At 71.5% G+C, this 56,834-nt stretch carries 49 protein-coding genes (1 of these 49 running past the window's edge); 27 read left to right on the forward strand and 22 right to left on the reverse strand.

The annotated features are described in order from the left end of the window. A partial coding sequence (locus ACFY2Z_RS20135) for a transposase (RefSeq protein WP_390745469.1) occupies window positions 1-514 on the forward strand: 514 nt, incomplete at its 5' end. A gap of 60 nt (window positions 515-574) precedes the next feature. Here ACFY2Z_RS20135 and ACFY2Z_RS20140 read toward each other — a convergent pair. From ACFY2Z_RS20140 to ACFY2Z_RS20150, 3 genes are read right to left on the reverse strand one after another with little or no spacing between them, the layout of a single operon-like run. Next, on the reverse strand, window positions 575-1,708 hold the full coding sequence (locus tag ACFY2Z_RS20140) for an Mrp/NBP35 family ATP-binding protein (protein WP_390745470.1): 1,134 nt from the start codon (window positions 1,706-1,708) through the stop codon (window positions 575-577). 43 nt (window positions 1,709-1,751) lie between these two features. Then, entirely contained in the window at window positions 1,752-2,327 is a 576-nt protein-coding gene (locus ACFY2Z_RS20145) for a DUF1003 domain-containing protein (protein WP_390745471.1), read from the reverse strand. After that, a complete protein-coding gene (locus ACFY2Z_RS20150) occupies window positions 2,317-3,597 on the reverse strand; it encodes a magnesium transporter MgtE N-terminal domain-containing protein (RefSeq protein WP_390745472.1) in 1,281 nt (426 codons plus the stop codon). Before ACFY2Z_RS20150 ends, ACFY2Z_RS20145 begins: the two co-directional genes overlap by 11 nt. Before the next feature lie 175 nt (window positions 3,598-3,772). Between ACFY2Z_RS20150 and ACFY2Z_RS20155 the strand changes: the two genes are divergently transcribed. Continuing rightward, window positions 3,773-4,528, forward strand: coding sequence for a hypothetical protein (locus ACFY2Z_RS20155; RefSeq protein ID WP_390745473.1), 756 nt, complete (start codon window positions 3,773-3,775; stop codon window positions 4,526-4,528). Window positions 4,529-4,640: 112 nt separating this feature from the next. Here ACFY2Z_RS20155 and ACFY2Z_RS20160 read toward each other — a convergent pair whose 3' ends face one another. Then, the gene (locus tag ACFY2Z_RS20160) at window positions 4,641-5,171 is read right to left on the reverse strand and encodes a hypothetical protein (RefSeq protein ID WP_390745474.1); all 531 of its coding nucleotides are present in this window, start codon (window positions 5,169-5,171) and stop codon (window positions 4,641-4,643) included. Between the two features lie 48 nt (window positions 5,172-5,219). Beyond that, window positions 5,220-6,335: a magnesium and cobalt transport protein CorA gene (locus ACFY2Z_RS20165; RefSeq protein WP_390745475.1), complete on the reverse strand. Its 1,116-nt coding sequence runs from the start codon at window positions 6,333-6,335 to the stop codon at window positions 5,220-5,222. Between the two features lie 535 nt (window positions 6,336-6,870). Here ACFY2Z_RS20165 and ACFY2Z_RS20170 point away from each other — a divergent pair. Next, window positions 6,871-7,467, forward strand: a complete 597-nt coding sequence (locus tag ACFY2Z_RS20170; RefSeq protein ID WP_390745476.1) for a suppressor of fused domain protein — start codon at window positions 6,871-6,873, stop codon at window positions 7,465-7,467. Between the two features lie 78 nt (window positions 7,468-7,545). Here the strand turns inward: ACFY2Z_RS20170 and ACFY2Z_RS20175 are convergent, their stop codons facing one another. After that, window positions 7,546-8,811 (reverse strand): MFS transporter, encoded by a 1,266-nt coding sequence (locus tag ACFY2Z_RS20175; protein ID WP_390745477.1) that lies wholly within the window; start codon window positions 8,809-8,811, stop codon window positions 7,546-7,548. Window positions 8,812-9,028: 217 nt separating this feature from the next. Here ACFY2Z_RS20175 and ACFY2Z_RS20180 point away from each other — a divergent pair, with 217 nt between their 5' ends. The 3 genes from ACFY2Z_RS20180 to ACFY2Z_RS20190 all read left to right on the forward strand — a co-directional run bounded on the left by ACFY2Z_RS20180 (window position 9,029) and on the right by ACFY2Z_RS20190 (window position 11,430). Continuing rightward, on the forward strand, window positions 9,029-9,670 hold the full coding sequence (locus ACFY2Z_RS20180) for a DUF6758 family protein (RefSeq protein ID WP_390745478.1): 642 nt from the start codon (window positions 9,029-9,031) through the stop codon (window positions 9,668-9,670). Between the two features lie 115 nt (window positions 9,671-9,785). Continuing rightward, window positions 9,786-10,673, forward strand: a complete 888-nt coding sequence (locus ACFY2Z_RS20185) for a PHP domain-containing protein (RefSeq protein ID WP_390745479.1) — start codon at window positions 9,786-9,788, stop codon at window positions 10,671-10,673. A 151-nt stretch (window positions 10,674-10,824) separates the two neighbouring features. Then, window positions 10,825-11,430 (forward strand): MarC family protein, encoded by a 606-nt coding sequence (locus ACFY2Z_RS20190; RefSeq protein WP_390745480.1) that lies wholly within the window; start codon window positions 10,825-10,827, stop codon window positions 11,428-11,430. Between the two features lie 97 nt (window positions 11,431-11,527). On the opposite strand, the gene ACFY2Z_RS20195 is transcribed toward ACFY2Z_RS20190, so the two are convergent. Further along, a complete protein-coding gene (locus tag ACFY2Z_RS20195; protein ID WP_390745481.1) occupies window positions 11,528-11,680 on the reverse strand; it encodes a hypothetical protein in 153 nt (50 codons plus the stop codon). A 259-nt stretch (window positions 11,681-11,939) separates the two neighbouring features. On the opposite strand from ACFY2Z_RS20195, the gene ACFY2Z_RS20200 reads away from it, so the two are divergent. Beyond that, entirely contained in the window at window positions 11,940-12,836 is an 897-nt protein-coding gene (locus ACFY2Z_RS20200) for an NYN domain-containing protein (RefSeq protein ID WP_390745482.1), read from the forward strand. A gap of 74 nt (window positions 12,837-12,910) precedes the next feature. Here ACFY2Z_RS20200 and ACFY2Z_RS20205 read toward each other — a convergent pair whose 3' ends face one another. Then, window positions 12,911-13,780, reverse strand: coding sequence for an alpha/beta fold hydrolase (locus ACFY2Z_RS20205; RefSeq protein ID WP_390745483.1), 870 nt, complete (start codon window positions 13,778-13,780; stop codon window positions 12,911-12,913). A 136-nt stretch (window positions 13,781-13,916) separates the two neighbouring features. Beyond that, a complete protein-coding gene (locus tag ACFY2Z_RS20210; protein WP_390745484.1) occupies window positions 13,917-15,998 on the reverse strand; it encodes a DEAD/DEAH box helicase in 2,082 nt (693 codons plus the stop codon). Between the two features lie 474 nt (window positions 15,999-16,472). Between ACFY2Z_RS20210 and ACFY2Z_RS20215 the strand changes: the two genes are divergently transcribed. Further along, window positions 16,473-17,210, forward strand: coding sequence for a ferritin-like fold-containing protein (locus ACFY2Z_RS20215; RefSeq protein WP_311693020.1), 738 nt, complete (start codon window positions 16,473-16,475; stop codon window positions 17,208-17,210). 187 nt (window positions 17,211-17,397) lie between these two features. Here ACFY2Z_RS20215 and ACFY2Z_RS20220 read toward each other — a convergent pair whose 3' ends face one another. From ACFY2Z_RS20220 to ACFY2Z_RS20235, 4 genes are all read right to left on the reverse strand, one after another. Further along, the gene (locus ACFY2Z_RS20220; protein ID WP_311693018.1) at window positions 17,398-17,667 is read right to left on the reverse strand and encodes a hypothetical protein; all 270 of its coding nucleotides are present in this window, start codon (window positions 17,665-17,667) and stop codon (window positions 17,398-17,400) included. Between the two features lie 214 nt (window positions 17,668-17,881). After that, entirely contained in the window at window positions 17,882-18,109 is a 228-nt protein-coding gene (locus ACFY2Z_RS20225; RefSeq protein WP_234514282.1) for a DUF3107 domain-containing protein, read from the reverse strand. Window positions 18,110-18,294: 185 nt separating this feature from the next. Continuing rightward, complete coding sequence (locus tag ACFY2Z_RS20230) at window positions 18,295-18,939, reverse strand: TetR/AcrR family transcriptional regulator (protein ID WP_390745485.1); 645 nt, start codon at window positions 18,937-18,939, stop codon at window positions 18,295-18,297. Window positions 18,940-19,180: 241 nt separating this feature from the next. Beyond that, a complete protein-coding gene (locus ACFY2Z_RS20235; RefSeq protein ID WP_311693011.1) occupies window positions 19,181-19,402 on the reverse strand; it encodes a hypothetical protein in 222 nt (73 codons plus the stop codon). A gap of 216 nt (window positions 19,403-19,618) precedes the next feature. Here ACFY2Z_RS20235 and ACFY2Z_RS20240 point away from each other — a divergent pair, with 216 nt between their 5' ends. From ACFY2Z_RS20240 to moeZ, 12 genes are all read left to right on the forward strand, one after another. Then, window positions 19,619-20,653 (forward strand): alpha/beta fold hydrolase, encoded by a 1,035-nt coding sequence (locus ACFY2Z_RS20240; RefSeq protein ID WP_390745486.1) that lies wholly within the window; start codon window positions 19,619-19,621, stop codon window positions 20,651-20,653. A gap of 8 nt (window positions 20,654-20,661) precedes the next feature. Next, complete coding sequence (locus ACFY2Z_RS20245) at window positions 20,662-22,269, forward strand: DUF3152 domain-containing protein (protein ID WP_390745487.1); 1,608 nt, start codon at window positions 20,662-20,664, stop codon at window positions 22,267-22,269. 56 nt (window positions 22,270-22,325) lie between these two features. After that, a complete protein-coding gene (locus ACFY2Z_RS20250; protein ID WP_390745488.1) occupies window positions 22,326-22,418 on the forward strand; it encodes an Ms4533A family Cys-rich leader peptide in 93 nt (30 codons plus the stop codon). A gap of 192 nt (window positions 22,419-22,610) precedes the next feature. Continuing rightward, complete coding sequence (locus ACFY2Z_RS20255) at window positions 22,611-24,329, forward strand: ABC transporter substrate-binding protein (RefSeq protein WP_390745489.1); 1,719 nt, start codon at window positions 22,611-22,613, stop codon at window positions 24,327-24,329. A gap of 4 nt (window positions 24,330-24,333) precedes the next feature. Then, window positions 24,334-25,359, forward strand: a complete 1,026-nt coding sequence (locus ACFY2Z_RS20260) for an ABC transporter permease (RefSeq protein ID WP_390745490.1) — start codon at window positions 24,334-24,336, stop codon at window positions 25,357-25,359. Then, window positions 25,356-26,354 (forward strand): ABC transporter permease, encoded by a 999-nt coding sequence (locus ACFY2Z_RS20265; RefSeq protein WP_311693001.1) that lies wholly within the window; start codon window positions 25,356-25,358, stop codon window positions 26,352-26,354. Before ACFY2Z_RS20260 ends, ACFY2Z_RS20265 begins: the two co-directional genes overlap by 4 nt. Further along, complete coding sequence (locus tag ACFY2Z_RS20270) at window positions 26,351-27,946, forward strand: dipeptide ABC transporter ATP-binding protein (RefSeq protein ID WP_390745491.1); 1,596 nt, start codon at window positions 26,351-26,353, stop codon at window positions 27,944-27,946. Before ACFY2Z_RS20265 ends, ACFY2Z_RS20270 begins: the two co-directional genes overlap by 4 nt. 234 nt (window positions 27,947-28,180) lie before the next feature. After that, complete coding sequence (locus ACFY2Z_RS20275) at window positions 28,181-29,911, forward strand: DUF3492 domain-containing protein (RefSeq protein WP_390745492.1); 1,731 nt, start codon at window positions 28,181-28,183, stop codon at window positions 29,909-29,911. After that, a complete protein-coding gene (locus ACFY2Z_RS20280) occupies window positions 29,908-31,191 on the forward strand; it encodes a hypothetical protein (RefSeq protein WP_390745493.1) in 1,284 nt (427 codons plus the stop codon). The genes ACFY2Z_RS20275 and ACFY2Z_RS20280 overlap by 4 nt, the downstream gene beginning before the upstream one ends. 184 nt (window positions 31,192-31,375) lie before the next feature. Beyond that, a complete protein-coding gene (locus ACFY2Z_RS20285; RefSeq protein WP_390745494.1) occupies window positions 31,376-32,335 on the forward strand; it encodes an NAD-dependent epimerase/dehydratase family protein in 960 nt (319 codons plus the stop codon). Continuing rightward, window positions 32,323-33,072 carry a spherulation-specific family 4 protein gene (locus ACFY2Z_RS20290; RefSeq protein WP_390745495.1) on the forward strand — a complete coding sequence of 250 codons (750 nt, stop codon included), beginning with the start codon at window positions 32,323-32,325 and terminating at the stop codon, window positions 33,070-33,072. The genes ACFY2Z_RS20285 and ACFY2Z_RS20290 overlap by 13 nt, the downstream gene beginning before the upstream one ends. 63 nt (window positions 33,073-33,135) lie before the next feature. Beyond that, window positions 33,136-34,314: an adenylyltransferase/sulfurtransferase MoeZ gene (gene moeZ, locus ACFY2Z_RS20295; RefSeq protein WP_390745496.1), complete on the forward strand. Its 1,179-nt coding sequence runs from the start codon at window positions 33,136-33,138 to the stop codon at window positions 34,312-34,314. 131 nt (window positions 34,315-34,445) lie between these two features. Here the strand turns inward: moeZ and ACFY2Z_RS20300 are convergent, their stop codons facing one another. After that, the gene (locus ACFY2Z_RS20300) at window positions 34,446-34,637 is read right to left on the reverse strand and encodes a hypothetical protein (RefSeq protein ID WP_390745497.1); all 192 of its coding nucleotides are present in this window, start codon (window positions 34,635-34,637) and stop codon (window positions 34,446-34,448) included. A 335-nt stretch (window positions 34,638-34,972) separates the two neighbouring features. Here ACFY2Z_RS20300 and ACFY2Z_RS20305 point away from each other — a divergent pair, with 335 nt between their 5' ends. Next, window positions 34,973-35,410: a hypothetical protein gene (locus ACFY2Z_RS20305; RefSeq protein WP_390745498.1), complete on the forward strand. Its 438-nt coding sequence runs from the start codon at window positions 34,973-34,975 to the stop codon at window positions 35,408-35,410. Between the two features lie 245 nt (window positions 35,411-35,655). Here ACFY2Z_RS20305 and ACFY2Z_RS20310 read toward each other — a convergent pair whose 3' ends face one another. Next, on the reverse strand, window positions 35,656-36,222 hold the full coding sequence (locus ACFY2Z_RS20310) for a YceI family protein (RefSeq protein ID WP_390745499.1): 567 nt from the start codon (window positions 36,220-36,222) through the stop codon (window positions 35,656-35,658). Window positions 36,223-36,346: 124 nt separating this feature from the next. Continuing rightward, window positions 36,347-37,624 (reverse strand): MFS transporter, encoded by a 1,278-nt coding sequence (locus tag ACFY2Z_RS20315; protein WP_390745500.1) that lies wholly within the window; start codon window positions 37,622-37,624, stop codon window positions 36,347-36,349. Between the two features lie 174 nt (window positions 37,625-37,798). Between ACFY2Z_RS20315 and ACFY2Z_RS20320 the strand changes: the two genes are divergently transcribed. Then, window positions 37,799-38,515: a TetR/AcrR family transcriptional regulator gene (locus tag ACFY2Z_RS20320; RefSeq protein ID WP_390745501.1), complete on the forward strand. Its 717-nt coding sequence runs from the start codon at window positions 37,799-37,801 to the stop codon at window positions 38,513-38,515. A 367-nt stretch (window positions 38,516-38,882) separates the two neighbouring features. Here ACFY2Z_RS20320 and ACFY2Z_RS20325 read toward each other — a convergent pair whose 3' ends face one another. From ACFY2Z_RS20325 to ACFY2Z_RS20340, 4 genes are all read right to left on the reverse strand, one after another. Next, a complete protein-coding gene (locus tag ACFY2Z_RS20325) occupies window positions 38,883-39,221 on the reverse strand; it encodes a hypothetical protein (RefSeq protein WP_390745502.1) in 339 nt (112 codons plus the stop codon). A 267-nt stretch (window positions 39,222-39,488) separates the two neighbouring features. Then, on the reverse strand, window positions 39,489-41,045 hold the full coding sequence (locus tag ACFY2Z_RS20330; RefSeq protein ID WP_390745503.1) for an alpha/beta hydrolase: 1,557 nt from the start codon (window positions 41,043-41,045) through the stop codon (window positions 39,489-39,491). Window positions 41,046-41,248: 203 nt separating this feature from the next. Then, on the reverse strand, window positions 41,249-42,793 hold the full coding sequence (locus ACFY2Z_RS20335; protein WP_390745504.1) for an alpha/beta hydrolase: 1,545 nt from the start codon (window positions 42,791-42,793) through the stop codon (window positions 41,249-41,251). A gap of 130 nt (window positions 42,794-42,923) precedes the next feature. After that, on the reverse strand, window positions 42,924-45,773 hold the full coding sequence (locus ACFY2Z_RS20340; protein ID WP_390745505.1) for a YbhN family protein: 2,850 nt from the start codon (window positions 45,771-45,773) through the stop codon (window positions 42,924-42,926). A 186-nt stretch (window positions 45,774-45,959) separates the two neighbouring features. On the opposite strand from ACFY2Z_RS20340, the gene ACFY2Z_RS20345 reads away from it, so the two are divergent. The 5 genes from ACFY2Z_RS20345 to nudC all read left to right on the forward strand — a co-directional run bounded on the left by ACFY2Z_RS20345 (window position 45,960) and on the right by nudC (window position 56,259). After that, window positions 45,960-46,325 (forward strand): MGMT family protein, encoded by a 366-nt coding sequence (locus tag ACFY2Z_RS20345; RefSeq protein WP_311692982.1) that lies wholly within the window; start codon window positions 45,960-45,962, stop codon window positions 46,323-46,325. 314 nt (window positions 46,326-46,639) lie between these two features. After that, window positions 46,640-49,987, forward strand: a complete 3,348-nt coding sequence (locus ACFY2Z_RS20350; RefSeq protein ID WP_390745506.1) for an ATP-dependent helicase — start codon at window positions 46,640-46,642, stop codon at window positions 49,985-49,987. A 166-nt stretch (window positions 49,988-50,153) separates the two neighbouring features. Continuing rightward, window positions 50,154-53,738 carry a UvrD-helicase domain-containing protein gene (locus ACFY2Z_RS20355; protein ID WP_390745507.1) on the forward strand — a complete coding sequence of 1,195 codons (3,585 nt, stop codon included), beginning with the start codon at window positions 50,154-50,156 and terminating at the stop codon, window positions 53,736-53,738. A 10-nt stretch (window positions 53,739-53,748) separates the two neighbouring features. Continuing rightward, on the forward strand, window positions 53,749-55,152 hold the full coding sequence (locus ACFY2Z_RS20360) for a dipeptidase (protein ID WP_390745508.1): 1,404 nt from the start codon (window positions 53,749-53,751) through the stop codon (window positions 55,150-55,152). Window positions 55,153-55,317: 165 nt separating this feature from the next. After that, window positions 55,318-56,259, forward strand: coding sequence for an NAD(+) diphosphatase (gene nudC / locus ACFY2Z_RS20365; RefSeq protein WP_311692974.1), 942 nt, complete (start codon window positions 55,318-55,320; stop codon window positions 56,257-56,259). A 57-nt stretch (window positions 56,260-56,316) separates the two neighbouring features. On the opposite strand, the gene ACFY2Z_RS20370 is transcribed toward nudC, so the two are convergent. After that, window positions 56,317-56,511: a hypothetical protein gene (locus ACFY2Z_RS20370; protein WP_390745509.1), complete on the reverse strand. Its 195-nt coding sequence runs from the start codon at window positions 56,509-56,511 to the stop codon at window positions 56,317-56,319. Between the two features lie 106 nt (window positions 56,512-56,617). After that, window positions 56,618-56,834: the 3' portion of a mycoredoxin gene (locus ACFY2Z_RS20375; protein ID WP_390745510.1), read on the reverse strand. It continues 41 nt past the right edge of the window; the window shows 217 of its 258 coding nt (coding positions 42-258); its start codon lies beyond the right edge, outside the window; the stop codon is at window positions 56,618-56,620.

The raw sequence follows: 56,834 nt of genomic DNA on the forward strand, positions 1-56,834 counted from the left end.
GGGGCACCGGACGTTCTTCAAACCCGCCCCGCTACGGCCCGCCGTCCCCGGCGGCTTCACCCTGGACGACTTCGCCATCGACACCACCGCCGCCACAGTCACCTGCCCTGCTGGACACACGGTTGCCCTGTCGGACCCCGGCGGACAGCACAACCAGCGCAAGGCGGCCTTCGGGAACCTGTGCACCGGATGCCCCCTGCGTGAGCGGTGCACCAAGGCCAAGGCCGGCCGCATCCTGACCATCCGCCCCCACCACGACCTGCAAGTGGCTGCCCGCCGCCAGGCCGCCACCGACCCGGACTGGCAAGCCGACTACCGGCGCTGGAGACCACCGGTCGAACGAGCCGTCGCCTGGCTCGTCCAGCACGGCAACCGCCGCCTGCGCTACCGCGGAACCATCGCCAACAATGCCTGGCTCCACACCCGAGCCGCCGCCCTCAACCTTCGCCGACTGATCAACCTCGGACTCACCCACACTGGCGGCCGCTGGCAACTCGCCCCGGCCACCGCATAGCGAACAGGGGCTGCCCGGCCTACGGCCGGACAGCCCCTCACCAAGATCTTCATCAGCCCTCTAGAACTTGTTCTTCGGGGTGATCCCCAGCGACAGGCCCGACAGGCCGCGCTGCCGGCCCCCGAGCTTGCCCGCGATCGAGCGCAGGGCCGAACCCGCCGGGGACTCCGGGTCCGTGAGGACCACCGGATTGCCGTCGTCGCCGCCCTCGCGCAGACGGACGTCGATCGGGATGGAGCCGAGCACCGGAACCGTGGCGCCCGTGGTACGGGTGAGGCCGTCGGCGACGAGCTGGCCGCCGCCCGTGCCGAAGACGTCCACCATCTCGCCGCAGTGCGGGCAGGGCAGCCCGGACATGTTCTCGACCACGCCCACGATCTTCTGGTGGGTCTGCACGGCGATGGAGCCCGCCCGCTCCGCCACCTCGGCGGCCGCCTGCTGCGGGGTGGTGACCACCAGGATCTCCGCGTTCGGCACCAGCTGCGCCACCGAGATCGCGATGTCGCCGGTGCCCGGCGGGAGGTCCAGCAGCAGCACGTCGAGGTCGCCCCAGAACACGTCCGCGAGGAACTGCTGGAGCGCGCGGTGCAGCATCGGGCCTCGCCAGACCACCGGCGCGTTGCCCGGGGTGAACATGCCGATCGAGATGACCTTCACGCCGTTCGCCTGGGGCGGCATGATCATGTTCTCGACCTGGGTCGGACGGCCGTCCACACCCAGCATGCGCGGCACGCTGTGGCCGTAGATGTCGGCGTCCACGACACCGACCTTCAGTCCGTCGGCCGCCATCGCCGCCGCCAGGTTGACCGTCACGGAGGACTTGCCGACGCCGCCCTTGCCGGAGGCCACCGCGTACACCCGGGTGAGCGAGCCCGGCTTGGCGAAGGGGACCTCGCGCTCGGCCTGGCCGCCGCGCAGCGCGGTCGCCAGCTCACGGCGCTGCTCGTCGCTCATCACGTCCAGCGTGACGTCGACCCGGGTGACACCGTCCACACGGGAGACCGCGTCGGTGACACGCTGGGTGATCGTGTCGCGCATGGGGCAGCCGGAGACCGTGAGGTACACGGTGACCGCGACCGCTCCGTCCACGCCGATCTCCACCGATTTGACCATCCCCAGTTCGGTGATGGGTCGCTGGATCTCGGGGTCGTTCACCGTCGCCAGTGCCTCGCGCACCGCGTCTTCCGTAGCCATAAGCAGATGGTACGGCGCCCGGGCGGGGCGCCGGAAAGCCCCGTCAGCGGTCGTCTACGTCACGTCCGCCCGCGCGTTCCGCCGGGAATACGCCATGTCCGTCGGGTCGCCTGTACTCCTCCAGGTCCCTCATCAGGTCCTGCAGTTCGGAGCGGATCCAGTCGCGGGTGGCGACCTCGCCGAGACCGGTGCGCAGCGCGGCCACCTCCCGGGTCAGATACTCCGTGTCGGCGATCGACCGCTCGTTCTGCTTGCGGTCCTGTTCGAGGTTGACCCGGTCGCGGTCGGCCTGGCGGTTCTGCGCGAGCAGGATCAGCGGAGCGGCGTAGGAGGCCTGCAGGGACAGCATCAGGGTCAGGAAGATGAACGGGTACGGGTCGAAGCGCAGAAAGTGCGGGGCGCTGATGTTCCAGACCAGCCAGATGGCGATCACGACCGTCATCCAGACGATGAACCGCCCGGTCCCGAGGAAGCGGGCGATCCGCTCCGACATGCGTCCGAAGGCCTCGGGGTCCCACTCCGGCAGCACCCGGGTGCGCCGCGGCTGCGGCTGGTCGAGCCGGAGGCGGGCGCGGGCGGCCGTCGCTCCGGCGGGCGTCTTGTCGCGGTCAGGAGCCATGCGTGGCCCCCTCGTCGCTCAGATCGAACTCCGCCTCGCGCCAGTCCTCGGGCAGCATGTGGTCCAGTACGTCGTCCACGGTCACCACGCCGAGCAGCGCGCCGGACTCGTCGACCACGGGCGCCGCGACCATGTCGTAGGTGGCGAAGAACCCGGCCACGACCGGCAGCGCGGCGTCCGGCGACAGGGACTGCGGATCATCGTCGACGAGGGCGCTGACGAGGGTGTACGGCGGGTCGCGCAGCAGCCGCTGGAAGTGCACGGTGCCCAGGTACTTGCCGGTCGGCGTCTCGTCCGGCGGGCGGCAGACGTACACCTGGGCGGCCAGGGCGGGCGACAGGTCGGGATTGCGCACCCGGGCGAGCGCGTCGGCCACGGTCGCGTCGGGCCGCAGCACGATCGGCTCGGTGGTCATCAGACCGCCCGCGGTCTTCTCCTCGTACGCCATCAGACGGCGCATGTCGGCCGCGTCGTCGGGCTGCATCAGGCTCAGCAGCCGCTCCTTCTCGTCCTCCGGCAGCTCGGCGAGCAGATCGGCGGCGTCGTCCGGGTCCATCGCCTCCAGGACGTCCGCGGCGCGCTCCTTCTGGAGCTTGCCGAGGATCTCGATCTGATCGTCCTCGGGCAGTTGTTCGAGGACATCGGCGAGACGGTCGTCGTCGAGGGCCGCGGCGACCTCGGCGCGGCGCTTGGCGGACAGATGGTGCAGCACATTGGCGAGGTCGGCGGGCCGCAGCTGTTCGAAGGTGGCCAGCAGGCTCTCGGCGCCCTGCCCGTGCTCCTCCAGGGAGAACCCGGTGACGGCGGACCACTCGACCGTGAGCGTCTCGCCCCTGCTGCGCCGGAACGCCCCGCCCTTCCCCCTGCGCACGAAGACCCGGTCGACCTCCCACTCACGGCGGGCCGGCAACTGCTGCACGGAGAGGTCGAGCACGGTGACCTCGTCGTCGGTCTCCACCAGCTTGACGCGCCGGTCGAGCAGATCCCCGAAGACCAGCCGTTCGGTCGGCCGCTGCTCGAAACGGCGCACGTTCATCACGCCGGTGGTGATGACCTGGCCGGACTCGATGCCGGTCACCCGGGTCATGGGCAGGAAGATACGGCGGCGGGTGGTCAGTTCGACGACCAGCCCGAGCAGCCGCGGGGGGCGCCGGCCCACGCGCAGCATGCAGACGAGGTCACGCACGCGGCCCACCTGATCGCCGTTGGGGTCGAAGACGGCGACGTCGGCCAGGTGCGAGACGAAGATGCGAGAGGCGCCAGCCGCCATGCCCGCCGCCTCCTGTTCCTGCCGTTCTGTCCGTTCGGCTGGGCTTCAGGCTAGTCCGTCCCGTTGTCGCACGCCCTGGCGAGAGGTGCGGACGGACTGACTCCGGAAGGCCTCTCGGGCACCGGTACCCTGCGGTAGGCCGATGAGGACTTCCGCATGAGAGGCAGCCCCACCTGTGACCGCAATCCCCCAGGGCCGTACCCGCAGGGCCGCACTGGTGAGCGCGATGTGCGCGCTGGTCGTGACGGGAGCGGGGCTCACGGGATGCAGTGGCGGCGACCCGGACGCGGGGACCAACGGGGTGGGGAAGCTGCCGGCCGACAAGATCCAGAGCCGGACGCGTACGGCGGCCAGGTCCGCGTCGGCGGTGCGGCTGTCGGGGACCGTGGTCAGCAACGGCGCCACGTTCACCCTGGACATGCAGCTCAAGGGCGACGGGGGCACCGGATCGGTCACCTCGAAGAACGGCACGTTCCGACTGCTGCGGGTGGGCAAGCACCTGTTCCTCAAGGCCGACGCCACGTTCTGGAACCACGAGAGCGGCGAGGGGGGCGGCGCGGGCTCGTCGGCCGCCGCGAACAAGCTCGACGGGAAGTACGTCAAGGTGCCGTCCGGTGATCCCGCCTACCAGCGCTTCAGCGGGTTCACCGACAAGGACGTACTGCTCGACGGGCTGCTGACGCTGCACGGCACGCTCGCGACGGACGGCCGCCATGAGCAGAACGGCGTCCGCACGGTCCGTATCACCGGCGACAAGGGCTCCGGCGGCACGCTGGACGTCTCCCTGGAGGGCACCCCCTATCCGCTGCTCCTGGTGCGGGCCGGCAACGCGGGGACGCTGCGCCTGTCGGACTGGGGGAAGGACTTCGCGCTCCAGGAGCCGTCGAAGCAGGAGACGGTGGACTACGGGAAGCAGTTGCCGTCCACCTAGGCCCTGTCGTTTGGATCAGGTCGCAGGAGAGCGGCGGGTCCGGTCGGCGCCGGTGAGCGCCCCCGCCGTCGCGGCGCGATCCAAACGACAGGCCCTGGGGCCCGCCGGCCGGTCAGCGGCGCTTGCGGCGCAGCAGGCGAGGCAGGGCCGCCGGGATCGGACGGCGGGTCACCGCCGGGCTCGGCGGCGGGGGAGCGGCCTGGGAGTCGGACGGCAGCGGAAGCGTCTCACCCCGCGGTTCCAGGCGCAGCACCCGGCACTCACGGCGCCAGCGCTCGGGCATCTGCTCGCCGTCGGGGGAGTTCAGCCGCTTGCCCTTCAGCTCGGCGACCGCGGCCTCCCACTCGGGCGATCCCGGGGCCAGCTCCACCACGCGCGCGGGCCAGGTGACGATCCGGCCGCCCTTGTCCTTGCTGCGGACCGTGACGACCGCCTCGCCCCCGTCGGTCAGGCCGGGCAGCGGCTGCTCGCCGGGGCCGTCGCCCACCACACACGCCGCGCCCTCGTGCCACACGTGCCACAGCGCACGCGCGGGCGTGACCTGGGTGTGCGCGCCGGCGTGCGGCACGGCCTCGACCCAGATCAGCCCGGACTTCTTGGTGGCCTCCTCGACGAGGGCCCTCTCGAGCAGCTCGCTTGTCATGCGCTCAGCCTAGTCGGGCCCTTGGCGGGCGCCGCGCCCTTCAAGGCCTCACAGCCAGCCGTTCCGCTTCAGCGTGCGGTGGATGCCGAGACAGATGGCCACCGTGATGCCCATGATCACGGGGTAGCCGTACTTCCAGTGCAGCTCGGGCATGTGCTTGAAGTTCATGCCGTACACGCCGCACACCATCGTCGGTACGGCGATGATCGCGGCCCAAGCCGTGATCTTGCGCATGTCCTCGTTCTGCGCGACGGACGCCTGCGCCAGGTTGGCCTGGAGGATCGAGTTCAGCAGCTCGTCGAAGCCGAGGACCTGCTCCTGCACCCGGGCGAGGTGATCGGCGACATCACGGAAGTACTTCTGGATGTCGGGGTCGATCAGCCGCATCGGCCGCTCGCTGAGCAGCTGCATGGGCCGCAGCAGCGGAGCCACGGCCCGCTTGAACTCCAGCACCTCACGCTTGAGCTGGTAGATCCGGCTCGCGTCGGTGCCCCGGGGGGCTCCCTTCCGGCCGGCCGAGAACACCTCCGTCTCCACGTCGTCGATGTCCACCTGCACCGCGTCCGCCACCGCGATGTATCCGTCGACGACATGGTCGGCGATCGCGTGCAGCACGGCCGACGGGCCCTTGGCGAGCAGTTCGGGATCGTCCTGCAGCCGGCGCCGCAGCTGCCGCAGCGAGCCCTGTCCGCCGTGCCGGACGGTGATGAAGAACTCCCGCCCGGTGAAGCACATGACCTCGCCGGTCTCGACGACCTCGCTGGTGGCGGTCAGCCGGTCGTGCTCGACGTAGTGGATGGTCTTGAAGACGGTGAAGAGGGAGTCGTCGTAGCGCTCCAGCTTGGGACGCTGGTGCGCCTGCACCGCGTCCTCCACGGCCAGCGGGTGCAGCCCGAACTCGCTTGCGATTCCGGCGAATTCCGCTTCGGTCGGCTCGTGCAGCCCGATCCACACGAAGCCGCCGTCGCGCCGGACCAGTCGCATCGCCTCGTGCGGGGTCAGTGGCGTCGCCGTGTCGATCCGGACCCCGTCGCGGTAGACGGCGCAGTCGACGACGGCGGAGGGCGTCGCGGGGTCCCGCGTGGTGTCGTACGCGCCGGTCTCCTTGCGCGGTGCGGGTCGGGCCGGGCGGACCGCGGCGCGCAGGTCACGGATCATGGACATGGCAGGCTCCTTCGCAACGAGTGACGAAGGCCCAGGCGACGGGTGGAACTGCCCGGAATGGGGACGTCCTGACGATTCGTCTCCGCCGTTTCGGCAGGAGAGGTTTGGCACGTCCGCAAAGCGGGGAGCACCGCACCGTCGCGGTCGTGGGCTTCGCTACAGGCTCAGATCAGACAGATCAGGTGAAACGAAACGAAGTGCTCTTCCGCGGTGCGCGACGGGATTCCGAGCGGGTCCCCCGGGGATCCGCGCGAAAACACGACGCGCAAGTGAGAGGTGGCAGCCGGCCAGAGCAGCTACATCAGCGGTCGGAAGAGCGGGTGGTACTGCACGGTCGACTTCGATCCATGCCAGCCCCACCTCCTCCGGCCGGTCCCCGGTGAGGGACGGTCCATCTCCCCCTGGGGGAGTCTCACGGTGTCGGGACTCGATCGCACCGCTTCTGCAGGCTGCCCGACCACCGGCCAAGAGTATCAGCCGACCGAAGTGTCAAGGTGCCGCTTTGCCTGGTACTGACGAGTTCTATGCTCGCCGCATGGTTGATGTTCTTCCTCTGGTCGAGGCACGGTTGCGCACCGCGCTCGGCGAGCCGGACGCCCGCGCGGCGGTCACCTTCCTCGGCACGGACCGCATCGAGGTACTGCGTTTCCGGGACGACTCCAGGGAGGGCGCCGTCCTGCGCTACGCCACTCTCGGCATGTCCGCCCAGCCGATGACGGACCCCACCGCGGTGCTCGCGGACCCCGTCAAGGGCCCCCGGGTCGAGCTGGTGCTCTCCGTCCGGGGCGGCCTCGCCGACACCGACAAGGTGCTCCGCCCGCTCGCCGTACTGGCCGCGTCCCCGCAGGTCGAGGGCGTGGTGGTGGCGCCCGGCGCCTCGCTGGACGTCGGTGAACCGCTGTGGCCGGGTGCCCCGTTCAGCTCCGTCCTGGTCGCCGAGCCCGGCGGTCTGGTCGAGGACCTGGAGCTGGATGCACCCCTCGACCCCGTACGGTTCCTGCCGCTGCTGCCGATGACCCCGAACGAGGCCGCCTGGAAGCGGGTGCACGGCGCCCAGGCCCTTCAGGAGCGCTGGCTGACGAACGGGACGGACCTGCGGGATCCGTCCCGCAGGTCCGTCCCGCTGGACTGACCCCACCGTGAGCAAGCTCACCCAACCGGTCGCCGGGAACCGCCGGTTGGGCCGGCCGGGCCGGTTGGGCCGGCCGGGTCAGTCGGCGAAGACGCTCACGCTGTCCTGCGCGGTGTGGCGCGGCTCCAGCTCCTCCGCGTCGTGGGCGAGAGCGTTCCGCCGTACGAGGACCACGAGCGCGCCCACCAGGGCGGCGGCCGCCGCCGTCACGAAGGGGAGGTGGATGTCGCTCCACTCCTCGATCTTCGGCGCGAGATAGGGAGCGGCCGCGGCGGCGAACCACCGAACGAAGTTGTAGCCGGCGCTGGCCACCGGGCGCGGAGCGTCCGAGACCCCGAGGGCCAGCTCGGTGTAGACCGTGTTGTTCACGCCGATGAAGGCGCCGGACAGGACGGTGCAGACGACGGCGGTGGTGTGGTCGCCGTAGCCGAGCACGGCGACGTCGGCCGCCAGCAGCACCAGGGAGCCACCGAGCACCTTCAGCGAGCCGAAGCGCTCCTGCATGCGCGGCGCCACGACCACCGAGAAGACGGCGAGCAGCAGGCCCCAGGCGAAGAACACGGCACCCGACTTGTACGGCGTCATGTTCAGCACGAACGGCGTGAAGGCCAGCACGGTGAAGAACGTGTAGTTGTAGAAGAACGCGGAGACCGCCACGGAGGCGAGACCGCCGTGGCCGAGCGCCTTGACCGGGTCGAGCAGTGACGTCTTCCGCGCGGGCCTGGGCTGCTCCTTCAGGAACGCCGTGATGCACAGGAAGCCGATCGCCATCAGGGTGGCGGTGCCGAAGAACGGGTAGCGCCAGCTGATGTTGCCGAGCAGGGCGCCCAGCAGGGGACCGCAGGCCATGCCGAGGCCGAGGGCCGACTCGTAGAGCAGGATCGCCGCGGCGCTGCCGCCGGCCGCCGCGCCGACGATGACGGCGAGGGCCGTGGAGACGAACAGCGCGTTGCCGAGACCCCAGCCGGCCCGGTAGCCGACGAGCTGGGCCACCGAGTGCGAGGTGCCCGCGAGGCCCGCGAAGACCACCACGAAGGCGAGCCCGAGCAGCAGCGTCCTGCGGCCGCCGATCCGGCTGGAGACGAAGCCGGTGATCAGCATCGCGACGGCGGTGATCAGGAAGTACGAGGTGAAGAGCAGCGAGACCTGGCTGGGCGTCGCCCGGAGGCCCTTGGCGATGGACGGCAGGATCGGGTCGACGAGTCCGATGCCCATGAAGGCGACGACGGACGCGCCCGCGGTCGCCCACACGGCCTTCGGCTGGCGCAGGATGCCGCCGGCCCCCGCGTCGAACGGATCCGCCCCGCCCGCCGTGCCGGCGGCCGCCCCTGTACTGCTGTTCATGAGTGTCCTCGCAGTCCTCGGTGATGGTCGGCCCGCCGGTCGGCTCGGTGTCGGCCCAATCGGCGGGCGTAATAGTTGGCTTATACACACATTAAGTTAGGGTGGCTAATAAATGCAACCCACATCTACTTCGGTTCGGTGGAGGCGACGTGCGGGCACACGCCGGACGGGTGATCGTCCTTGACGCGGCGCGGGACGGGGAGGACCGTGGGGCCCTATGAGGGGCGAACCCAGTTGCCCGAAGTGTGGTGGCCGGGTCAGGGCTCCCGGACTCTTCGCCGATTCCTGGCAGTGCGATGTGCACGGGCACGTGCATCCGCTGCAGCCCGTGATCCCGCCCAGCGTCGAGGCCCTCAGCGTCGTGGTGCACCGTGCCCGGGTGCCGGTGTGGATGCCGTGGCCGCTGCCGGTGGGCTGGCTGTTCACGGGCGTGGGCTACGCCGGTGACGACCGCAGCGGCGGCCGTGCCACCGCCGTGGCGTGCTCGGGTCCCGGGCCGCTCGGCGGAGTGGGCGAGCTGATCCTCGTCGCCGAGGAACTGGGTGTGGGTCTCGGCGCGCGCTACGCGGGTGTCGACGGCCCGGACCCCGGCCCCTATCTGAACGTCGAGAAGCCGCCCCAGGTCAAGGTGCTGGCCGCCGGACGCCCCACCCCGCTGTGGCATGTCACCGGCACCCCCGACGACCGGGCGGTCTTCGCGGGCGAGGCGCGCGGCCTGTGGCTGTGGGCGGTCGTCTGGCCCGAGCAGACGGGCATGCTGATGTACGACGAACTGGTGCTGACCGATCTCCGCGACGCGGGGGCCGAGGTGGACCTGCTGCCGATCGGAGCGCTGTCGCCGCGCCTGCTCGAACCGTGACGACCGGGTGATGCCCGTAGGGGGCGCCGGCCGGTTGCGGGTGTGACGGGAATGCCGAAAATCCCGTTATCCTTGAGCGTCCCCTTCCGTCCCGTCACCGCCTGGAGTCCGTGTCGTGCGCATCGATCTGCACACCCACTCCACCGCGTCCGACGGCACGGACACCCCGGCCGAGCTGGTGCTGCGCGCCGCCGCCGAGGGGCTCGACGTCATCGCGCTCACCGACCACGACACCACCCGCGGCCACGCGGAGGCGCTCGAGGTGCTGCCCGAGGGCCTGACCCTCGTCACCGGCGCCGAACTCTCCTGCCGGTGGAACGGCATCAGCATGCACATGCTGGCCTACCTCTTCGATCCCGAGGAGCCCCGCCTGCTCGCCGAGCGCGAACTGGTCCGGGACGACCGGGTCCCGCGGGCCCACGCCATGATCGCCAAGCTCCGGGAGCTGGGTGTGCCGATCACCTGGGAGCAGGTGGCCCGGATCGCCGGCGACGGCTCGGTCGGACGTCCGCACCTCGCCTCCGCACTGGTCGAGCTGGGTGTCGTGGACAGCGTCTCGGGCGCGTTCACGGCCGAGTGGCTGGCCGACGGCGGACGTGCGTACGTGGAGAAGCACGAGACGGATCCCTTCGAGGCGATTCGGCTGGTCAAGGCCGCGGGCGGGGTCACCGTCTTCGCGCATCCGGCCGCCTCGAAGCGGGGGCGGACCGTGCCGGAGTCCGCCATCGCCGATCTCGCCGCCGCCGGGCTCGACGGCATCGAGGTCGACCACATGGACCACGACCCGGCGACCCGGGCGCGGCTGCGCGGCCTCGCGCAGGAGCTGGGACTCCTCGCCACTGGCTCCTCCGACTACCACGGCAGCCGCAAGACGTGTGTCCTCGGTGAGTACACCACCGACCCCGAGGTGTACGGGGAGATCACCCGCCGGGCCACCGGGGCGTTCCCGGTGCCGGGGACCGGTGGACGCCGTGGCGTCCAGCCCTCCCGCAGCCCCCTGTAGCCCTCCGCGGTTCCTTCCACCCCTCTGTCCCGGGGGCCCCCGGCCGTCCGCCGCCGTGCCCCGCCCCGCCGCGCCCTCGGCGCGGTGACCGCCCAAAGCGGCCGTGGCCCGTCCGCCACGCGTCCGCTCCGTATCTCTGCGCAAGGCCCCCATGTTCGACGTCGCCGTCTTCGGTTCCCTCTTCCTCACCCTCTTCGTGATCATGGATCCCCCCGGGATCACCCCGATCTTCCTCGCGCTCACCGCCGGCCGTCCGGCCAAGGTGCAGAGGCGGATGGCGTTCCAGGCCGTGTGCGTGGCCGGCGGCGTCATCGCCGTCTTCGGCGTGCTCGGCCATCAGATCCTGAACTACCTCCATGTCTCCGTCCCCGCGCTGATGATCGCGGGCGGACTGCTCCTGCTGCTCATCGCCCTCGATCTGCTCACCGGCAAGACGGACGAGCCCAAGCAGACCAAGGACGTCAATGTCGCCCTCGTGCCGCTCGGTATGCCGCTGCTCGCCGGTCCGGGCGCGATCGTCTCGGTGATCCTGGCGGTCCAGAAGGCCGACAGTGTGGGCACCCAGGTTTCCGTGTGGACGGCGATCCTGGCGATCCATGTCGTGCTGTGGCTGGTGATGCGCTATTCGCTGCTGATCATCCGGGTGATCAAGGACGGCGGTGTGGTCCTGGTGACGCGGCTCGCGGGCATGATGCTCTCCGCGATCGCCGTGCAGCAGATCATCAACGGGATCACCCAGGTCGTCCGCGCGAGCTGAGCGACCGGGCGGCACCCGGGAACGCGCGAAGCCCCGCACGGACGTTCCGTACGGGGCTTCGAAGTCTGACCGTGGTGATGCGGCTTGTGAAGCGTGCTTACGAGGCGGTCGGGTCGGCCGGGCGGATCCAGAGTCGCTGCCCGATGGCGGCGGCTTGCTGAACGATCTGCTTGACGGAGGCGGCGTCCACGACGGTGGTGTCCACGGTCGTACCGTCGACGTCGTCGAGTCGCATGATTTCGAAGCGCATAGGGCTTCTCCCTTCGTCTGGTCATCCTCCTGAGGAGAACTACTGGCGTGCGGAGCGCGGGGCGTCGTTGCCCACGTCCTCTGTAGTCAACGGGATGCTTGTTACAAACATTCCCTACGCTAAGGAAATTTTTCGAGTCCCTAATTACTGACCGGTAGGTCGGTGGAAAGACGCAGGTCGCGGCAGTGAACTTGAGTTCTTGGGGCACCGATCGGGACCGGTTGTGTTCGCAGCGTGACCGCCAGGACAATGGAGGCATATGAACGACGACCTGGCGGCGCTCGGCGCCCGTATCGACCGCACCAACGAGCTGCTCCAGCGCATGCTCGCCGAGGTGGCGAAGACCCCCTCGACTCATGCGATCTTCGTCGACGCCGGCTATCTGTACGCGGCAGCGGGACGGCTCGTCGCCGGGACCGAGGACCGCCGGGCCTTCGACCTCGACGCCGAAGGGATGATCGAGGCCCTCATCGACAAGGCCCGCTCGATCTTCGCGGACAGCCGGTTGCTGCGCGTGTACTGGTACGACGGCGCGCGACGCCGTATCCACACGGCGGAGCAGCAGTCCATCGCCGAGCTCCCCGACGTCAAGGTGCGCCTCGGCAACCTCAACGCCAACAACCAGCAGAAGGGCGTCGACTCCCTGATCCGGACCGACCTGGAGTCACTGGCCCGGCACCGCGCCATCAGCGACGCGGCCCTCATCGGCGGCGACGAGGACCTGGTGTCGGCGGTCGAGGCGGCGCAGGGCTACGGGGCGCGGGTGCATCTGTGGGGGATCGAGGCCCCCGAGGGCCGCAACCAGGCGGAGCCGCTGCTGTGGGAGGTCGACAGCCAGCGCACCCTCGAACTCGAATTCTTCAAGCCGTACGTGACCCGGCGGACGGCCGCGGCCTACGAGGCGTCCTCCGCGGCCCGCCCCACGCGTGAGGACGTCCGCTTCGTGGGCGCGCAGATCGCCACGAAGTGGCTCGCGGCGCGGGGCCGGGAGTCGCTGGCGGACCTGCTGCCCGGCCACCCGTATCTGCCCGGCTCCGTCGACCAGGACCTGCTGGTGGAGGCGGAGGGCCTGCTGCAGTACTCCCTGCGCGGCCAGTCGGACCTGCGGCGCTCGCTGCGGGACGGCTTCTGGGAGTACCTGCAGGGGCAGTACTGACCTACGGCCCCCGGGAGCGTCCGGGGGCGGGAGCCGGCGGCCTGGGGCGCCGGTCGACGGGCGGAACCCGCCCGTTATGCGTGCCGGTCCCAGAAGGCCGCGAGGGCCTCGGCCGTCGGTTCGGGCCGGTCCGTGTTGGGGGAGTGCTCCGCGTGCGGCACCACCGTGCGACGGGCGCCCAGCCGGGCCGCCATGTCGTCCAGCAGAGGGATCGGCCAGGTGTCGTCGCGGTCGCCGGACAGTACGTGCACGGGCAGGCCGACGGCGGCCAGCTCGGCCACACGGTCGGGCTCCTCGCACAGCTGCCGGCCCGTCGCCAGGAGCTGGGCGGGACTGTTGGCGAGCCAGCGGCGGCGCAGGTCCTCCCCGTCGGCGAGTCCCTCGTCGATGTCGGAGGCGTCGGCCTCCCCAGGGGGGTCCATGGCCTGGATGGCATCCCAGACCTGGGCCATGTCCAGGAGGGTGAGGGCCTCCCGCAGCTGCTTCACCCTCAGCTGCTGGGGGACGGAGATCTCGGCGGGGCCGGAGGCCATGAGGGTGAGCGAGACGAACGGGGAGGCGTCCAGGAGGACGGCGGCCCTGGCGATCTGACCGCCGAGGGAGTGTCCGAGGAGATGCACCGGCGCACCGAGGGCGTGCGCCTGCGCGAGCACGTCCCGCGCCAGCTCGCTCTGCGCGTACGGCCCCTCGTCGTCCCGGGGCCCGGGGGACTCGAACTGGCCCCGCCCGTCGACGGCGACCGTCCGATACCCGGCCGCCGCGAGCAGGGGCTGCACGACGATGAAGTCCTCCTTGCTCCCGGTGAAGCCGGGGAGCAGCAGGGCGGTCCCCTTCACCCGCGAGGTCGCCGCGTCCGCCATGAGCACGGCGAACTCGCCGCGCTCCGTGGCGAGCCGATGGGCCCGGACACCGGGGGGCGGGACAAAGCTGGGGGGACGGCTCATGGGGGGAGGTTACCGGGCGGTCGGGGGACGGCGGAGGCGGGGGCGGGAGACGTCCGGGTGTACGGGGGGTGAGCACGCCGATGGCCCGCCCCCCTGAGTGGGGACGGGCCATCGGCGTCTCAGCTGTCCGGCTGACTCAGCCCTCGGCGGACTGTGCGGCCTTGCGCGTACGGCGGCGCGGCTTGGCCTCCGCGTCGTCCGCCTGCGCCGGGATCTCCGCCTCCACGGCTGCCGCCGCCTTGCGGGTGCGGCGCCGCGGCTTGGCCTCGGCCTCCTCGGCCGCCTGCGCGGGGATCGCGGCCTCGGCCTCGGCGGTCTTGCGGGTGCGGCGGCGCGGCTTGGTCTCCGCGGCCTCGGCGGTGTCCACGGCGACCGTCTCGGGAGCCGCTTCGGTCGCCTTGCGGGTGCGCCGGCGCGGCGCGGCCTCCACGGCCTCCGCGGTCTCCACAGCCTCCGTGGCCTCCGCGGGGGCCGCTTCCGCGGTCTTGCGGGTGCGGCGGCGCGGCTTGGTCTCCGCGGCCTCGGCGGTGTCCACGGCGACCCTCTCGGGAGCCGCTTCGGTCGCCTTGCGGGTGCGCCGGCGCGGCGTGGCCACCACGGCCTCCGCGGTGTCCACAGCGGCCTCCGCGGTGGCGGGAGTGGTCTCCGTGGCCTCGGCGGGGGCGGCCGGAGCCGTCTCCGCGGCCTTGCGGGTGCGGCGGCGACGCGGCTTCACCGGCTCGGCGGTGTCCACCACGGCCTCGGCCGCCTCCGGCACGACCGTCGGCTCCACCGTCTCCGTCACCGCGACGGTCTGCTCCGGCGTCGCTCCGCCACGCGTGCGGCGACGGCGGCGCGGGGTGCGCGGCTCCACGGCCTCGGCCGTGTCGTCCGGGATGCTCGTGACCTCCGGCGCGCCCGTGGCGGCCGACGGGTCCAGCGGCGCTCCGCCCCGCGTACGACGGCGGCGGCGCGGCGTACGCGCCGGACGCTCGCGCTCCGCGGGCGCGGGGCTCGAGGCACGGCGGCCGCGCGGCCCACGGCCGCCCGTCTCACCGAGGTCCTCCAGCTCCTCCGCCGCGAGCCCGGCGCGGGTGCGCTCCGAGCGCGGCAGCACACCCTTGGTGCCCTCGGGGATGCCGAGGTCGGTGAAGAAGTGCGGGGAGGTGGAGTACGTCTCCACGGGGTCGTGGAAGTTCAGCTCCAGCGCCTTGTTGATCAGCTGCCAGCGCGGGATGTCGTCCCAGTCGACAAACGTGATCGCCGTACCCGACGCGCCCGCGCGGCCCGTACGGCCGATGCGGTGCAGATAGGTCTTCTCGTCCTCGGGGGACTGGTAGTTGACGACGTGCGTGACGCCCTCGACGTCGATGCCGCGCGCGGCCACGTCGGTGCAGACGAGCACGTCCACCTTGCCGTTGCGGAACGCCCGCAGCGCCTGCTCGCGCGCGCCCTGGCCCAGGTCGCCGTGGACCGCGCCGGACGCGAAACCGCGTCGCTGGAGCTGCTCGGCGATGTCGGCCGCCGTCCGCTTGGTACGGCAGAAGATCATCGCCAGCCCGCGGCCGTCGGCCTGCAGTATGCGCGCGATCATCTCCGGCTTGTCCATGGAGTGCGCGCGGTAGACGAACTGCGCGATGTTCGCGACGGTCGCGCCCTCGTCGTCCGGCGCCGTGGCACGGATGTGCGTCGGCTGGGACATGTAACGGCGGGCGAGACCGATGACCGCGCCCGGCATGGTGGCCGAGAACAGCATGGTCTGGCGCTTCGCCGGCAGCATGTTGATGATCTTCTCGACGTCGGGCAGGAAGCCCAGGTCGAGCATCTCGTCGGCCTCGTCGAGCACCAGGCACTTGACGTGCTTCAGGTTCAGCTTCTTCTGGCCGGCCAGGTCCAGCAGCCGGCCCGGGGTGCCGACGACCACGTCGACGCCCTGCTTCAGGGCCTCCACCTGGGGCTCGTACGCCCGGCCGCCGTAGATCGCCGTGACCCGCACATTGCGCGCCTTGCCCGCGGTGAGCAGGTCGTTGGTGACCTGCGTGCACAGCTCACGGGTGGGGACGACGACGAGCGCCTGGGGGGCGTCGGTGAGGGCCTCGGGCTTCGCGCGACCCGCCTCGACGTCCACGGGGACGGTCACGCGCTCCAGGAGGGGGAGGCCGAAGCCGAGGGTCTTGCCGGTGCCGGTCTTCGCCTGGCCGATGACGTCCGTGCCCGAGAGGGCTACGGGAAGCGTCATCTCCTGGATGGGGAAGGGATGGATGATGCCGACGGCTTCCAGGGCCTCGGCCGTCTCGGGAAGGATTCCGAGTTCTCGAAAAGTCGTAGTCAGGGTGCTGCCTCTTCTGTGTGTGCGGTGCGAGGCGAGCGCGGGGGTCGTGACCGTGCCGGATGACGTCGGCCGCTTGGGGGGACGGGCCTGTGGCAGGGGACCACGCCGACGCTCCAGCGCTCGTACCGCTGAGGGTCCCTCCGGATGCCGTACGCACGCTGTCGTACGGGCGAGGAGAGCTGTCGGGTCGGAGCCGATCGGGCCACCGACCGGGCATCCTCATACATGCGGCCCGTCGAGATACGTCAACGTACTCAGCAGGCGCATTACCACCATACCCCGGAATCCCGCACATGCGATGGCCGATTCGGTCACGTAGTCGTCGTCACACTGATTGACCAGGGCCTTCCGAGGGGCGATGAGCGGGCTATTGTGCGCTTCATGACGACGCCTGACAACGCCGCAGAGGTATCCGCCGAACCCACCGGAGTCGCCGCCCAGGACTGGGCGACCGCCTCTGTCGACCCCCACTACCGCGCCGCGGTGGTGGACCTGCTCGGCGCCCTGGCGTACGGGGAGCTGGCGGCGTTCGAGCGACTCGCGGAGGACGCGAAGCTCGCGCCCACCCTCGCGGACAAGGCGGAGCTGGCCAAGATGGCGTCCGCCGAGTTCCACCACTTCGAGCAGATCCGTGACCGGCTGACCGGGATCGGCGTCGGGCCCACCGAGGCGATGGAGCCGTTCGTCGCGGCGTACGACAGCTTCCACAAGCAGACGGCGCCCTCGGACTGGCTGGAGGGGCTCGTCAAGGCGTACGTGGGCGACTCGATCGCCAGCGACTTCTACCGCGAGGTCGCGGCGCGGCTCGACGTCGACACGCGTGCGCTCGTGCTCGCCGTGCTGGACGACACCGGGCATGCGAGCTTCGCCGTCGAGAAGGTGCGCGCCGCGATCGACGCCGACCCGAGGGTGGGCGGCCGGCTCGCGCTGTGGGCCCGGCGGCTCATGGGCGAGGCCCTGTCGCAGTCCCAGCGCGTGGTCGCGGAGCGGGACGCCCTGTCGACCATGCTGGTCGGCGGTGTCGCGGACGGTTTCGACCTCGCCGAGGTCGGCCGGATGTTCTCGCGCATCACCGAGGCGCACACCAAGCGGATGGCGGCCCTGGGCCTGGCGGCCTGACGGCGGCCTGCCCCTGGCGCGCCCGGCGCGGACACCCATGGGGCGGTCACGGTGACGATCACCCGATCACCGGACCGCCCGAGCGTGTCGCCGGAGGCGGAGCCGAGGGTGGAGTCTGAGCCGGATCCTGAGCCGGGGGCGGCGCGGGCGCCGGTGTCCCCGGTGCCCGGTCCCGGGCGGTCCGCTCTCAGGCCGTGGCGGACCGGCGCCGAAACCGTTCCGCCGGTCGCAGCAGCAGCGACAGGGAGGCCGCTGCGACGACCAGGGCCCCCAGGAGGATCACCAGGAGGCCCACGGCGCCCAGCGCGCTGTGGGTGACGAAGGCGCCGAAGAGGGCACCCGCCACGCCCGTCGACAGCACCAGGGCGCGGGCCGGCAGCCGGTGGGGCAGCCGCTGCGCGGCGATCCAGGCCAGGGCGAGCCCGAGGACGGCGGAGCCGAGCGCTTCCAAGAGCATGAGTGATTCCCTCCCGCACGGCTGCTGCCAGGGCAAATCGGTCGTAGCCGGTCCTACCCCTGGCGCACTGAAGACAATCATCCGCTGTGTGCGGGATGTGCTCCATCTGTGCGCCTCGCATACGGGCGCGGGGGCCGTCGGCCCCTGGGAGGCAAGGACGAGGAAGGGGCCCGGCGGCTTGTGCCACCGGGCCCCTTCACTGCTCCGTTCGGATCTACAGCGTGCCGAAGCCCACCTTGCGGGGGGCCGGCTCGCCGATCTCCACGTACGCGAGACGGTCGGCCGGGACCAGGAGCTTGCGGCCGTGCTCGTCGACCAGGCTCAGCAGAGCCGACTTGCCGGACAGCGCCTCGGCCACGACGTGCTCCACCTCCTCGGCGGTCTGACCGCTCTCCAGAACGATCTCGCGGGGCGCGTGCTGCACGCCGATCTTGACCTCCACGGCTTTGTCCCTCCGACGGTCAGTGATGTGCGCGGCCGTCCGCGCCGTACCAGCACACATTAGCCCGGTGAGGGGACGTACACGCTCTGCCCCGGAACGCCAGGAGCGAACAGCCGACGGGAACAAACGACCGTACGGCCCCACCCGGACGGCTCGGTTCAGCGGTGCGGCGCGGGCCGGTTGGTTCAGTGGTGCTGCTCGTTGCCGTGCAGCGGGAAGCCCGCGATGCCCCGCCAGGCCAGGGACGTCAGCAGCTGCACCGCCTGGTCGCGCGGCACGCTGCGGTCACTGTGCAGCCAGGAACGCGCCACGACCTGGGCGAGGCCGCCGAGCCCGGAGGCCAGCAGCATCGACTCGGCCCGCGACAGGCCGGTGTCCTCGGCGATGACGTCGCAGATCGCCTCCGCGCACTCGATCGTGACCTTGTCGACGCGCTCGCGCACGGCGGGCTCGTTCGTCAGGTCCGACTCGAAGACCAGCCGGAACGCCCCTCCGTCGTCCTCCACGTACGCGAAGTAGGCGTCCATGGTGGCCCGGACCCGCTGCTTGTTGTCCGACGTCGACGCGAGCGCGGTCCGCACCGCCTGGAGCAGGGCCTCGCAGTGCTGGTCCAGCAGAGCCAGATAGAGGTCGAGCTTGCCCGGGAAGTGCTGGTAGAGCACCGGCTTGCTGACGCCCGCACGCTCGGCGATGTCGTCCATCGCGGCCGCGTGGTAGCCCTGCGCCACGAAGACTTCCTGCGCGGCGCCCAGCAACTGGTTGCGTCGGGCACGGCGCGGCAGGCGAGTGCCCCGCGGGCGCGCTGCCTCTGTCTGCTCGATGGCTGTCACGCCGCCTCCCAAAATCGTCCACATGCGGTGTGCGCCGCGCCGCCATCGTACTTTTCGGTAACCGTGCTGTGCGCGGTGCGAGCGCAGAATTTCATGGACCGGACGTCGATGAAACCCGTCCGGAGTGCCCCGAACGGGGGCGGGCCGGACGGATCGCCGCACCCGTACCGGCTTGTCCGGCTCCAGGTGATCGTCTTCCTGCCTCACCGATACCCATATCGATCATGCGTTCCACCGGTGCTCAGCGATAGTCGTCCTCGTCGATGGAGACGACGCGCTTCTGCTCCACGAGGTCCGCCTCGTTGGCGCGCAGGATCTCCTCCTCGGTGAGCTGCTCGTCCCGCTCCGGGGCGAGCTCCTGGTGCTGGGCGGCGGCGTCGTTCTCCGGGGCCTCCACGTCGAGTTCGTCGGCGACGGTCTCGTCGTCCTCGAACGTCTCGGGATCGGTGGGGTCTACGGCCATGGCGGGCTCCCTTCCCAGAACTCCTGGACGGTTCCTGAAGAGGCAGGGTCCACATGCGGGTGCCCTGTTATGAGCGTAGGAGACACCCGATTCGGATGCTATGTGGGGTGAAGGGGGTCTTCGGGGCCGTCCGGCGTGGTGCGCGGCCTGCCGGGCCGTTGCGTCTGTGACGGCGAACACAGGAGCCGCTGTGTGATCGTCTCGTAACATTGCCGCATGTCTTCGACCGAGTTGCCGTCCGTTTCGGCCGCCAATGTCCTCCCGAAGGTGGCGCCTGTCCGGGTCGAGGAGGGCGAGCGGCTCAGGTCGGTGGGACTACCCGGAATCACCCTGACGGTGCGTTCGAGACCGCCGCGGCGCGAGGGCCTGGCGCCCGCGCTGTACGTCCACGGACTCGGCGGTTCCTCCCAGAACTGGTCGGCCCTGATGGCGCTGCTGGACGGGCTCGTCGACGGCGAGGCCCTCGATCTGCCGGGCTTCGGCGACTCCCCGCCGCCGGACGACGGCGACTACTCCGTCACCGGCCACGCGCGCGCGGTCATCCGTTACCTCGACGCGGCCGAACGCGGGCCCGTGCACCTGTTCGGCAACTCGCTGGGCGGCGCCGTCGCCACGCGCGTGGCGGCCGTACGGCCCGATCTCGTCCGTACGCTCACCCTGGTCTCGCCCGCGCTCCCGGAGATCTTCGTGCAGCGCGGCGCGGTGCCCACGGGGCTGCTGGCGCTGCCCGGGGTCGCGGCCCTGTTCACCCGGTACACCAAGGGATGGACGGCCGAGCAGCGCGTCCTCGGGGTCACGGCGCTGTGTTACGGCGACCCCGGGCGTGTCACCCCCGAGGGCTTCCGCAACGCGGTCGAGGAGATGGAGCGGCGGCTGCGGCTGCCGTACTTCTGGGACGCCATGGCCCGCTCGGCGCGCGGCATCGTGAACGCGTACACGCTGGGCGGGCAGCACGGACTGTGGCGCCAGGCCGAGCGGGTCCTCGCGCCGACCCTGCTGGTCTACGGCGGCCGGGACCAGCTCGTGGCGTTCCGCATGGCCCAGCGCGCGGCGCGCGCCTTCCGTGACTCCCGGCTGCTGACCCTGCCGGAGGCGGGACACGTGGCCATGATGGAATACCCGGACCTGGTGGCCAGGTCCTTCTGCGAACTCCTCGCGGACGCGGGCGAGTTGCCCGAGGGCGCGAGCGTCCGCGACAGTGGCGCGGTACAGAGCGGATTCGAGTCCGGCGGTGCCGGGACGGGGAGCTGAGGCGCCGGGTGGGACGGCACAGCCGCAAGGGGCGGGGCGACAAGAGGAACACGGACACGGGAGCGGTCCCCGGCATACCGGCGCCGGCCCCGTCGACTCCGTCGGTCCCGCCGGTCTCCGGCACCCCCGACACGACACCGACGACGGCCGGCAGCACACCTCCGGGCCCCCGGCCGGTGCCCCGGGACGCGATGGCACACGGTCGGGTGCCCGCGGGCCCGGCCTCGCCGCGCGGCATGCGTCCCGCGGCCGACGGCACCCCCGACACGACACCGACGACGGCCGGCAGCACGCCTCCGGGCCCCCGGGACGCGATGGCACACGGTCGGGTGCCCGCGGGCCCGGCCTCGCCGCGCGGCATGCGTCCCGCGGCCGACGGCACCCCCGCGCGCGGTGTCCCGCGTTTCCCTGACGGTACCCCGGCCCACGGCGTGCCCCGCTTCCCGGCCGACGGCACGCCCGCGCACGGCACCCGCACCGTCCGCGGCGGTCACCCGCAGCAGCGTGAAGCCGGGGGCGGCTGGGGCGAGTTGGGGGGCGGGACAGGGCCCCAGGCGGCGACCGGCAGGCGCCCCGCGCCCCGGGTCCCGCGCCAGCGGACCGGGCCCGGCCCCCGTCAGGAGTACCTCGACGCCTTCGACCAGGACGCCCCCGACCGGGACGACGACGTCTTCACGCCCCGCCGCAAGGGCGCCGACGCCCTTACGCCGCTAACCGGTGACCGCGCTCCCGGGACGCAGGAGGCCCGCACCGCCGGCCCCTCGACGTCCGAGAACGGCGCGGAACCGGCGGGTGACACCCCCCGTGACGGATCCCGCAAGGGGCGTACGCTCGCCGGTGTCGCCGCGGCCGCCGTCGTCACCGCACTCGCCGTCGTCGTCGCCGGTCAGTTCGTCGGCGGGCGGGGCGGCACCGCCGCGCAGTCGTCCGCCACCGGCCAGGCCCGGGACACCCACGGCTCCGGCCTCGACGGCAACAGCACCCCGAGCCCGCCCGTCTCGGCCGGCGCGACGCCGCTGACGTACGAGCAGGCCATGGACCGCACCTACCCGCTCAGCGCCAAGCTGAAGGGCCCGGACACGTTCTCCGCGGTCCTCGGCTCGGCCGCGGCACCCGGCACAGGGCGCAAGTACACCTACCGTGTGGATGTGGAGAAGGGGCTCGGTCTCGACGGCGAGCTCTTCGCCGAGGCCGTCCAGAAGACCCTCAACGACGACCGCAGTTGGGCCCACCACGGCGCCCGCACCTTCGCGCGCATCTCCTCCGGCAAGCCCGACTTCGTGATCACGCTCGCCAGCCCGGGCACCACCGCCACCTGGTGCGCGAAGTCCGGCCTGGACACGACGGAGGACAACGTCTCCTGCGACTCGGCCTCCACCGAGCGCGTGATGATCAACGCCTACCGCTGGGCGGAGGGATCGACCACGTACGGTGACAAAATCCACTCCTACCGCCAGATGCTGATCAACCACGAGGTCGGCCACCGTCTCGGCTACGGCCATGTCACCTGCGACAAGGACGGCGAGCTGGCCCCGGTCATGCAGCAGCAGACCAAGTTCCTCGACCATGACGGAATCCACTGTCTGCCCAACCCCTGGCCCTTTCCCAGGAGTTGACAGAAGCCGCTTTCGTCACATTGACACGCCGGGAAAGTTCGTTCATATTTCTTCGCATGTCGCACCGTCACGCCCCCGTTCGCGCCGCCTTCGAGCTGGCGCTCATCGGCGTGACCCCGTTGTGTGTTGCCGACATCCTCTGTCGCTGACGCCTCGCCTCCGGCGTGAGCGTCGCGTTCTCACCCTTCTGTGAATGCCCGTGAAGTGCTGCGGACTGCCTGTCCGCGCGACCGAACGGTTCTCGACGACCTGACGCCGGGGCCGACGTCTGCCCTGCTTCGTCTCACTCCTCGTCAATCCGTCTCGCATGACGAGACACCCCTCGAGAGGTCGTCATTCCGATGCGTCAATCGTCCGTCACAGCGCGCCGCGTGGCAGCGGCATCCGTAGGCCTTCTGGTGGCAGCGGGCGCCGTCGCCTGCGGGCCGAAGGACAACGTTGGCAAGGGCGCCGGTGGCGACTCCACCCCGCACAAGGGCGGCACCCTCACGGTCCTGAACTCCGACCCCCAGACCGACTTCGACCCGGCCCGCCTGTACACCTCCGGCGGCGGCAACGTGCCCTCCCTGGTCTTCCGCACGCTCACCACCCGCAACCGCGCGAACGGCGCGGCCGGCGCCAAGGTCGTCCCCGACCTGGCCACCGACACCGGGCGCCCCAGCAAGAACGCGACCGTGTGGACGTACACCCTGAAGAGCGGCCTCAAGTACGAGGACGGCACCCCGATCACCTCGGCCGACATCAAGTACGGCATCGAGCGCTCCTTCGCCCCCGAGCTGTCCGGTGGCGCGCCCTACCTGCGGGACTGGCTGGCCGGCGCGGCCGACTACCAGGGCCCCTACAAGGGCAAGAAGGGTCTCGACGCCATCGAGACACCGGACAGCCGCACCATCGTCTTCCACCTGAACAAGCCCGAGGGCGAGTTCCCGTACCTGGCCACGCAGACGCAGTTCACGCCGGTGTCGAAGGCCAAGGACACCGGCACCAAGTACGAGGAGCACCCGATCTCGTCCGGCCCCTACAAGGTCGTGACGAACGAGAACGACGGTGAGCACCTGGTGCTGGAGCGGAACAAGTACTGGTCGCCGGCCGTCGACGACCAGCGCAAGGCCTACCCGGACAAGGTCGACGTGAAGTCGGGGCTCGACTCGTCGGTGATCAACCAGCGGCTGTCGGCGTCCCAGGGTGCGGACTCGGCCGCGGTCACCACGGACACCAACCTCGGCCCGGCCGAGCTCGCCAAGGTGACGGGCGAGAAGGAACTCGCCTCGCGCGTCGGCACCGGGCACTTCGGCTACACGAACTACATAGCGTTCAACCCGAAGGTCAAGCCGTTCGACAACATCAAGGTGCGACAGGCGATCTCGTACGCCGTCGACCGATCGTCCGTGATCAACGCGGCGGGCGGCAGCGCGCTCGCCGAGCCCGCCACGACCTTCCTGCCCGACCAGAAGGTCTTCGGCTACACGCCGTACGACCTCTTTCCGGCGGGCGCGACCGGCAACGCGGCCAAGGCCAGGGAACTGCTGAAGGAGGCGGGGTACCCGAACGGGCTCACGGTCACCCTGACCCACGACAACGCCCAGAACTTCAAGACCAGCCCCGAGATCGCGACCGCCATCCAGGACGCCCTCAAGAAGGCCGGCATCACGGTCGAGCTCCAGGGCCTGGAGGACAACAACTACTCCGACACGGTCCACGGCGTGAAGACCGAGCCGGGCTTCTTCCTCACCGCGTGGGGTGCCGACTGGCCCTCCGGTGGCCCCTTCCTCGCCCCCATCTTCGACGGCCGCCAGATCGTCAAGGACGGCGCGAACTTCAACACCGCCCAGCTCGACGACAAGTCGGTCAACGACGAGATCGACGCGATCAACAAGCTGACCGATCTCAACGCCGCCGCCGAGCGGTGGGGCGCGCTGGACAAGAAGATCGGCGCGCAGGCACTGACCGTGCCGCTGTTCCACCCCGTCTACAAGCGCCTGGTCGGCAAGGACATCAAGAACGTCGTGATCAGCGACTGGACCGGTGTCCTGGACATCTCCCAGGTCGCGGTGAAGTGACGCCGTGAACGAGGCACTTGTCGCCACCCAGGCCCCCGAGGCGCCCGCCTCGGGGGCTTCGGGGGCTCGTCGGTTCTGGCGGCGGCTGCGTGCGCAGCGGGCCGCCATGGTCGCGGCGGGGGTCGTCGCGCTGCTCGTCCTGGTGGCGCTCGCCGCACCGCTGCTAGCCGCGATAGAGGGCCAGGACCCGACCACCTACCACCCGGCCCTGGTGGACTCGGCACGCGGCGGCGTGCCCATCGGTTCGCTGGGCGGCATCAGCGGCGAGCACTGGCTCGGCGTCGAACCGCAGACCGGGCGGGACCTGTTCGCACGGCTGGTCTACGGCGCGCGGGTCTCCCTGGGGGTCGCGCTGGCGGCGACCACCGTGCAGGTCGTCCTCGGTGTCGTCGTGGGCGTCACGGCCGCGCTCGGGAACCGTTGGGTCGATCAACTGCTCAGCCGGATCACCGAGATCATCGTCGCCATGCCGTTGATCATCATGGCCCTGGCGCTGCTGGCCGTCGTGCCGGGAAGTTTCCCGAGGCCTGTGCTGGTCTCGCTCATCATCGGCTTCGTCGCCTGGGGCACCATCGGCAAGATCGCCCGCGCCGCGACGCTCTCACTCAAGAACCTCGACTACGTGGCCGCCGCGCGGCTCAGCGGCTGGAGCACCTTGCGGATCGCCCGCCGGGAACTGCTGCCCGGCCTCGCCGCGCCCGTCATCACCTACGCCGCGCTCATGGTGCCGAACAACATCGCCATCGAGGCCTCGCTGTCCTTCCTCGGCGTCGGCGTGAAGCCCCCGACCCCGTCCTGGGGACAGATGCTCACCTCCGCCAACGTCTGGTACCAGGCGGCCCCGCAGTACCTGCTGCTGCCGGCGGGCGCCCTGTTCGTGACCGTGCTCGCGCTCACCGTCCTCGGCGACGGCGTGCGTACGGCCCTCGACCCGCGCGCGGCCTCCCGGCTGCGCGTCGGCACGGGCCGCAAGCGGGAGACGAAGCCGGGTGCGGCGAAGCCGGGCGGCGTGCAGGAGGCGCAGTCATGAGCGGCTTCGCCGGATTCGCGCTGCGCCGGACCGTGGGCGTGGTGATCACCCTGCTCGCCATCTCGGTGATCGTCTACGTCGTCTTCTACGCCACTCCCGGCAACGTCGCCCAGATCACCTGCGGCCCGCGCTGCTCGCCGGAACAGGTGCACCAGGTCGCTCAGCAGCTTCGGCTCGACGACCCGCTGTACGTGCGGTACTGGCACTTCCTGGAGGGCATCGTCGCCGGTCAGGACTACTCGACCGGCACGTCCGTCGAGCACTGCTCGGCGCCCTGCCTGGGACTGTCGTACCAGACCGACCAGCAGGTCACCCAGATCATCCTGACCAAGCTGCCCGTCAGCCTGTCGCTGGTGATCGGCGCCATGGTGCTCTGGCTGCTGCTGGGGGTCGGCACCGGCATCCTCTCCGCCTGGCGGCGCGGCCGGTTCAGCGAGCGCGCCCTGACCGGACTCACCCTGGCAGGCATGTCCACGCCGGTCTTCGTCATCGGTCTCGTCCTGATCATCGTGGTCTGCGGGCAACTGGAACTGCTGCCGTTCCCGGAGTACGTCTCCTTCTCGGACGATCCCGAGCAGTGGGCCTGGAACCTCCTGCTGCCGTGGCTCACCCTCGCGCTCGCCGAGGCGGCCTACTTCGCCCGGCTGACCCGGGCGTCGATGCTGGAGACGCTCGCCGAGGACCACATCCGGACCTTCCGGGCCTACGGCGTCGGCGAGCGGTCGATCGTCGGCCGGCACGCGCTGCGGGGCGCGCTGGCGCCGATCATCGCGCTGAACGCCAACGACCTCGGCGGTTCCGTGGGCGGAGCCGTCCTCATCGAGACCCTTTTCGGCCTCCCCGGCATCGGCCAGGAACTCGTCCACGCGGTCACCGTGGTCGACCTGCCCGTCGTCGTCGGCATGGTCCTGGTCATCGGCTTCTTCGTGGTCCTCGCCAACGCCGTCGCGGACGTGCTGTACGCGGTGGCCGACCGACGGGTGGTACTGACGTGAGTCTCGTCCGAGTCACTGATCTGACCGTCGAGTTCGGCGACCTGCGAGCCGTGGACGGGCTCTCCTTCAGCCTGGCGGCGGGCGCCGCGCTCGCCCTGGTCGGCGAGTCCGGCTCCGGCAAGTCCACGGTCGCCTCGGCCCTGCTCGGCCTGCACCACGGCACGGGCGCGCGGGTCGGCGGCTCGATCGAGGTCGCCGGCACGGATGTACAGCAGGCGTCCGAGAACGACCTGCGCGGGCTGCGCGGCGGGAAGGCCGCCATGGTCTTCCAGGACCCGCTGTCCTCCCTGGACCCGTACTACGCGATCGGCGACCAGATCGCCGAGGTGTACCGGGTGCACACCCGTGCCTCCCGGCGCGCCGCACGCGCGCGTGCCGTCGAGGTGCTGGACCGGGTCGGCATCCCGGACGCGACACGGCGCTCGCGCTCACGCCCGCACGAGTTCAGCGGCGGTATGCGCCAGCGCGCCCTGATCGCCATGGCGCTCGCGTGCGAGCCCGAGCTGCTGATCGCCGACGAGCCGACCACCGCGCTGGACGTGACCGTCCAGGCCCAGATCCTCGACCTGCTGCACACCCTGCGGCAGGAGACCGGGATGGGGCTGCTGCTGGTCACCCATGACGTGGGCGTCGCCGCCGAGAGCGTCGACGAGGTGCTCGTGATGCGCCACGGCAGGACCGTCGAACACGGCCCGGTCGCCGGCGTGCTGGGGGAGCCCCGCGAGGAGTACACACGGGAGCTGCTGGGCGCGGTGCCGCGCGTGGACGCGCCCCGCGTGCGCGGGGGCGCCGCCTCCGACGAGGTCGTCATCGAGGCGTCGGGACTGCGGCGCGAATTCGGCCGTGGCAGAGGGAGGTTCGCCGCCGTGGACGACGTGTCGCTCACGGTGCGGCGCGGCGAGACCCTCGGCATCGTCGGGGAGAGCGGCAGCGGGAAGACCACCCTGGGCCGCATTCTGGTCGGGCTGCTGGAGCCCACGGCCGGCGAGGTCCGCCACGGGGGCGCGGTGCGCTCCGGGGTGGACCCGGCCGTCCAGATGGTCTTCCAGGACCCCGTCTCCTCCCTCAACCCCCGGCGCAGCGTGGGCGAGTCGATCGCCGACCCGCTGCGGGCGCGCGGGGAGAAGGACGAGCAGCGCATCCGGGGGCGTGTACGCGAACTGCTGCGCCGGGTGGGCCTCGACGAGACGCACTACGACCGCTATCCGCACGAGTTCAGCGGCGGACAGCGCCAGCGCGTGGGCATCGCGCGGGCCCTCGCCGCCGACCCGCGCGTCATCGTCTGCGACGAGCCGGTCTCCGCCCTCGACGTCACCACCCAGGCGCAGGTCGTGGCCCTGCTGGGCGAGCTGCAGCGCGAACTGGGTCTCGCGCTCGTCTTCGTGGCCCACGACCTCGCCGTCGTGCGCCAGGTCAGCGACCGGGTCGCGGTGATGCGGCGCGGGCGGATCGTCGAGTACGGGCCCGCCGACGAGGTCTACGACGCACCCCGCGACCCGTACACCCGGCAGCTGCTGGCGGCCGTTCCGGCGCTCGACCCCGCGGTCGCGGCCGAGCGGCGCGCCGCCCGGAAGGTGCTCGCGACGGTGTGAGTGCCGCCGTGCGGCGGCCCGGCCCCGGGCCGGCCGTCGCACGCAGCAGCACGCCCGAGCGATTCCTTGACACGAGTGAACGCGGTCCGCACGCGAAAGTTACGACCGTTCACCCCTTTTGGTGGCGCGATGGACAACCGTCCGTCGCGCCACCGCCTTGTCCGCTTACGTTCGTCCCGCTGGGAGCCGCCGGCACAACGGTGGCTCCTCATACGGGAGATCGGGGGTGCACTCGTGCGCATCGGACTGCTTACGGAGGGTGGCTATCCGTATGTGAGCGGTGACGCCAGGCTCTGGTGCGACCGCCTTGTGCGTGGACTCGGGCAACACGAGTTCGACATCTACGCGCTCAGCCGCACCGAGCGGCAGGAGGCCGAGGGCCGGCTCCCGCTGCCGCCGAACGTCGGCCGGGTGCGGACGGCGCCCCTGTGGACCACGCGGGACGACCGGGCCGCCCACGGGCGCCGGACGCGACGCCGGTACGCCGAGGCGTACGCCGAACTGGCCGCCGCCCTCTGCACCGCACCGGAACCAGGAGCACCGCAGGACCCCCAGGGAGCGTCCGGCCCCGAGGCGGACCGTTTCGGCAGTGCCCTGTACACACTCGCCGAACTCGCCCGCGACGAGGGCGGGCTGACCGGCGCCCTGCGCTCCGAGGCCGCCGTACGCGCCCTGGAACAGTCCTGCCGCGCCCCGCGCGCCCTGCGGGCGGCGCGCACGACGCGCGTCTCCGAACTGCTCCAGACGGCGGCGCATCTCGAACGCGCCCTGCGCCCCCTCTCCCTCGACTGGTACGAGGACGACGTGCTCGGTTCGGCCGACCTCTGCCACGCCACCGCCGGCGGCACCGCGGCCCTGCCCGGACTGCTCGCCCGGCACTTCGCCGGAATCCCGCTGCTCGTCACCGAGTACGGCGTGCACCTCCGGGCGCACTACCTGGGGACCTCGCCCGAGACACCCCCCGCGGTGCGCGCCCTGCTCGCCTCCTTCCACCGCCTGCTGGCCGCCGAGGTATACCGCCGGGCCGCGTGCATCACCCCCGGCAACACCCACGCCCGCCGCTGGCAGGAACGGTGCGGCGCCGACAAGGACAAGCTGCGCACCGTCTACCCCGGCATGGAGGCGGCCCGCTTCACGGAGGTGGGCGAGGCGGCCGACCACGCGGACCCCCGCACGCTGGTCTGGGTCGGCCGCGTCGAACCGGCGAAGGACCTGATCTCCCTGCTCCACGCCTTCGCCGAGATCCGCAAGGAGGAGCCGAAGGCCCGGCTGCGGATCGTCGGGGCCCCGGCGGGCGCCGAGGGCACCGCCTACCTGGGGCACTGCCGGGCGCTGGCCGCGCAGCTCTTCCCCGACGAGGCCGACGGCGTGCACGACATCGGTGACAACCCGGTGTCCTTCGAGGACATCGGCGGCCCGGAGCTGCCCGGGCTCGCGGAGGCCTACGCGGCGGGGGCGGTCGTCGTCCTGTCGAGCGTCGTCGAAGGCTTTCCGATCAGCCTGGTGGAGGCAATGTTCTGCGGCCGGGCGACGGTGTCCACGGATGTGGGCGCCGTGGTGGAGGCCATCGGCGGCACGGGCCTCGTCGTCCCGCCGCGCAACCCCCGGGCGCTCGCGGAGGCGTGTCTGGCGCTGCTGCGCGACCCCGAGCGCCGTGAGCGCCTCGGCGCGGCCGCCCGTGCCCGAGCCCTCGAACTGTTCACCGTGGAGCAGAACGTCATGGCGTTCCACGACCTGTATCTGGAGGTCGTCTCGCACTCGCCCGTGCGGCGGGTCCTCGTCGACGCCGACGGCGAACCGCTGCCCTTCGCCGTCCCGGCGGAGGCCCATCTGCCCGGCCACTGGACCGCCCCACGACTCCCGCGCGGCAGGCCGCGCTGGGCGTGGGCGCCGGGCGAGGGCACGGACCCGGCGCGCGCCACCGGCCTGCAGAAACCCGTCCCGGCGGCGGAGGGCGCCCGATGAGCGACGTAGGAGAACTGGACCGCCGCCCCGGCACCCCGGACGGGCCACGGGACGCGGAGCCCTGGGAGGCCCTCGCGGACCAGGAGCGGCCGCCCCCGCACGCCGACCCCGCCCCCGGGCATCAGGCCGCCCGGGAACCCGCTCCGCAGGCGGCCGGCACCGCCGGCCCCCCGTTCGCCGGGGACGCGGACCCGGCGCGCATGCCCCCCGCCCGCCGCGGCGCCGTCGACCCCGTCAAGGCCCTGCTGCACCGCCACCGCGACCTGTGCGAGCGGGCCGTGGACCCGCTTGAGATCGTGGCCGGTCTGGAGGCCCACGGCCTCACCGACCGGGCCGCCGCCCGCTTCCACCACCGGGACCTGTTCTCGCTCGCCGAGGAGATGTACGCGCGCGTACCCCGCGACGGCGACCGCCCCGCCGCGCCGACCGCCCCGGCCGACGCCTCCCGCGAGCCCCGCGCGTGGGCCGTACTGGCGCTTCTCCCCGGCGCCCTGGCCACGGCCACCGTCATCGGGCTCCGGCTCACCGACGGCGGGATCCGCCTCGCCGCCTGCGCGCTCGGCGTCCTCGCCGTCGCGTTCGGACTCCGCGCGGCCCTTGCTCGCGGCCCGCTGCGCGTCCCCGCCCACCGTCCACGCGCCGCCACGCGCGCGTGGACCTGCTGGCTCCTCGCCTACGCCCTGCTCGGCGACGGTCTGCTGCGCGCCGCACAGGACGGCGGCCCCGACGGCCCCGTGCCCGCCGCCACCGCCCCGGTCCTCGCCCTCCTCCTGGCCGTCGGACCGGCCGCCTGGTGTGCCCGCCTCCTCGCACTGCGGGCCCGCCGCCGGCTCGCCGCCAGCCGGGGCCTGGAGGACTTCAGGTCGTCGGTCACCCCGCCGCTGCTCGGTACCGTCGCCCTCTTCCTCTGCGCACTGACGGCTCTGCTCGCCGGGTGCGCGACCGTCCTCCACGAGCCCCCCGCCTACGCCGGAGCGGGCGCCCTGGGCGCGCTCCTGATGCTCGCCCGGCTGCTCACCGCCCATGGTTTCGGCCGGGCCCCGGCCGCCGCCCTCGGCGCCGCGGCCGCCGTCGAGGCGACCGCCCTCGCCACGGTCTTCGCCGGCCGGCTCCCCGGCTGCGGAGTCCTGGCCACCCCGGTGCGCACCGTGACCGCCGCCCTCGGCACCGAGGCCGTCCCGGCTCTGGCCTGCGCCCCGGTGGCCCTCGCCTTGCTGGTCCATGCGATCCGCACCCTGACCCGGGCCTCGGCCCACGCCCGGCCCCCCGGGTCCCCCTGAGCCCGGCCCATGGCGCCCCCACCGTCGAGGTCAAGAGCCGCCGCCACCGCGCGGGACCCCGGTCCCGCCCCTTTGCTCCCGCGGGGCCGACACCGCGGGCCCTCTCATCCCACGGCACCACCCCTGAAGGAGAACGCCAGATGATCACCTCCCGAACCGGAGAATCCGCCCCGGGAGCCGCCCGATGAGGGTCCTGCTGATCGGAGCCAACGGATACCTGGGCCGCTTCGTCGCCGACCGTCTGCTCGCCGACCCGGCCGTGCAGCTCACCGCGCTCGGCCGTGGCGACGACGCCGACGTACGGTTCGACCTCGCGTCCGGCAGCCCCGGCGCGCTCACCCGCTTCCTGGACGCCGTGCACCCCGGAGTCGTCATCAACTGCGCCGGAGCCATCCGCGGCGGCGCCCGCGAACTCACCCGGCACAACACCGTCGCCGTCGCCACCATCTGCGAGGCCCTGCGCCGCAGCGGCTGCGGGGCCCGGCTGGTGCAGATCGGCTGCGGCGCCGAGTACGGGCCCAGCCAGCCCGGCTCCTCCACGGCCGAGGACGCCGTCCCGCGTCCCGGCGGCCCGTACGGCGTCAGCAAACTCGCCGCCACCGAACTCGTCCTCGGCTCCGGGCTGGACGCCGTCGTGCTCCGGGTGTTCTCGCCCGCCGGGCCCGGCACGCCCGCCGGATCCCCGCTCGGCCGCCTGGCCGAGGCGCTGCGCCGCGCCATGCAGGCGAGCGACGGCGAACTCAAGCTCGGCGGCCTCGGTGTGCAACGCGACTTCGTCGACGTACGCGATGTCGCCCGTGCCGTCCACGCCGCGTCCCTGTCCGCCGCCCAGGGCGTGATCAACATCGGCTCGGGCCGCGCGGTGCGCCTGCGGGACGCGGCCGCCGTCCTCGCCCGGGTCGCCGGCTACGGCGGGACCCTGCACGAACTCGACGGTCCCCCCGGACCGATGCGGCCGTCCATCGGCCACCCCCGCACCGAACCGGAACACCCGTCACCGGTCGCCTACCCCTACCCGGACGGTTGCGGCAGCTGGCAGCAGGCCGATGTGCGCACCGCGCGCGACCGGCTCGGCTGGCGCCCCCGGATCAGCCTGGAGGAGTCCCTCGCCGACATCTGGATGGAGGCGGCATGCCGCATCTGACCAGCACCACCACGGGCACCGCGAGCACGGACCTGGGCGCCGGTCTCGGCATCCCCGGGTATGCGCACCCCCTCGTCGCCCCGCTGGAGTGGGATGCGCTCACCCGTCCCGGCGCGCCGGTGCACTGGGCCGTCCTCAATGTGAGTGGCGGTCCGGGCAGCCGTCTCGACCCGCACTGCCTGGAGGCCACCGGGCGCCTGCACACCGCGGGCGTGCGTGTTCTCGGCCACCTCGACCTCGTCCAGGGCACGCGGCCCTTGGGCGAACTGATCTCCGAGGCGCACCACCATCTCGACTGGTATGGCGTCGGCGGCTTCCTCCTGGACCGGTGCCCGAGCGAACGCGCCGTGCTCCCAGAGATCCGCCGTCTGATCACCACGCTCCGGGCACTCCTCGACCACGGGCACATCGTCCTGGGACATGGCACCCACCCCCATCCCGGGTACGCCGAGAACGCCGACCAACTGGTCACCTTCTCCGGCACCTGGAACGACTACCGCTGGTCGCAGGTGGCCGAATGGACCGCCGACTACCCGCCCGAGCGGTTCTGCCACTTCGTGCACGGCGTACCGCGCGGCCATCTCGACGAGGCGCTGCGCATCGCCCGCTGGCAGGGCGCGGGCACGATCTGGTTCACCGATCGCACGGTCCGCGGCGGTCGCACGGACCCCTGGGAGGCCATGCCCGGCTACTGGGACGACATCGTCTCGCGCCTCGGAACGGGTGTCTCGGAATGAAGAAGGGCGTGGCAGTGTTACGAGGAGAACAACCGTAGTGATCGACCGACCAACGGAGTCCCCGTGTCGCTGCCACCCCTGGTCGAGCCGGCTGACGAGCTCACCGTAGACGAGGTCCGCAGGTACTCCCGCCACCTGATCATCCCCGACGTCGGGATGGACGGGCAGAAGCGGCTGAAGAACGCCAAGGTGCTCTGTGTGGGCGCCGGCGGTCTGGGCTCGCCGGCGCTGATGTACCTGGCCGCGGCGGGCGTGGGAACGCTCGGCATCGTGGAGTTCGACGAGGTGGACGAGTCGAACCTCCAGCGGCAGATCATCCACAGCCAGGCCGACATCGGCCGCTCCAAGGCCGAGTCCGCGCGTGACTCGGTCAAGGGCATCAACCCGTATGTGAACGTGATCCTTCACGAGGAGCGGCTCGAGGCCGACAACGTGATGGACATCTTCAGCCAGTACGACCTGATCGTCGACGGTACGGACAACTTCGCGACCCGCTACCTGGTCAACGACGCGTGCGTGCTGCTGAACAAGCCGTATGTGTGGGGCTCGATCTACCGCTTCGACGGCCAGGCCTCCGTCTTCTGGTCGGAGCACGGTCCCTGCTACCGCTGCCTCTACCCGGAGCCCCCGCCGCCGGGCATGGTCCCCTCCTGCGCCGAGGGCGGCGTCCTCGGCGTGCTGTGCGCGTCCATCGGCTCCATCCAGGTCACCGAGGCCATCAAGGTGCTCACCGGCACCGGTGAGCCGCTGGTCGGCCGACTGATGATCTACGACGCCCTGGAGATGCAGTACCGCCAGGTCAAGGTCCGCAAGGACCCCAACTGCGCGGTCTGCGGCGAGAACCCCACCGTCACCGAGCTCATCGACTACGAGGCCTTCTGCGGCGTCGTCTCCGAGGAGGCCCAGGCGGCGGCGGCCGACTCGACGATCACTCCCAAGCAGCTCAAGGAGTGGATCGACGACGGCGAGAACATCGAGATCATCGATGTCCGGGAGCCGAACGAGTACGAGATCGTCTCCATCCCGGGCGCCCGGCTGGTTCCGAAGAACGAGTTCCTCCTGGGTACCGCCCTGGAGGGCCTGCCCCAGGACAAGAAGATCGTCCTGCACTGCAAGACGGGTGTCCGCAGCGCGGAAGTCCTCGCCGTCCTGAAGTCGGCGGGCTTCGCGGACGCGGTCCACGTCGGCGGCGGCGTCATCGGCTGGGTCAACCAGATCGAACCGCACAAGCCGGTGTACTGACCGGCCCTCCGGCTGACCAGCGATCCTGAAGAAGCCCACGGCTCTGACCAGTTCAGAAGCCGTGGGCTTCTGTCGTTGTCGGTCGGCGTCGGTCGGCCTCGCAGGGCCCAGAGACGGCCCGGCGGCTGCCGCTAGACCACTCTGCCCTTCCTGCCGAGCGAGTCACCCAGGGATCTGAATACACGGCCAAGCCGCTCATTTGCATCCGCCGGCGGTTCCGGGATGGGCGCGCCGGCAGCGATGTGCTCGCCGAGCAGCCGCAGCACCTCGTAAAGGTCCTCTGCGCTGTCACGGTCCAGGCGCAGAACGATGTCATCGGTCATGACGGCAAGCTGGCTGACCGGCCACGTCGTGCGGCCAAACGCTTAGAAGATGCTGGCACACCCCAGCTGGCTGGACCAGCGGGTCCGCGGGGCCTCCGTGGCAGGCCGTCGGGTGTTGTCGTCCGCGCTTGTTGCCGTCATTGCCGCTCGGCTCCTGATACGTGACCGCCGCATTACAAGTTCGTTCTCCACCCGGTCGGCTCAGGGCCCGCCTCCTACACCGGTGCCGTACGTGGCTGCTGGTTGTCGCCGCTGTCCGCAGTCGTTGATGTCACTGGTGGATGTCAGAACGGTGCAACCACGTGCGAGCGTGTCGTCGTGATCTCATGTGCGTCATGTCCATGACCTTTGGCCCTGACCGGCAGACCCGCGAGTTTCAGTGCGACTGCTGCAACGCCCCCATAGAGCGCGCCTGGAACTTCGTCCACGCGGACGGCGCTCCGTACGCGGTGTACTTCGCCAACTGCTACCACCACCGAGACCGGGATCACGATGCGTGGATAGACGTGATCTTGGGGACGTGGGGCGTCGGGCCCGACCAGTGGGACGACCATGTCTCCTTCGCATGTCGAGTGGGCCCTGTCGTCGGCCAGCATGAGCCCGCTTCCACCCTGGTCACGGCAGGTCTCGCGCATCCCGATGGACCTCTCTTCGGGCGCAAGCTCGACCGTGAAGCCGCCTTGCGGCATCCACGCTTGCCAGAGTTCTGGCAGGTTTCGGACTTCATCCTGGAGAACGACCCGTTGGTGCGGGGTCACATCTACGGGCGCTGAATGACCGCCCGACCACGGCGGCCAGGTCCTTGCGGCAAGCCGCCGCCACTACAGCGTGCGGCCGGCGCTCCGTTCGCCGGTTGGCTCCGTGCCACTGCGCCGAGCTGGGCCGCGAGACCAGGCGATTAGAAGATGTGGGCGCGCCCCTCGGACTGGACCTGGGCGACAGTGACCGATTCCGCTGGCGGTCGCATGGGGTTCGCCCTCGTACACCGTCGTTGCCGTCAGGACTGCCGTCGCTGCCGTCAGCCTGGTGCGTCGATCTCCTGAAGACCGGTGGTGACCTCAATGTCGACGGCGTCGCGAAGTTTGAGGGCGCCGAAGAAGCCCGAGTATGGCTTGATGCCCCATCGGGACTGCACCACGCTCCCGGCACCCTTGACGCTGCCGTCGTCTCGCTGTCGCACATCCAAGCGGAGCAGACGGGTCTGCCCAACCAGAGTCAGATCTCCCTCAACGGTTGCTCTGTCGTCGTGGATCTCCACGCCTGTGGAGGTGAAGGTCGCATATCGGTGCTGATCGACACGCAGCAGCTTGTGCATCGTTTGCCGGATCTGTTCCCTGTCGCCGTCGCTGAGCGGCTTGACCCCGCCGGTGCCTTCCAGGACCTTCAGCGCGCCCAGGTCCACGCGTACCGACACCAGCGTCGGCTTGGTCGCGGGGTCCGCCGGCACGATGACGTGGCCTTCCCACGCGGTGGCCTCGATGAGTAGGTCATGTCCAACCTTTGCGGCCATGCCCTGGCGAGCGGTGCGCACCAGCAACCGACCGACTGGCTTGCCAATCGCGTACTCGCCTGCTGCTATGGCCATGATTCCACCCTACGCTCGGTCAGTCGGCCACGACATCAACCGTCAACGGCTGGAACAGGGGCTGACCAGCGCTTTAGGGCGCCATGCTGCGCGATCACGTTCCGGACGGACCAGGCGCTCCGACCTACTGACCCCGTGCGGCCTTGGCGGCCCCCCGGCAGGGAGGGTGGTCGGCGGCCAAGGCCCCGGAGAAGGCCGTTGGTGTGCGCCTGCGAACGGCGGCTATGAGGACGGCCAGCAGCGTCAGCGCGATCACCGCGGCGCCGTACCACATCGTCGTGGCGCGCAGGCCGAGGGACGGTATGACCAGCCCGGCCGCTACGGCGGGAAGACCGAAAGCGATATAGCTGACGACGTAGACGAAGGCGAACAGCTTCGCCCGCTCCGTGGGGCCGGCCAATGCTGCCAGCGCGCTCCAGGAGCCCAAGAGAGAGCTGCCCCAGCCGGCGCCGGCGAGGGAGGTGCCGAGGAAGAACAGCGGCGTCGAGGGCCCGACGAGGGCGAGCAGGGTAAGGCCGGTCCCTGCGGCCAGGGCCACGCACCCCACGGCCATGGCCCGGTTCGGCGCCAGGTTGCGAGACACCAGTGAGCCCACGGTTCCCGCGCTGAAGAACGTGGTCAGCGCCAGGGCGCCGACCAGATGACTTCCGATGTGCAGCACCCCTACGGCCAGCGAGGGGACCAGCGAGAGGTAGAACCCGCTGATCGCCCAGGTGGCGACAAGACAGGGCATGATCGCCAGGAATGACCGGCGTGCCTGGGACGGCACGGCCATCCGCGGCCGCAGCGAGGCCCAGGCGCCCGGCCGGGGGGCGACCGGCTCGGGCAGGAAGAACACCGCCACGGTCAGCACCAGGAAGACGGTGACGAGCAGGGCGAAGACCAGCATCGTGGGGGCGGGGGCGTACTGCACCAGCACTCCGCTGCCCAGCGCCCCGAGCCCCAGCCCGGCGGCCGGCGCGGCGCTGTTCAGCAGCGAGCCGAGGCGTGACGTGGTTGAAGGCTGCAGGTCCAGCAGCCCGGCGCCGATGGACCCTATCGACGCACCGATCCCCAGCCCCTGCAGGATTCGCGCCACCAGCAGCAACCCCACGCCGTCGGCAGTGAGGAACATGCCCATGGACGCTGCCTCCACGATCAGCGCGCCGGCGAGCACGGGCCGCCTGCCGACGTAGTCCGAGAGCCCTCCGACGGTCAGCAGCGCAACCAGCAAGCCCAAGGCGTAGACCGCGAAGATCGTGGTGAGCATGGTCGGCGTGAATCCCCAGCGGTGCTGGTCCACCACCAAGAGCGGGGAAAACGCGCTGGCCGCGGCATAGAAAGCAAGGAGCGTGACGGCCAGCAGCCAGAAGCCGACCGAGCGCGATACTCGTTCCGCTGGACACCAGGGCGTGATGTGCATGGTGCTTTCTCTCCAGTAGCAGCTGGGGCGAATCGCGCGGCGCGGGTGCAGACAGGTGCAGCGCGACCGTTGTCAGCGGGCTCAGAGAGCCAGCCTCCTCCAAGTAAAGTGATCGGTGTACTTTGAGGCTAGCGCATTCCGGCGGCAAAGTAAAGCGATTGCTATACTTGTGGCATGGAGACAGAGAGCGCAGCTGGCACCCGGCAACGTGGCGGCCGGGGGGCGCGCGAGCGCATCCTGCAGGCAGCCGCGAAGCTCTTCTACGAAGAGGGCATCCACGCCACCGGCATCGCCCGCCTGGTCGAGACCGCCGAGGTCTCCACGCGCACCTTCTACCAGCACTTCCCCACCAAGAACGCGCTGGTGGGGGAATACCTGCGCAACTACAAGGCCGCATTGAGCCGGCGAATCGAACAGCACCTGAGCCGCGAGGGACTCTCTCCCCCAGACCAGCTGCTGTCGCTGTTCAGCCTGCTTGCCGAGGCGACCTGGGGTCCCTCAGGGCGCAAGACGAACCGCGGCTGTCCGTTCCACAACGCCGCTGTCGAAGGCGCAGGGCACATGCCCGACGTGCAGGAACTGGTCCTCCACCACAAGAACGGCCTCACCCAACAGCTCGCCGACATCGCCACGCGTGCAGGTGCCGCCAACCCGGACCAACTGGGCCGGCAGCTGAACGTCCTCCTCGAAGGCGCCCACGCCCTAGGGACCTCCCTCGACAACCCCTGCCCCCGCCACGACGCCCTCGAGGCCGCCCGCGTACTGATCGAGCACGCCCTTCCCGAAGACACGACCCGCCAACTGACCCCTGCTCATCGTCGCCGCGTACTGCCGGACCAACCTGACTCTGTGTCAACCGGAGATGTCCACTTCCCGGCTCCCGGTTCGTGACCTCGTGGCTCGTGGAGCCGAGATCGACCTCGTGGAGTTCCAGGTACGTTTTGGGATCGATCAGTACAAGACCGGGGCTCGGCCCAGGGCATCGTAGTTATCTTGCCTGGTGGAGCCAAGCGAGAGCAATGCGGACGTTTGAAACCCGGTGGGTGGAGCGGCTTTGGGCTGGAGTTTCAATGCCGCAGTCAAGCGCCGCTGCACGGGTTCTGCGGCACTTGTTTGGAAGATCGCGTATGCGGATCCGCTGACCTGGCAGAACGTTGGCTTGCGTGTTCTCGGCAGGATCGCCGACGTTCTCCGTTGGTCCCCGTTGATCGCTCTCCCGTCGGGCACGCAAGGGGCACGGGTGGCTGCCTGTGCGCGGCTACGACGCCGGAGTCGGTTTCCTACGCCGGCAGAATCGACGGCAGGCTACCCAGAGGTTGACCAAGAACAGCACTGATCCGGCGATGGGCCAGCCCACGGATCCACCGTCGCGGTAGGTCTCGATACCGATCACCAGCAGCAGTGAACCGACCGCCACGCCCATCAGGTCGAGGAGGGCGTCTGCCTGCCTCGCGATCTTCGAAAGGTTGACCACGGCTAGATCGTGACAGGCGATCGCGCTCATTGCCAAGGGCCGTTTCCCTGCCGTGACCTGCACCTTTTGCACGCGGTCGGCGTAGCGACTTTGGCCGGGAGCTGCTTTGGCGCGAGTGATCATGGCCCCGTAAGCTTCCGGCGCGTCGGGCAGTCTGTGGACCTGCCCGGTTTTGATGCCGAGGGTCGCACCTGACGGGAATACTGGAGAAACCTCGCAACGCGTGGCGGAATCAGCGCACGACATCAGTGGAGTGAACACGGAGGCGCCAGGCCCGAGTGGGAAGCGGTGCAGCCACCGCCGCACCGTCCTGGCGCCGTACCTCAACTCCTCCGCGATCACCGGAACTCGCTCGGTCACCCGTGCCTTCGGTGACGGCCCTGGCCGGCGTCAGGAGCAGACCTTTCCGTCCTTCGGGACCGTGCCGTTCAGCAGGTATGCGTTCACGGTCGCGTCCACGCACGTGCTTCCGCTCCCGTACGCCCCGTGGCCCTCGCCCTTCCAGGTCAGCTCGACGCCGACGCCCTGGCCCAGTCCGTCGGCCATCCTGCGGGCGCCCTCGTACGGTGTGGCAGGATCCCCGGTGTTGCCCACCACCAGCACCGGCGCGGCTCCCGGCGCGCTGACCTCCGGGTGGTCGAACTCTCCGGCCACCGGCCAGTCGTGGCACCAGCCGGCCGTGTCCCAGCCCAGGAAGTCGCCGAACACGGGCGAGATCTTCTCGAACTCCGGCAGCTGCGCCTTCACCTGCGCGGCCGTCGGCCGCTGCCGCTCGTCCAGGCAGGATATGACTCGCTGTGAGTGCGTCGTCGTGCCGTAGTGCCCGGCGGCGTCCCGGTCGTTGTACTCGTCGGCCAGGCGCAGCAGCTCGGAGCCGTCGCCGCTCTGTGCCGAGGCGAGGGCACTGGTGAGGATGGGCCAGCTCTCCTTGCTGTAGAGCGGCAGCACGATGCCGGTCAGGGCCAGGGTCTGGGTGAGCTTGCGTCCGGACGTCGTCGGCAGCGGCTTGGCGTCGATCCGCTTGAGCAGTCTCGCGATCTTCCGGGAGCCCCGCTGGGGGTCCTGGCCCGTCGACTTCAGATAGTCGTCGAGTGCGCGCTGGAAACCGAGGGCCTGGTTCTTCGCATGGCCCAGGCTGTCGGCGGTCGGGTCGACGACTGCGTCCAGCACCAGGCGCCCCACCTTCCCGGGGAACAAGTGGGCGTAGACGCCGCCCAGTTCGGTGCCGTACGAGATGCCGAGGTAGTGCATCGTCCGGTCGCCGAGGACCTGGCGCATCAGGTCCATGTCGCGCGCGGTGTCGGTCGTGGACACATGCGTGAGCAGCTTCCCGGCCGCCCGCGCACATCCCTGGCCGAAGTCGGCGGCGTCATCGAGGTAGGCCTTCACCTCGGCGGCGTCGTCCGGTGTGGCGTCTATGGTCTCGGCGGCCTGGATCGCCTTGTCGTTGCGGCAGCGGATGCCCTCGCTCGCGCCGACCCCGCGCGGATCCCAGCTCACCAGGTCGTACCGCTTGTGGAGTTGGGAGGCCAGGCTCGCGTACGACGGAATCGTCGAGACGCCGGAGCCGCCCGGGCCGCCGAAGTTGAACAGGAGCGAGCCTATGCGGTCGCCACCGGTCGCCTTGGACCGGATCAGTGCGAGGCCGATCGTCTCGCCGTCCGGCCTCGACCAGTCCAGGGGCGCCTTCATCGTCGTGCACTGCCAGTCGCCACCCGGGGCCGAGGCGCCCTTGCAACCGCTCCAGGTGAGCTTCTGGGCAGTGAGCGAGGCGGGCAACTCCAGGGAATCGGCATCCCGCGGTGCCGACGCCGACGCGCCGGAGTGGCCCTTGCTGTCGTCCGCGGTCGAGTCGGACGAGCCGGATGAATGGGCCGCGCCGCTTGCGCAGCCGGTGATCAGCAGGGCGGCCGCGACCGCGGCCGTCCACCGTACGACACGTGACATGTGCACCCCCCTCACCGGCTCTCCGCCCGGATCGGCGGAGAGCAGTCAGGCCATAGTAGGCGGATCGAGCGGGGCCTGCGGCTGCCTGTGGAAAACGGTCTGACCTGCACTTTTCCTCCGAAGGCCGTGTCGGCCGGGGCCTGGGGCCCGCAGCGCGGGGGCCCGGTGGAAGTGGGGATCCTGATGACGGGGAGCCGCCGGGATCAGGTGCAGACGATGCCGGCCCGGGGGACCTTGCCGTAGAGCAGGTAGTTGTTGACGGTGTTCTGCACGCACTTGTCCCTGCTGTCGTAGGAACCGTGCCCCTGGCCCTTGTACGTCAGCTCGACACCGACACCGGGTCCGAGCGCCTGCACCATCCTCCTCGCCCCCTCGTACGGGGTCGCCGGGTCGCCGGTGTTGCCGACCACGAGGATCGGCGCGGCTCCGGAGGCGCTCACGTTCGGGTGGTCGGCGGCTCCGGCCACCGGCCAGTTGGTGCAGCTGATCAGACCCCAGGCCAGATAGTCACCGAACAGCGGGGAGGCGGCCCGGAACTGCGGCAGCTTCGCTTTCACGTCGGCGACGGTGTAACGAGGCTTCTGGTCCGCGCAGTTGATCGCGATGTTCGCCGGGATCAGATTGCTGTACTGGCCGTTCTCGTTGCGTCCGTTCATCGCGTCCGACAGCGCCATCAGCACCTTGCCGTCACCCGCGTACGCCTGCTTCAGGCCGTCGGTGAGATATCCCCAGAATTCCTTGGAGTACAGGGCCTGCGCGATGCCGTTGGTGGCCGCCGTCTGGGTCAGGCGGCGGGGGAAGATGCCGGGCAGCGGCTTCTTGTCGAGGTCATTTAGAAGTTTGGCGATCCGCTTCTCGACGTCCTGCGGGGTGCGGCCGACCGGGCAGCCCCCGCTCTTGGCGACGCAGTCCCGCGCGTAGTTGTCCAGCGCGAGCTGGAAGCCCTTGGCCTGTCCCACCGAGGACTGCACCGGGTCCTCCGTCGGGTCGACGACCGCGTCGAAGACGGCCCGTCCCACGTTCTTGGGGAAGAGGTGCGCGTAGACGCCGCCCAGTTCGGTGCCGTACGAGATGCCGAAGTAGTACAGCTTGGAGTCGCCGAGCACCTTGCGCATCAGGTCCATGTCGCGGGCGGCGTCGGTGGTGCGCACATACGGCAGGACCCGCCCCGAGTTCTGCTCGCAGGCCCTGTTGAACTGCTTGGTGCTGTTCACGAAGGCCTGCTGCTCGGCCGCGTTGTCGGGCGTCATGTCCTGCTGGAAGAACGCGTCGAGCTGCTGGTCGTCCTTGCACTTGACGCCCGCGCTGCGGCCGACCCCGCGCGGGTCGAAGCTCACCAGGTCGTAGCGGGTGCGCAGAGTCTCGTAGTCCGGGGCGAAGGCGGGCAGCGCAGTGACCCCGGAGCCGCCCGGGCCGCCGAAGTTGAAGACGAGGGAGCCGATCCGTTTGTTCGGGGGGCCGCTGGTCTTCACCCGGATCAGCGCGATCCCGATGGTGCCGCCGGTGGGGTTGTTCCAGTTCAGGGGCGCCTGCATGGTCGCGCACTGCCATCTCGCGCCGCTCGGCAGGGGGGCGGGGGCACTGCCGCCGCCCTCCGCCTCGGACGGCGCGGGACAGTCCTTCCAGATCAGCTTCTGGCTCGACAGCTCTCCGTCCGCGAAGCTGCCGGCGCACCCCGCCATCAGCGAGGGCAGGACGACGGCGGTGGCGGCGAGGGCTGCGGTGCGGATGCGGAGTCGGTTCGGCATGCTCCCATCCTGCGACCGCGCGGGGCGGAGCGCTCGGGGCGTGAGCCGGGAGGGTGAGTGGCCGCTTTCGCGACCGGCCGCTCTCCACGACGCGCGTGAGAGCGGCCGGCAGCGATCTTTCGCAACACCCCTAGAGGGCTTCCTTGCGCGACAGATGGTTGAAGGACAGCCAGCCGGGCAGCACCGGCAGCCACAGTGTGAGCAGCCGGTACAGCAGCACCGCGGGCGCCGCGACCTCCTTGGGCAGGCCGACGGCGATGAGACCCACCGTCAGGGTGGCCTCCACCGCGCCCACGCCGCCGGGGGTCGGGGCGGCCGACCCGAGCGCGTTACCCGCCAGGAACACGACCGCCACGCTGGCCAGGCTCAGCGAGGTGTGCTCCTCGTGTCCGAACGCCCGGATCGAGGCGTCCAGGCACATCACGAAGCACGCGGTCAGCAGCAGCATGCCACCGATACCGGTGATCAGCTTCTGCGGCCGCTGCAGCACATCGAGCATGCGCGGCACGACACCGGCGAACAGCGACCTCACGCGCGTGACGACGAACTTCCGCATGAACGGCACGGACGTCACCACCAGCACGAGCACCGCGACCGTCAGCAGACCTGCGATGACCGTACGGGACGGCGACAGCGACGGGGTCTTCTCGGTGCCGGTGAGATAGCCGAACGAGAGCAGCATCAGCACATGGCAGCCGAGTCCGAACAGCTGCGAGGCGCCGACACTCGCCACCGCCAGCCCGGGTCGCACGCCCGCCCGCTGCAGGAAGCGTGTGTTGAGCGCGACACCGCCGACCGCCGCGGGCGCCACGATCTTCACGAACGACCCGGCGACCTGCGCCGCCACGGTGCGCCAGAACGGCACCCGCTCGGGCACGAAGCCGAGCAGCGCCATCGCCGCCGCGACATAGCTCAGCGCGGAGAAGAACACAGCCGCCGCCACCCAGCCCCACTGGGCATTGGCGAAGAGCGTGCCGAACTCGATATGGGTGAGCTGCGTCAGCAGGAAGTACGCGCCGATGGCACCGGCCATGAAACTGAGCAGCGTGCGCGGCCGCACCCGCTCCAGGCGGGCCGGTTCGACCGGCGCCTGAGGCCTGATCCGCAGCACCTGGTGGCGGATCTGGGTGAGGAGATCCTCCTCGCGTGCCTCCTCCAGGGCTTCGTCGATCGCCCGTTTCTCGGCCCGCTGCTCAGCGCGTACGGACTTCTTGTCGAGCTTGTCGGGGACGGCCCCGAGGGTGTCGCCCGCCTCCGCCGCGCGGGCCAGCTTCGCCTGCCGGGAGGCCTCGAGGACCGCCTCCCGCTCGCGTTCGGCCCGCTCCCGGGCCAGTTTCCGCAGGGTCGCGCGCGTGGAGCGGGTCAGTGCGATCGGCTGGAGCATGGGCAGACAGTCGGCGACCGTGTCCGGGCCGAGCACGGCGACCGCGGAGGCCACCGCCCGTTCGGCACCGACCCGCAGTCCGAGCGTGGCCAGCAACTGCGCGATGTCCATCCGCAGCACCAGATCGCCGGCCGCGATCTCGCCACTGCGCAGGTCCGTCAGGACGACGGTGCCGGAACGATCCACCACGATGGCGTCCCCGGCGAGCCGGCGGTGCGCGATGCGCCGCGACTGCAGGGCCTGCACCTGGTGCCAGGTGTCGTGCAGCAGTTCGTCGGTGATCTCCTCGTCGGCCAGCTGGTCCAGCGTGCGGCCGCCCGTGTGCTCGTAGACGAGCATCACCGCGTCGGGGCCCAGCTCGGAGGTCGCGATCAGCCGGGGCGCGTTGGCACCGGCCGCGATGGCCGCGTAGGCGAGGAGCGCCTCCTGCTCCAAGGCCTGGCGCAGGGACTGCAGGCTGCTGCGCGTGGTGATCCCGCGCAGCGTCAGCCGCCGCCACACCCGGTAGAAGAAGCCCTGTGCCTGCTGCTCGCGGTCGACGACCGTGACGTCGAGCGGAGGGCCGTCCTCCAGCGTGACGAAGTAGCGTCGGCCGCGGTCGCCGGTGTCCGCCGTGTCGGGCGTCTCCTGGCGCGCCGCGCTCACGGGGCGGAAGCCCACGGTGCGCAGACCCGCCATCAGGGTCCGCCCGGTGGGCTGCACGTTCGGCGAGCCGACCGCGTACAGCGTGCCGGCCGCGACACTCCAGCCGATCAGCACGGTCAGGATGATGGAGAACGGTGTCGTGTAGCCGGTGACCAGCATGGAGAAGGCGTCGAGCAGCAGCACCACCCACAGCACGGCGCGCCAGCGCGGTCTGCGTGACATGCCCACGGCCGTCATATAGGCGATGACGGGTGCGAGATAGCCGTGCACCGGGTCGGTCAGGGCATGGATGTCGCCGGGGGAGGGCTGGGTGAGTGCGTCCTGGATCGAGGGCGGTGCGGCTCTGGCGACCCACAGGTCCGTGGCGAGTGTCACTCCATGGGCGAGGACTGCCGCGAGGACGCCGTCGGCGATCCGCAGACCGTCACGCTTGATCAGCCGTTCGATCGCGAATGCAACCGGTACCAGCAGGATCGCGATGCTCGACGCCAGACCCGCGATCTTGATCAGTAGATCGGGTGCCTGTCCCGTGCCCTTGTTGATGTCCTGTTCGAGACCCGAGGTGGTGCCGTGCGCGAACGCGGCGATGGCGAGCAGCACCACGATCGCGAGGATGCCCACCAGAAGGCGCATCAGATCGGAAGGACGGTGCACGCGCGCGGGGAGCAGCGGTTCGTCGCCCTCCACCGCGTCATGGGGAGCGTCGGCACAGCCCGCGTCCGGGTCGGACGGCTGCTGCGCCGCGTCGTCCGAGCGCCGCTGTGCGTCCTTCCCGGGCTCGTCGCGCTCGGGCCCCTTCTCCAGCGAGACCTGGGGGGTCTGAGGGGCCTCTTCGTCCTGGGCCTTCCGCGCGTCCTCGCCTGCGTCGTGGTCCGCGGCGACCGGGTCCGGGCGCGACGAACCCTCAGAGGTGCCCTCCGCTCCTTCGGGGTGCACGCCCTGCTGTTTCATCGCCTCTTCTTGGTCTCGTATCACCAGTCACCGCCCGCACGATGGTGGCATGCCCACCCGACACACGGGGGCATCAGGGTGCAAATGCGGGGGCGCACAGTCTGCCCGAAGCGCCGGGACGGGGCGAGGGCCACGCCCGGCCGCTCTCTCCTCACATTGTCGGTGGCGTGAGGCAGGATGGGTCGGATGAGCGAGCGGAGCCTTCCGGAGGATGCCCTGCCGGAATACGCGGAACGGGTCCTTGACCTGGCCGAACGCATCCCCCCGGGGCGCGTCATGACGTACGGGGACGTCGCCGAGTGGCTCGAGGAGGGCGGGCCGCGCCAGGTGGGCCGTGTGATGGCCCTCTACGGCGGAGCCGTCCCCTGGTGGCGGGTGGTCCGCGCCGACGGAGTGCTGCTCCCGGGGAACGAACTGGACGCCCTCGGCCACTACCGGGACGAGGGCACCCCGCTGCGGGAGGCCGGCCGCGCGTCCGAGGGGCATCTGCCGCGCCTGGACATGAGGCGGGCGCGATGGGACGGCGACGCATGCGCGAAAGGTCACATCTGACAGCTTCCGGCATCGGACGCGGTGGACGGGACGCCATGGCCCGTTCGGGGGAGGCGCGGCACGTCTGTGACATGCCGTACGTTCGTGCGGTGAGGGACAGCCGTGACAAGAGGGACCTCCGGGAACAAGGGGAAGCCCTGCTTCCGCAACCTTCCCCGGCGTAGCGTCAACGGCGCGTGTCCCCCTCATCCCCCGGCCACCGCCCACCCCGTGCGGCGATCCCGCCCCCCGCGGCCCGACCACCACCCCTCGACGACGGTGCCCCGCATCGACAGTGACAAGCCCGAGCACGACCACCAGGACCGGCGAACCACGTGAGCTCCTCTTCCTCCACCAGGCGCCTGCCGCACCCCCCGGTGCGGCAGGGGAGCCGTGGCGCTTACCGACTGGTGCGTACCCCGCCCGTCCGGGTGGATCCCCCTCGACTTGACGCACCGCAGAGCGCGGTGGTTGACCACCGGGCCGGCCCCCTGCTCGTGCTCGCGGGCCCGGGCACCGGCAAGACGACCACGCTCGTGGAGTCCGTGGCCGCCCGGATCGCCCGCGGCGGCGACCCCGAGCGCATCCTGGTGCTCACCTTCAGCCGCAGGGCCGCCGTCGACCTGCGCGACCGCATGGCGCTGCGCACGGGCGCGGCCCACGCCCCGCAGGCCACCACGTTCCACTCGTTCTGCTACGCCCTGGTCCGCGCCCACCAGGCCGGCGACCTCTTCGTCGAACCCCTGCGGCTGCTGTCCGGCCCCGAGCAGGACGTGGCCGTACGGGAACTGCTCGCCGGGCAGACCGACCTGGAGCGCCTCGGCCTCGCGCATGTGCGCTGGCCCGAGGAACTGCGCGCCTGCCTGACCACGCGCGGCTTCGCCGACGAGGTGCGCGCCGTGCTGGCCCGCAGCCGTGAGCTGGGCCTCGGCCCGGAGGCGCTGCGCCGCTTCGCCCGGCGCATAGGCCGCCCCGACTGGGAGGCCGCCTCCGCGTTCCTCGCCGAGTACCTGGACGTCCTCGACCTCCAGGGAGTGATCGACTACGCGGAGCTGGTCCACCGCGCGGTGCTGCTGGCCCGCCGCCCCGAGGTCGCCGAGCGGCTGGCCGCCCGGTACGACGCGGTCTACGTCGACGAGTACCAGGACACCGACCCGGCGCAGGTCCGGCTGCTGCGGGCCCTCGCGGGCGCCGGGCGGACCCTGGTGGCATTCGGCGACCCCGACCAGTCGATCTACACGTTCCGCGGCGCCGACGTGGGCGGCATCCTGGACTTCCCGCACACGTTCCCCCGCCCCGACGGCACCCCGGCGCCCGTGCACGTCCTCAGGACGTCCCGCCGCTCCGGCGCCACCCTCCTCGCGGCCACCCGGCTGGTCACCCAGCGCATGCCGCTGACCCGCCTCCCGGCGGACAAGGTGCGCGCCCACCGGGAACTCGCGGCGGTACGGGACGGGGGCCGCGTCGAGGTCCACACGTACCCGACGCCCGGCGCGGAACTGGACAACATCGCGGACATCCTGCGCCGGGCCCATCTGGAGGACGGCGTCCCCTGGAGCGAGATGGCCGTCCTGGTACGCGCCGGAACCCGCACCATCCCGACGGTCCGCCGTGCCCTCACCGCCGCCGGAGTGCCCCTCGACATCGACGGCGACGACCTGCCACTGCGCCACGAACCGGCCGTGACCCCCCTGTTGACGGCGCTGCGCGCGGTGGCCCGCGCGGAGGCCTCGCACATCCGCCCTGAGGGGGATGCGCAGGATCACCCCGAGGAGACGCAGGGGGCGGCTCACACCGGAGTGTGGCTCGACACCGAGACCGCGCTCACCCTCCTCACCTCGCCCCTCGCCGGCATGGACGCCGCCGACCTGCGCCGCCTGGGCCGCGCCCTGCGCGAGGAGGAGCGGGCCGCCGGCAACCCCGTACCGCCGCCCTCCGACCAGCTCCTCGCGCGGGCCCTGGCCGAACCGGAGCGCCTGGTGGCGCACGATCCCGCGTACGCGCGCGGAGCCCAGCGCCTGGGCGCGCTGCTCGGAACGGCGCGGGAACGGCTCGCGGGCGGCGGCACGGCCGAGGAGGCGCTGTGGGAGCTGTGGAACGGCACACCGTGGCCCAAGCGCCTGGAGAACGCCTCCCGGCGCGGCGGCGCCGGGGGCCGCAACGCCGACCGTGACCTCGACGCCGTGTGCGCCCTGTTCGCGACCGCGGCGCGCGCGGAGGAGCGCACCGGCGGCCGGGGCGCCCTCAACTTCCTGGAGGAGGTCGAGGCCCAGGACATCGCCGCCGACACGCTGACCCGCCGCGCCATGCGCCCCGACGCCGTACGCCTGATGACCGCCCACCGCTCCAAGGGCCTTCAGTGGCGCCTGGTCGTCGTCGCCGGGGTCCAGGAAGGCCTGTGGCCAGACCTGCGCCGCCGTGGCTCCCTGCTGGAGGCCGACCGCATCGGCCGCGACGGACTCGCCGAGCCCCTCACCCCCGGCGCGCTGCTCGCGGAGGAACGACGCCTGTTCTACGTCGCCTGCACACGCGCGCGTGACCGCCTCGTCGTCACCGCCGTGAAGGCCCCCGCCGACGACGGGGACCAGCCCTCCCGCTTCCTCACCGAACTCGGCGTCGAACCAAGGGACGTCACCGGCCGTCCGCGCCGCCCCCTGTCCGTCGCCGCGCTCGTCGCCGAACTGCGCGCCACGACCGTCGACCCACGTGTCTCCGACGCCCTGAGGGAGGCCGCCGCCCGACGGCTGGCCCGGCTCGCCGCGCTGGCGGACGACGACGGCCGGCCCCTCGTGCCCTCCGCGCACCCCTACCGCTGGTGGGGCATGTGGGACCAGACCGAGAGCAAGGTGCCGCTGCGCGACCGCGACCAGCCCGTGGCGCTCTCCGGCAGCGCGCTCGACCAGCTCGCCAACACCTGCGCCCTGCAGTGGTTCCTCGGCCGCGAGGTGAAGGCCGACGCGCCCGCGACCGCCGCCCAGGGCTTCGGCAACGTGGTGCACGTCCTCGCCGACGAGGTCGCCTCCGGGCGCACCCCCGCCGACCTCGACGTCCTCATGGAGCGCCTCGACTCGGTGTGGAACGCGCTCGCCTTCGACGCGCCCTGGAAGTCCGACCAGGAGAAGCAGAACGCGCGCGTGGCGCTCGAACGCTTCCTGAAGTGGCACGTCGACTCGAACAGCGTCCGCGCCGGACGCACCCCGGTGGCCAGTGAGCACGACTTCGACGTCACCCTCGCGGCGGGCGACTACCAGGTACGCATCCGCGGCTCCATGGACCGCGTCGAGACGGACGCCGAGGGCCGCGCCTACGTCGTCGACTTCAAGACCGGCAAGCAGGCGCCCAGCGCCGCCGAGGTGGCCCGCCACCCGCAGCTCGCCGTCTACCAGCTGGCCGTGCGCGAGGGCGCCGTCGACGACGCCTTCGACGGACAGCGGCCCGAACCGGGCGGCGCCGAACTCGTCCAGCTCAGGCAGGGCGCCGCCAAGAAGGACGGCGGCGACACCCTGCCCAAGGTGCAGGCCCAGGAGCCCCTCGAGGGGCAGTGGGTCGGCGAGCTGCTGGCCACCGCCGCGGGCAAGGTCCTCGACGAGCGGTTCTCCCCGACCACCGGGCAGCACTGCACGCACTGCGCCTTCCGCGCCTCGTGCAGCGCACGACCGGAGGGCCGCACCGTCGTGGAGTGAGCACGGCGAGCGAGTGAACGGGGGCCGGCGGGCGAGCACGGTGAGTGAACGCCGACAAGCGAGCGCCCCGTGTGACCTACCGCACCAGGCGCGCCGACCAGGGCTTCTCCCGTCCCGGCGGACGATCCGGCGTCCGCTGTCAGTGGCCACCGTTAGCCTCTCCGACGTGCCCGCCCGTATCAGTGACCCCGAGCAGCTCAAGGAGCTCCTCGGCATCCCGTTCACCCCGGAGCAGACGGCCTGCATCACCGCGCCGCCCGCCCCGCAGGTGATCGTGGCCGGAGCCGGATCGGGAAAGACCACGGTGATGGCGGCCCGCGTGGTGTGGCTGGTGGGCACCGGGCAGGTCGCGCCCGAACAGGTCCTCGGCCTCACGTTCACCAACAAGGCGGCCGGTGAACTCGCCGAGCGCGTCCGCACGGCACTGGTCAAGGCGGGCGTCACCGACCCGGACGTCATCGACCCCGACAACCCGCCCGGCGAGCCCGTGATCTCCACCTACCACGCCTTCGCGGGCCGCCTGCTGACCGACCACGGCCTGCGCATCGGGCTCGAACCGACCTCCCGGCTGCTCGCTGACGCCACCCGCTACCAACTCGCCGCGCGCGTACTGCGCGAGGCCCCCGGCCCCTACCCGGCGCTCACCCGCTCCTTCCCCGATCTCGTCAGCGACCTGCTCGGCCTCGACTCCGAACTGTCCGAGCACCTCGTACGACCCGAGGACCTGCGCGCCTACGACGCCGACCTGCTGCGCACCCTGGAGGGCGTCCGGCTCACCAACGCCGATCTGCGCAAGGTCCCCGAGGCGGCCGCCGCCCGCCGGGACCTGGCCGAGCTGGCCGGCCGCTACCGCGCGGCCAAACGAGAGCGCGAGCTCCTCGACTTCGGCGATCAGATCGCCCTGTCGGCGGCCCTCGCCCGCCTCCCCGAGGTGGGCCGCATCCTGCGCGAGGAGTACCGGGTCGTCCTCCTCGACGAGTACCAGGACACCTCGGTGGCCCAGCGCGTCCTGCTCGCCGGACTCTTCGGCGGCGGCACCGGCCACCCCGTGACCGCTGTCGGCGACCCCTGCCAGGCGATCTACGGCTGGCGCGGTGCGTCCGTCGCCAACCTCGACGACTTCCCCGAGCACTTCCCGCACGCCGACGGCCGCCCCGCCACCCGCCAGGCGCTCAGCGAGAACCGCCGCAGCGGCGGCCGCCTCCTCGACCTCGCCAACGGCCTGGCCGAACCGCTGCGCGCGCTCCACGCGGGCGTGGAGGCCCTCCGCCCCGCCCCCGGTGCCGAACGCGACGGCCAGGTCCGCTGCGCCCTGCTGCGCACCCACGCCGAGGAGATCGACTGGATCGCCGACTCCCTCGCCCATCTCGTGCGTACCGGCACCGCGCCCGGTGAGATCGCGGTCCTGTGCCGCACGGCGACCGACTTCGCCCAGATCCAGGGCGCGCTCGTCGCCCGCGACGTCCCGGTCGAGGTCGTGGGCCTGTCCGGACTGCTGCACCTGCCCGAGGTCGCCGACCTCGTCGCGGTCTGCGAGGTCCTCCAGGACCCCGGCGCCAACGCCTCCCTGGTCCGCCTCCTCGCCGGACCGCGCTGGCGGATCGGCCCCCGTGACCTCGCCCTGCTGGGCCGGCGCGCCCGGCTGCTCGTGTCCTACGCGCGCGTGGCCGACGACGACGACCCGGACCGCCGGCTCGCCGCGGCGGTCGAGGGCGTCGACCCCTCCGAGGTGATCTCGCTCGCGGACGCCCTCGACACCTTCCTCGAACTGCCCATGGAGGCCGGCCGCGAGGACGACGGGCTGCCGTTCTCGCCCGACGCGCGCGTGCGGTTCGCCCGCCTCGCCACCGAACTGCGCGAACTGCGCCGCTCGCTCGCCGACCCCCTGATGGACGTCCTGCACCGGGTGCTCGCCGTCACCGGTCTGGAGGTCGAGCTGTCGGCCTCCCCGCACGCACTGGCCGCCCGCCGCCGCGAGACCCTGTCGAACTTCCTGGACGTCGCCGCGTCCTTCGCCGCCAACGACCCGGACGCCACCCTGCTGGCCTTCCTCGGCTTCCTGCGCACCGCCGCGCAGTACGAAAAGGGCCTCGACAACGCCCTGCCCGGCGGCGAGAACACCGTCAAGGTCCTCACCGCGCACAAGTCCAAGGGCCTGGAGTGGGACGTCGTCGCCGTCCCCGGACTGGTCACCGGTACCTTCCCCAGCAGCCAGGGCCGCGAGAAGTGGACCGCCCAGGGCAAGGTGCTGCCCCACGCCCTCCGCGGCGACGCCGACACCCTGCCCGACATCGAGTCCTGGGACTCCCGGGGCATCAAGGCCTTTCACGAGGCCATGAAGGAGCACCAGCACACCGAGGAGCTACGCCTCGGCTACGTCACCTTCACCCGCCCGCGCTCCCTGCTGCTCGGTTCCGGCCACTGGTGGGGGCCCGCGCAGAAGCGCCCCCGGGGGCCCTCCGCCTTCCTCCAGGCTCTCCACGACCACTGCGCCGCCGGACACGGCGAGATCGAGATGTGGGCCGACGAGCCCGCCGAGGACGAGGAGAACCCGGCGCTGCACGAGGCCGCCGCCGACCACGCCTGGCCGCTGCCGCTGGACGAGGCGGCCCTCACGCGCCGAAGGGCCGCCGCCCGGACCGTCCTGACCCATCTGGAGCAGATCGCGTCACAGACCACGTCCGCGTACGTCGAGCCGTCCGCAGCCGACGACCCGGAGTGGCCGCCACCGCCGGACGACGAGGACGACTACGGGCCGGACGGCGACGGCTACGGACCGGACGACGACCGTTACGCGCCGGACGACGAGGCCACCTACGACCCGTACGGACCGGACGACGAAGACCCGTACGGACCCGACGACTGGCCGAGCCCCCGCCCGTCGGACCTGCCGCCATCAGCGCCTCACGCGCGTGCGCCCCTGGACGCCCCCGCGCCGGCGGACGTGCCTGCGCCCGTGGAGGCCCCCACCCCGACCGTCCCGCGCGCCCGACGGCACCCCGCCGAGGAGGCTCCCGAGCTCACCCCGGAAGACGCCCGCACCATCGCCTCCTGGGACCGTGACCTGGACGCCCTCACCGGGGAACTGCTGCGCGCCCGCACGGCCGTCACCGACGTACCCCTGCCGTCGTCCCTGACCGCCTCCCAGGTTCTGCGGCTGGCCGCCGACCCCGACGGGCTCGCGCAGGAACTCGCACGCCCCATGCCGCGCCCCCCGCAACCCGCGGCGCGTCGAGGCACCCGCTTCCACGCCTGGGTCGAGGCACGTTTCGAGGAACTGCGCCTTCCCATGCTGGAGCCGGACGAGCTGCCCGGCAGCGAGGCCGAGATCGCCGACGAACGCGACCTGGAGGCCCTCAAGGACGCCTTCGAACGCACGCCCTACGCGCATCGCACCCCCTATCGCGTCGAGGCCCCCTTCCAGATCACCGTCGCCGGACGCGTCGTCCGAGGCCGCATCGACGCCGTCTACCGTGTGGACGACACGGACGGGACCTCGTACGAGATCGTCGACTGGAAGACCAGCCGCAGTCGCAGTGGCGACCCGCTCCAGCTCGCCCTGTACCGGCTCGCCTGGGCCGAACAGCAGAACGTGCCCATGGAGAGCGTCAAGGCCGCGTTCCTCTACGTCCGCAGCGGCGAGGTCGTACACCCCGAGGGCCTCCCGGACCGGGCCGCGCTGGAGGCGCTGCTGGTCGAGGAGCCCGCCGGCGAGGAACCGGCCGACCAGGACGCCGGCGCGGGCCGATAGGCTCGGGAGCATGAGCGAGACCCCGGACAGTGCCGTCCGCACGTACATCGACAGCCACCGCGCCGCCTTCCTCGACGACCTCGCCGAGTGGTTGCGCATCCCGTCGGTGTCCGCCCAGCCCGAGCACGCGGCGGACGTGCGCCGCAGCGCCGAGTGGCTCGCCGCCAAGCTTCGCGACACCGGCTTCCCCACCACCGAGGTCTGGCCCACCGACGGCGCTCCCGCCGTCTTCGCCGAGTGGTCCGCCGAGGACCCGCAGGCACCCACCGTCCTCGTCTACGGCCACCACGACGTACAGCCCGCCGCCCGCGAGGACGGCTGGGACAGCGACCCCTTCGAACCGGTGGTCCGCGAGGGCCGCCTCCACGCGCGCGGGGCCGCCGACGACAAGGGCCAGGTGTTCTTCCACACACTCGGCATCCGCGCCCACCTCGCCGCCACCGGCCGTACCGCCCCCGCGGTCCACCTCAAGCTGCTGATCGAGGGCGAGGAGGAGTCCGGCTCCCCGCACTTCCGCGCCTTGGTCGAACAGCACGCCGACCGGCTGGCCGCCGACGCCGTGATCGTCTCCGACACCGGTATGTGGTCCGCCGACACGCCCACCGTGTGCACGGGCATGCGCGGCCTCGCGGAATGCGAGATCGTCCTGCACGGTCCCGACCAGGACATCCACTCCGGCTCCTTCGGCGGCGCCGTCCCCAATCCGGCCACCGCGGCCGCCCGTCTGGTCGCCGCCCTCCACGACCAGCACGCGCGCGTGGCGATACCCGGCTTCTACGACGGCATCATCGATCTCACCGACCGGGAACGCGCCCTCTTCGCCGAGCTCCCCTTCGACGAGGAGCGGTGGCTGCGCACCGCCAGATCCAGCGCCACCCACGGCGAGCAGGGCTACACCACCCTGGAGCGCATCTGGGCCCGCCCCACCGCCGAGGTCAACGGCATCGGCGGCGGCTACCAGGGCCCGGGCAGCAAGACGATCATCCCGTCCTCGGCCATGGTGAAACTGTCCTTCCGGCTCGTCGCCGGACAGGACCCCGAGCACATCGAGAAGGCCGTCCGCGCCTGGGCCGCCGACCAGCTGCCCGCCGGTATCCGGTACGAGATCATCTTCGGCGCGGCCACCCGCCCCTGTCTCACCCCCCTCGACCACCCTGCCCTGCAGTCCGTCGTACGGGCCATGGGCCGCGCCTTCCAGCGGCCGGTGCGCTTCACCCGCGAGGGCGGCTCGGGACCCGCCGCCGACCTCCAGGACGTCCTTGGCGCACCCGTTCTGTTCCTCGGCATCTCCATCCCCTCCGACGGTTGGCACGCCCCCAACGAGAAGGTCGAACTCGACCTGCTTCTCAAAGGCGTCGAAACCGCCGCATATCTATGGGGTGACCTCGGCGAGAACTGGCGCGATGCCCACTGACGATCTCGCGGGCCGGACGGTCGGCCGCACGGACCGCGGAGCACGGCACACTGGAAGAGCCGCCCCGCGTGCCCAAGACCCGCCGGACCCGGTCCCACCCCAGCCGAACGTCCTGCCGAACCGCCCGCCGAAACAACCGTTCCACCGGGGGAGTTGGAAACAACCGTGACCACCTGGACCGACCACAGCGCCGACCGGCCCATCTCGCTCACCGCTCCGAGCGGCGTCGACCGTGCCGCCCACCACCGGCTCGACGAGGCCTGGCTGGCCGCGGCCTGGAGCCATCCCACCACCCGCTGCTTCGTGGTCTCGGGGGGGCAGGTCCTCATCGACGAGACGCCCGACGGCCGCACCGAACTCGTCATGACCCCCTCCTTCGAGGCGCCCCTCACCGAGGCCCACCGCTACTTCCTCGGCACCGACGAGGACGGAGTCAGCTACTTCGCACTCCAGAAGGACGCCCTCCCCGGCCGCATGGACCAGTCCGCCCGCCCGGCCGGTCTGCGCGAGGCCGGACTGCTGCTGTCGCCCCGCGACGCAGGCCTGATGGTCCACGCGGTCGCCCTGGAGAACTGGCAGCGGATGCACCGCTTCTGCTCGCGCTGCGGCGAACGCACCGTCATCGCGGCCGCCGGGCACATCCGACGCTGCCCGGCCTGCGGTGCCGAGCACTACCCGCGCACCGACCCCGCGGTGATCATGGCCGTCATCGACGACGAGGACCGCATCCTCCTCGGCCGCCAGGTGCACTGGCCCGAGGGCCGCTTCTCCACTCTCGCGGGCTTCGTCGAACCGGGCGAGTCCATCGAGCAGTCCGTCCGTCGCGAGGTCTTCGAGGAAGCGGGCATCTCCGTCGGCGAGGTCGAGTACATGGCCAGCCAGCCCTGGCCCTTCCCGTCCAGCCTGATGCTCGGCTTTCTCGCCCACGCCACCAGCACCGACATCAACGTCGACGGCGACGAGATCCACGAGGCCCGCTGGTTCTCCCGTGAGGACCTGCGCGCCGCCTTCGAGTCCGGAGAGGTGCTGCCGCCCTACGGCATCTCCATCGCCGCCCGGCTGATCGAACGCTGGTACGGAAAGCCCCTCCCGACGCGGAGCGTGTGACCCGTCTCACGCCGCCACGCGCGCGTGGCGCTTCGGGGCCCTGTCCTCACCGTGCGGTCATGGGAGGAGAGGGCGCCCCTCCATGGCCGCCTCGAAGTGTTCGTCGCTGAGCGCGTCCTCACCGTGCTCGGCGGTGAAGGCCCGCACTCGGCCGAGGGGGCTGTCCGGCGGGGGCGGTTCCTCGCTGATGGTGACGCCGAGGATCTGCGCCCAGAAGGCCGCGCCCACGTCTTGGGGGTCGTTCGTGTCCATGCCGCGCACGGTAGCCGGAGGGTCTGACAGCCGGGCGACCCACATGGCACACAAAAAACCCCCGACCGGCCGTGGAGGCCGTCGGGGGTCGGGTGGGGTGTGGAGATCAGGCGGTGAGAGCCTGCTTCACCTGGGCAAGGCTCGGGTTCGTCATGACGACCTCGTTGCTGCCGGAGGAGGGAATCACGAGAACGGTGGGAACCGTCTGGTTTCCGCCATTCACCTTCTCCACGAAGGCCGCGGACTGCGGGTCCTGCTCGATGTTGATCTCGTTGTATGCGATGCCCTCACGGTCCAACTGGCTCTTCAGCCGACGGCAGTAG

The sequence above is a fragment of the Streptomyces sp. NPDC001222 genome, from assembly GCF_042896945.1.
Classification (GTDB): Bacteria; Actinomycetota; Actinomycetes; order Streptomycetales; family Streptomycetaceae; genus Streptomyces; species Streptomyces gibsoniae.

What these genes read in the sequence shown, in the direction of transcription:
- ACFY2Z_RS20140 (WP_390745470.1), bottom strand. Translation starts at nt 1,708, where the DNA reads ATGGCTACGGAAGACGCGGTGCGCGAGGCACTGGCGACGGTGAACGAC.
- ACFY2Z_RS20145 (WP_390745471.1), bottom strand. Translation starts at nt 2,327, where the DNA reads ATGGCTCCTGACCGCGACAAGACGCCCGCCGGAGCGACGGCCGCCCGC.
- ACFY2Z_RS20150 (WP_390745472.1), bottom strand. Translation starts at nt 3,597, where the DNA reads ATGGCGGCTGGCGCCTCTCGCATCTTCGTCTCGCACCTGGCCGACGTC.
- ACFY2Z_RS20160 (WP_390745474.1), bottom strand. Translation starts at nt 5,171, where the DNA reads ATGACAAGCGAGCTGCTCGAGAGGGCCCTCGTCGAGGAGGCCACCAAG.
- ACFY2Z_RS20165 (WP_390745475.1), bottom strand. Translation starts at nt 6,335, where the DNA reads ATGTCCATGATCCGTGACCTGCGCGCCGCGGTCCGCCCGGCCCGACCC.
- ACFY2Z_RS20170 (WP_390745476.1), top strand. Translation starts at nt 6,871, where the DNA reads ATGGTTGATGTTCTTCCTCTGGTCGAGGCACGGTTGCGCACCGCGCTC.
- ACFY2Z_RS20175 (WP_390745477.1), bottom strand. Translation starts at nt 8,811, where the DNA reads ATGAACAGCAGTACAGGGGCGGCCGCCGGCACGGCGGGCGGGGCGGAT.
- ACFY2Z_RS20180 (WP_390745478.1), top strand. Translation starts at nt 9,029, where the DNA reads ATGAGGGGCGAACCCAGTTGCCCGAAGTGTGGTGGCCGGGTCAGGGCT.
- ACFY2Z_RS20190 (WP_390745480.1), top strand. Translation starts at nt 10,825, where the DNA reads ATGTTCGACGTCGCCGTCTTCGGTTCCCTCTTCCTCACCCTCTTCGTG.
- ACFY2Z_RS20195 (WP_390745481.1), bottom strand. Translation starts at nt 11,680, where the DNA reads ATGCGCTTCGAAATCATGCGACTCGACGACGTCGACGGTACGACCGTG.
- ACFY2Z_RS20200 (WP_390745482.1), top strand. Translation starts at nt 11,940, where the DNA reads ATGAACGACGACCTGGCGGCGCTCGGCGCCCGTATCGACCGCACCAAC.
- ACFY2Z_RS20205 (WP_390745483.1), bottom strand. Translation starts at nt 13,780, where the DNA reads ATGAGCCGTCCCCCCAGCTTTGTCCCGCCCCCCGGTGTCCGGGCCCAT.
- ACFY2Z_RS20210 (WP_390745484.1), bottom strand. Translation starts at nt 15,998, where the DNA reads ATGACGCTTCCCGTAGCCCTCTCGGGCACGGACGTCATCGGCCAGGCG.
- ACFY2Z_RS20215 (WP_311693020.1), top strand. Translation starts at nt 16,473, where the DNA reads ATGACGACGCCTGACAACGCCGCAGAGGTATCCGCCGAACCCACCGGA.
- ACFY2Z_RS20220 (WP_311693018.1), bottom strand. Translation starts at nt 17,667, where the DNA reads ATGCTCTTGGAAGCGCTCGGCTCCGCCGTCCTCGGGCTCGCCCTGGCC.
- ACFY2Z_RS20235 (WP_311693011.1), bottom strand. Translation starts at nt 19,402, where the DNA reads ATGGCCGTAGACCCCACCGATCCCGAGACGTTCGAGGACGACGAGACC.
- ACFY2Z_RS20240 (WP_390745486.1), top strand. Translation starts at nt 19,619, where the DNA reads ATGTCTTCGACCGAGTTGCCGTCCGTTTCGGCCGCCAATGTCCTCCCG.
- ACFY2Z_RS20250 (WP_390745488.1), top strand. Translation starts at nt 22,326, where the DNA reads ATGTCGCACCGTCACGCCCCCGTTCGCGCCGCCTTCGAGCTGGCGCTC.
- ACFY2Z_RS20255 (WP_390745489.1), top strand. Translation starts at nt 22,611, where the DNA reads ATGCGTCAATCGTCCGTCACAGCGCGCCGCGTGGCAGCGGCATCCGTA.
- ACFY2Z_RS20265 (WP_311693001.1), top strand. Translation starts at nt 25,356, where the DNA reads ATGAGCGGCTTCGCCGGATTCGCGCTGCGCCGGACCGTGGGCGTGGTG.
- ACFY2Z_RS20280 (WP_390745493.1), top strand. Translation starts at nt 29,908, where the DNA reads ATGAGCGACGTAGGAGAACTGGACCGCCGCCCCGGCACCCCGGACGGG.
- ACFY2Z_RS20285 (WP_390745494.1), top strand. Translation starts at nt 31,376, where the DNA reads ATGAGGGTCCTGCTGATCGGAGCCAACGGATACCTGGGCCGCTTCGTC.
- ACFY2Z_RS20290 (WP_390745495.1), top strand. Translation starts at nt 32,323, where the DNA reads ATGCCGCATCTGACCAGCACCACCACGGGCACCGCGAGCACGGACCTG.
- ACFY2Z_RS20300 (WP_390745497.1), bottom strand. Translation starts at nt 34,637, where the DNA reads ATGACCGATGACATCGTTCTGCGCCTGGACCGTGACAGCGCAGAGGAC.
- ACFY2Z_RS20305 (WP_390745498.1), top strand. Translation starts at nt 34,973, where the DNA reads ATGTCCATGACCTTTGGCCCTGACCGGCAGACCCGCGAGTTTCAGTGC.
- ACFY2Z_RS20310 (WP_390745499.1), bottom strand. Translation starts at nt 36,222, where the DNA reads ATGGCCATAGCAGCAGGCGAGTACGCGATTGGCAAGCCAGTCGGTCGG.
- ACFY2Z_RS20315 (WP_390745500.1), bottom strand. Translation starts at nt 37,624, where the DNA reads ATGCACATCACGCCCTGGTGTCCAGCGGAACGAGTATCGCGCTCGGTC.
- ACFY2Z_RS20320 (WP_390745501.1), top strand. Translation starts at nt 37,799, where the DNA reads ATGGAGACAGAGAGCGCAGCTGGCACCCGGCAACGTGGCGGCCGGGGG.
- ACFY2Z_RS20325 (WP_390745502.1), bottom strand. Translation starts at nt 39,221, where the DNA reads ATGATCACTCGCGCCAAAGCAGCTCCCGGCCAAAGTCGCTACGCCGAC.
- ACFY2Z_RS20330 (WP_390745503.1), bottom strand. Translation starts at nt 41,045, where the DNA reads ATGTCACGTGTCGTACGGTGGACGGCCGCGGTCGCGGCCGCCCTGCTG.
- ACFY2Z_RS20335 (WP_390745504.1), bottom strand. Translation starts at nt 42,793, where the DNA reads ATGCCGAACCGACTCCGCATCCGCACCGCAGCCCTCGCCGCCACCGCC.
- ACFY2Z_RS20340 (WP_390745505.1), bottom strand. Translation starts at nt 45,773, where the DNA reads ATGAAACAGCAGGGCGTGCACCCCGAAGGAGCGGAGGGCACCTCTGAG.
- ACFY2Z_RS20345 (WP_311692982.1), top strand. Translation starts at nt 45,960, where the DNA reads ATGAGCGAGCGGAGCCTTCCGGAGGATGCCCTGCCGGAATACGCGGAA.
- ACFY2Z_RS20360 (WP_390745508.1), top strand. Translation starts at nt 53,749, where the DNA reads ATGAGCGAGACCCCGGACAGTGCCGTCCGCACGTACATCGACAGCCAC.
- ACFY2Z_RS20370 (WP_390745509.1), bottom strand. Translation starts at nt 56,511, where the DNA reads ATGGACACGAACGACCCCCAAGACGTGGGCGCGGCCTTCTGGGCGCAG.